A 56,498-nucleotide genomic window follows, 5' to 3' on the forward strand; every position below is an offset into this window, starting at 1 on the left:
CCGTGGGGACGCCAATCATCAGAAAGCCTCGGCATCGCCGGGGCTTTTTTTTGCATGCTTTTCGGCATCGCTCGTGTGTCGTGGATCTGCACGCGGCCCACCTGGTGCGGCATGTCGTCATGCGGATATCGAAGATGCAGCGGCAGCGTGTTGCCGCAGTGCAAGCGGCCCCTTTGCTGATCCGCCGTCGGCTGCAGCGCAACTACACGCATGCCGATGACCGCGAACGTGCACCCCTTGCAACGCGGGTCGATCACTTGCGCAAGAACTGTCGCACATGCCGAGCCTGCGGATAACCACGGCCACTGCATCGTTGTGCTCTGCCCGATCAGACAATCCCCGCACAGCGACATCCAGCTCGATCAATCGGCGATGCTGGAACGCATCGCATACTTGCGCCTGCACGCGCCGTGCTGACCCTGCCACCGGCAAATCGCTCAGCACATCTTTTTTTGCACGCACCACTTCCCAAGCGTCATCGATGTCGCTATGATTGCCGGCTCGCAGCATCGTGGGGCCATAGCTCAGCTGGGAGAGCGCCTGCATGGCATGCAGGAGGTCGGCGGTTCGATCCCGCCTGGCTCCACCAATATTCCCGACATAGGCCGTCTGGAATCTACAACCAGGTTTTGATACGCGTCCCCATCGTCTAGAGGCCTAGGACACCACCCTTTCACGGTGGACACCGGGGTTCGAATCCCCGTGGGGACGCCAATCATCAGAAAGCCTCGGCATTGCCGGGGCTTTTTTTTGCCTGATACTGCTCAGCAGCCCCCTGCTTCACCGCACGCGATCGGTAGCGACGCGACTACACATTGTTGAGCTGCCAGTTCAACGAGCCCATCGACTACGGGCGCGGGGCGGTGTCGCTGCATCCACACGCACGCACCGCCGATCGACTGTGGAACGTGTGCACTCGATGACGCACCAACCGGCCTGCGCATCGACCAACGTCCGCACAATGCCAGATCAGGTCTGGCCAACATCCAGCGCCTTGCGGCCTTCGTGGGTGAGATCGATATCGCCGTCTTCGGCCTGTGTCGCATAGCCGGCGCGCACCGCCCAGTTGGCCTCTTCGTCGGTCACCGGCTTGGTGTCGTGGATGTCGCGCAAAATGCGCAGCTGCTGCGAAGAATCAAAATCCATGGAAGCCACCTGCTTGAAAGAGCTATCCAAGGTACGCACCGCGCGTGATGGTTGCGTGCCTGCAGGCGCAAGGTGGCAGGGCTGTCTCATCTCGACTGCATTCTTCAGCAACTACGCGGCAGCGATGCGGGCCAGCAAACACGCTGCCATGCAAGCACGGCACGACGCTGCGCCGCCTGGCGCACACCATCGACACCCGCTCGCTCCACGCCTGACGGCACTGCGCAAGCGTGGCGATGCAATCACCAGCCTGCTCCGGCACGGCTGTCGAGCGCCAAAAAGAAAAGCCCCTCTGACTGTCGCCAGAAGGGCTCTGCTTGTACCGCTGCATCCTGGTGCCGAAGGTGGGACTCGAACCCACACGCTTTTAAGGGCGGCGGATTTTGAGTCCGACCCAAGAAGTAGACGCGACAAGCACTTTGGCCGATTTAGCGTTCCGCAATGACCAGCAATTCAATGCTCTGCATGCCTTACGCGACAAGGGGTGCGCCGTGGTTGCGGAATGATTTCTAGCCGATCGAGGGGATCATGGAGCGGCGCCCCGTCACCTGACTGAGGCGCGCACACGAGCGTCGGAGCTGTCGAAACGCTACCAGGTTGGTGATCGGGATCTTCGGGCGGTCCTGGACGCTGAACAACGCGAGACAGAGCGCCAGCGTGGGGCGGCAGCAGCAGCGCAGGCGGCCAAATCGGCAGCCACGCTGGGGGGGCTGCTGGATGCATACGTGTAGTCGTTGAAGGACACCGGCAAGATCAGCGCAAGGGAGGCCGAGAACTCGATCGCCTTGCACGTGAAAGGCCCATGGCCGCTGCTATGGGAAATGCCGGCCGGCGACGTGACGCGTGACGACCTGCTGCCCGTCCTGGCGCGTATTGCCGCGTCAGGAAAGCTGAGGGCGGCGGGCAAGATCCGGTCGCACCTGTGCGCTGCGTATGCTGCAGCGATTCGTGCTCGGCAGGGCGCGCGCGCGCCGGCCTCGATGCGCGCCCTGGCTGTGTCCGCGAACCCGGCCCGCGACCTGGCCACGATCGAGGGCAGCAGCGCTGCCAAAGACCGCGCCCCCTATCGGTGGCCGAGCTTCGCGCCTACTGGAAGCGTATCGCCCGACTCCCAGGCGCTGCCGGCGCACTGCTCCAGTTCCACCTGCTAACGGGAGGACAGCGCATCGCCCAGCTGTCGCGGATGGAGGTGGACGGCTCGGACCTGGACACGAGGACGGTGCGGATCCTCGACGGCAAAGGGCGACGAAACAAACCCCGAGCGCACTATGTCCCGCTTCTACCTGACGCGGAGAAAGCGCTGCAGGTGATGAGGGGGGAATGAACCGCTCGGGCCTTACCTGTTCACGCTCAGCGAGGGTACGCCGCCGAGCGTTGCAGCCATTGCAGCAGCTGGCCACGCATCCAGGTTGTACAAGCAGATCGACTTGAGCAGGCCTCGCTGCTGCAAGGCCTCATATAGCAAAGGGTTTCGCGCACTGCATAGAACTACTCAAACGGGGCGTAGTTGAAGTTGCTGCCTCCTTCCTCGTTCTTTGATGGTGCGGGCCCCTAAGCGTCTGTTAAGATTGCAAAGCGGCATTCAGCCGCTGGTTAACTTACATGGAGTTTCAAAGGATGAAGACGTTGGTTAAGATTGCATCTATCTTTCTTGGCATGTCGCTTTTGGCATCAGCCTACGGCCAGGAAGTTATTGCGATCGATCGAGTCCCTCAAAGCGCAATCGGAACGGATGCCGCCTCAATGGCGGTTCCAGTTGGCGTTCAATTAGCTGAAATCAAACGGCTATACAATAATTCAAATAAGGATCATTTTTCCTATTTTAACCTTCCAAAGGATTGGGGTAAAAAGGGATGGATGGTGGAAGGCTCGCTTGGTTTTGTATCAAGCACCTACTTTGAAAACTCCAAAGGACTCTTCCTTTGCTGGATGGCGAGCCGAGATACGAAGTGGGTCAATAAGGATTTCACCAGCACTGACGCTGGCTGCGAGGGTTATAGACAACGGACGGATGGCACTGGGAACCCCAATTCACTAGGCTCCTTCCTTGGGTATGTGAGTGCAATTCAATTGCCGGGAACTGTCCCGCTGTACCGCTGTTACGTCCAAGCGGAGTTCGACCACTTCGATACCCTCTCATCGAATTGTGAAGGCCGAGCTATGGCCGTGAACGACGGAATCTTGGGTTATATCTTCCTCTGAAAAATTGGTTCGCGATCACTACTCTGTTAGTACTGTAGAAAAAGAAGCCCCCTAGAGGTTCTGCGTCTAGGGGGCTTTCGTTTGAGCATCGCCGGGAGCAATGTCAGGCCGACATGAGCGGCATTGATTACTAGTCCCGAACATCGCTGATGTCAGATGGATCCCGGTGGCGGTATCAGCAAACGCCGCGCTGCGGCGTAAACATTTCCGAATTAACTACCACGATCGCATCTTCAGCTAGCCTGTCGGCACCCTGACGCTCTATGCTGGCGCCAACCTGCGCCAACCTGCGTCAACCTGCGTCAACCTGCGCGATCGCCGCATCGGTAGCAGCCTTGACCAACGCCATCAGCTGCCAGCCTGGCATATCTTGGCCAGCCTCGCCAGCAGGTGCCTGCAACGTGTAACTGCCGCTTACAAGTTGCGCGATGCTGGCCGACATCAAGCCCACATCCTTGCCGCGGTCGCTGACCGCAAAGTTCGCTTCGCCGCCGTCGCTGATCGGGTTCCAGGTTATGGCAATGCGCGTCGCCACTGGATCGGCACCCGTATCTGACGTAACCACGTTGGACAGATATGCAGCAAGCGTGGCCGCTTTGATGCCCAGCAGCAGGTGTACGCCAGGCTCGGAGACCGTTTCGCCTGGCACCTTGATGGCCTGCCCCCGTGGCTGGGTCGACTTCGGTCGTCGCCGGTGCGGTGATCTCGTAGCTGCGGCCGACCAAGTCGCTGATCTGCACCGTGAGCACGCGCAGGAAGAAGCGCTCCAGCGTCTGCGTCCAGCCATCGGGGTGCGGCTTGGTGGTCATTTGCTCGAGGTGAAATTCGACCGGACCATCGTTGGTGCCGGGTTCCATCGGATCTCGATGCGCGGCGACACGATCTTGGTCTGCGTGCCGAAGGTTGGATTTTCGCTGATGAGCATGTCAGTAGCCTGTAACGTCGAGGATGGGAGCGCGCACCCAGGCCTGGCCGTAATTGCCAGGGGGCGGTTGCGGATTTCGGTCGGTGCCGGTGCGCAGATCCTGTGCGGTATCGATGGCAGAGATGGATGCGACGTTGCCGTTGATGTTGACCACGCCCTTGCGCCAAAGGACCTGCACCTGCCACTGCGGACCGCCGCCGATCAGGCCACCGATGGCAAGCATGATGTTGCCGGTGGACCCAGCCAGCGCGGCATAGGTGCGACCTTCGGGCAGCGTGATCGATCCGCCTTGGTTGGCATTGCCCTGCAGCAACGCCCGCACCTTCATGTACTTCAACGTGGCGTCGAAGTGCACCTGATCCGTATCGGGATTGGTGATCACCAAGTAGTCCCGGCGTCCGAAGTTCGGCTCGTCGAAGACGTAAGCGGTAAAGCTGCCGCTGGTGGTGAAGCCGGTAAACGTGAAACTGCTTCCGCTCTGTGTGAGCGTGGCGAGCACGGCGTTGCTCTCCCCCAGAAACGCGAGGGCAGGATTGGTGCCGGCGACAGTCAAGCTCCAGGTTTTGAGCACGCCGCTGCCGGTGGGCGTGATCGTCTGCTTCGACGCCAGCGCCAAGTTCTTCCAGGTCTCAGATATGACAACGCGATTAGGGCCAGCCTCGAAGATTGCATAGGCCATCAGAACCTCCCATAGAACAGGGTGCCGCCGGCGCGTGCCGTCAACGTTGCAGGGACGGCGACCGATCAATCAGGGAGCCATCCCCAATTTCCGCCAGCGCAAGCGCGGCGCGAAGACATACTATTTTTACGACCACGGCACCCGTGGCGGCACGGGGCGGCGTGAGGAATTGCTCGGCAATGACTAGGGCCTCGCGATCCAGCGCTGGGCAGAGCTGCAGGGGCAGGCCCATGCAGCACCGGCCGCGCGCGTGATGTTCGGCTGGGTCTGCGACCAGTACATGGCACAGGTGGCCAGTCGCAAGGCGACGCGGACGTTGGCCGACAATCGCAAGGAGGTGATGAAGCTAAGGGAATTCTTCGACGACCCACCGGCAGCGATAGAGGCGATCAAGCCGGTGCATGTCCGCCAGTACCTGACCTGGCGCACCAAGGGCGGCACGGCACACGTGCGCGCGAGCCGCGAAAAGGCGCTGCTGTCCCACATCTGGAACTTCGCGCGAGATCGGGGCTACACCGCCCTGCCCAATCCGTGCGCCGGTATCAAGGGATTCCGAGAGACCAACCGCGACGTCTACATAGAAGATGAGCAGTACGCGGCGGTTTGGGAAGCGGCGGACCCTTGCCTACGTGCGCGGGGGCCAAAGTGACACCCACTCGCTGAGGATTGCGGAAATGCCCCCTCAGATTGCGGAAATGATTACGGCAGCCGAAGCTGCCGTAAGTCATTGGTGCCGAAGGTGGGACTCGAACCCACACGCTTTTAAGGGCGGCGGATTTTGAGTCCGCTGCGTCTACCGATTCCGCCACTTCGGCGTGGCCGCGCAGTATAGCGAGTTGTGCATGAAACGAACAGTGTCAGAACGCGCCTGACGAATTCAGGTGCAAGCGGAGTCATCAGCGCCGCGGCGAAGCAGTGTCGATATACTGGCCGACTTAGGTGAAGGAGTAAGCAATGTCGGTGTTGCGTGGAGTTCGGGTGCTGGTGGTCGAGAACGACCAGATGAATGCCATGCTGCTCGACCTGCAGCTCGTCCAGGCCGGTGCCGTCGTGCTGGGTCCGGTCGGAGAGGTTGCACAGGCGCTGACGCTGATCAAGGCCGATGCGCCGGAAATCGCGGTGCTCGATTACCGTCTTGGCAACGGCGAGACCAGCGAGCCGGTCGCCCGACTGTTGTCGGAACTGGGGATTCCGTTCGTGCTGGCCACCGGTGTTGCCAGTGGCACCATCCCCGGCGGCTTCGAACGCGGCGTGATCCTGACCAAGCCTTACTTGTCCGAAGAACTGATCAGCGCGCTGTCCAGGGCACGGCAGCTGAGCGGTGCCGCCAGCTGAGCGCAACCGCCTACCGGTGTGTCGCCAGCACGTGGCGCGGTCGATAGTTGGCACTCTTCGGTAACCAGTTGCGCCACTGCTGCGCTTAACGCAGGCCGTTCGCGCTGCCGTGCCGGTTGTCGCAAACCCCTCGCCTACAGCCCGCTTGCCACTAGAATCGTGCATCCAGGCATGATGGGCGGGTCACCCAATGGATAGCGTCGTGTCGCCGTTTGCCGGTCTGCTGCCGGAAACGTGCGAGATCGCCGGATTATTGTCGTCGTCCGCATGCGCTGCCGATCCGCTGCTGCGCGACAGCCAGGCGCTGCGGACGACCCTCTCGGTGTGCCTGCACGCGCAGGTTCCGATGCTGCTGGTCTGGGGCGACCAGGCGCGCTGCATCTACAACGATGCCTGCATCGCGCTGCTGGGCGCGCGCCACCCGGCAGCATTCGGCCAGCCATTGGCGGAACTTGCAGACACCGCTGAAGCCGACCACCACGGTGCGCATCCGCATCCGCATGCGGCATTGCCGCTGTCGGCGTGGTCGTGCAGCCCGATCCTGCAGGCCGGCGAACGTCTGGGCCTGTTGTATGTCGCCGGCACACTCGCCCCTGCTGCGACACAGACCCGTAGCGAGGCCGAGCCTGCAGCGGTGTCCACCGCGCTCGATCAGTCGCCGGCCTTCATGGCGGTGCTGCGTGGCCCCGGTTATATCGTCGAGAGCGCAAATCAACGCTTCCACGACCTGGTCGGCCACCGTCCGTTGCTTGGCCAACCATTGCTCGAGGCGATGCCGGAACTCGCCGACCAGGGCTATGTCGAGCTGCTCGATGAGGTGCGACGCAGCGGCCGTCCTTTCATCGGCGAATCGATGGCCGCCTATCTGCAGCGCAGGCCCGGCAGCGTGCTGGATCAGACCTTCGTGGATTTCCTGTATCAGCCCATGCGCGAGCGCGATGGCCGCATCGACGCGATCCTGGTGCACGGATTCGATGTCACCGAGCAACGCAACGTGGCCAGTCGCGACAGCTTCTTGCTGATGCTCGAAGACGCGCTGCAGAACGTCTCCGATCCGCGCCAGATCATCGATACCAGTGTGCGATTGCTGGGCGAACATCTGCAGGTCAATCGCTGCGCGTTTGGCCTGGCGGCGGCCGACGGCAGGACCATGCACGTGATCAGCGACCATGTGCAGGACATGCCGAGCCTGCAGGGCGATTTTCCGCTGGAAGTGGCACAGGGCTTGCGCGACGCCTTGCTGGAAAACCGCCCCTGGTTCACCACCGATGCGATGGCGCCCGGTGCACCGGACTATGTGTCCCAGCAGTACCGCCGCTCAGGCCTGCGCGCATCACTGGCGATTCCGCTGCACAAACACGGCCGCCTGGTCGCGGCCATCGGCGTGCATCAGCGCGCACCGCGGCGATGGTTGTCCACCGAGATCGAACTGGTCCGCCTGGTCGCTGCACGCTGCTGGGAGTCCATGCAACGCGCCAAGGCACAGCAGCAACTGGCCGCCAACGAAGCGCGGCTGCGCCGACTGGCCGACACGCTGCCGCAGATCATCTTCATCGCCGACCGGGAGGGTCAGCCGCATTACTTCAATCGGCGCTGGTACGAATACACCGGACTGGATCCTTCAGACAACCAGACCGCTGCATGGCATCGGGCGCATACCGCCGATGGCCTGCGGGTGTCTTCGCAGGCCTGGGCGCTGGCAGTCGATGGCGAGCGCGCCTATGAAATGGAGTGCGAACTGCAACGCCACGATGGCCAGAGGCGCTGGCACCTGGCGCGCGCCCTGCCCGTGCGCGGCGACGACGGCAGCATCGGCGAGTGGATCGGCACCTACACCGACATCCATGACCGTCGTGCGTTCGAGCAACAGCTGCGCGAAAGCGAAGTGCGCTTCCGCGCCTTGTGCGAGACGGTGCCGGCAATGATCTGGATGGCCGATGCGCAGGGCGACTGCGTGTACTGGAATCCGCGCTGGTACCACTTCACCGGGCAGGCCGAAGACCAGGCAATGAATCAGGGCTGGTGGGATGTGATGCATCCCGACGATGCCGAGCGCGTACGCCATGCGTTCGGGCAGGCATTAGCGCAACGTGGCGAGTTCCTGGCCGAGTACCGGGTGCGTCGTCACGACGGGCAGTATCGCTGGTGCATCGATACCGCATCGCCGCACTTCGCCAGCGATGGACGTTTTCTCGGCCACATCGGTTCGCTGACCGATATCTCCGAACGCAAGCACATCGAAGATGCCACCGCCTCCGACCGCGCCATCCTGAGCCTGATCACCACCGGCGCACCGCTGCCGGTGGTGCTGGATGCCATCGCATCGAGCGTGGAAGCGCGTGGCGAGACGACGTTGTATTGCGCGGTGATGGTGCTCGACGAGGTACGAAAAACGCTGAGCTTCGGCTCGGCGCCGCATTTTCCGATCGAGTACCGCGGGCATTTCGAAGCCTCGCCGATCGGGCTGAACGGGCCGCCCTGCGCGCGCTCTGCCTACCTCGGGCAGCAGGTGATCTGCGAGGACATCCAGGCCGACCCCAGCTTCAGCGACCACCATGCGGTGTCGTCGGCACTGGGCATCGTCGCCTGCTGCGTGACGCCCATCCTGGACAGCAACGGTCAGGTGCTGGGCACGCTCAACATCTACTACGATCGCGCCCACCTGCCCTCGCTGCGCGAACAGGCAATGGCGCGCTCTGCATCGCATCTGGCCGGCATCGTCATCGAGCGCACGCGCGTGGACGCCAAGCTCAAGCAATCGCTGCAAGCCGAGACCGCCGCACGCAGCCAGGCCGAGCATGCCAGCCGGGTCAAGGACGAGTTTCTGGCCACGCTCAGCCACGAATTGCGCACGCCGCTCAATGCCATCCTCGGCTGGTCGCGGTTGATGCAGTCGGAGGTGTTCGATCCGACCAATGTGGGCAAAGGCCTGATCATCATCGAGCGCAGTGCGCGTGCACAGACGCAGATCATCGACGACCTGCTCGACATGAGCGCGATCCTGTCCGGCAAGATCCGCCTGCAGGCAGAGCACTTCGATATCGCAGGACTGATGCGCAGCACGGTGGAACTGATGCAGCCGTCCGCACTGGCGCGCGACATCGCGTTGGAACTGGATGCGCCCGATGCAGGCGAACTGTGGTTCTTCGGCGATGCCGGGCGCCTGCAGCAGGTGCTGACAAATCTGCTCAGCAACGCACTCAAGTTCACCTCGCCCGGTGGCACGGTGCGGGTGGCGCTGGACATCGAGGACGAGCGGCTGCGGCTATGCGTGCAGGACACCGGCATCGGGATTGCAGCCGACTTCCTGCCGCACGTGTTCGACCGTTTTCGGCAGGCCGATGCCGGTACCACGCGCCGCGTCGGTGGGCTGGGGCTGGGCTTGTCGATCTCGCGTCAGTTGGTCGATCTGCACGGCGGCAGCCTGGGGGCATCCAGTGCGGGCGAAGGCAAGGGGGCGACCTTCACCATCGTGTTGCCGTTCCAGCACGGGGTCAGCGATCTGCGGCCGGCGGCGTCCGGGTCGCTGCAGGTCGGCCCGTTGCCGAGCGACTGCCTCGGGCGCCTGGATGGCGTGCGCCTGTTGCTGGTCGACGACGACCAGGATTCGCGCGAGGCGGTGGTGCAGTTCCTGATGCTGGCCGGCGCGCAGGTGCAGGCGGCCGGCTCGGTGGAGGCAGCCGAACAATGCCTGGCAGAGGCACCCTTCGACGTGCTGGTCAGCGATATCGCCATGCCGATGCGCGACGGCTACGACCTGATCCGCACGGTGCGCTCCGGTCGCACCGACCTGCCACGGCATATCCCCGCGATCGCCCTCACCGCCTATGTGCGCGAAGAAGACCGCGACCGTGCCGTAGTGGCCGGATTCGATGCGCATATGGGCAAGCCGGTGGAGCCGCCCGGACTGGTCGACCTGATCGAACGCCTGATCTTGCCGACGCGCGCGGTACGCAGCGAGGCGTGAGGTCGCCTGGAAACGGCTAATAAAACAGCGTGGTCAACCAGCGCTGTTTGCAACAAAACACACCGACCATCCCGACAGGTCCTTGCCCGCCCGCCGTCGCGGGACCTCACGCGGCATGGATGCCGCTACAAGGACGTAATTGCGGCGTGTCCTGCGAGGGTGGGCGGGCAAGGGCCCTGCAGCAAGGCCCCGGATCAGTCGCCTTACGACTGATCGTATCTGCATGGGCGCACCGCGGTGGTCGGAGGCCACGGACCCAGCAGCCAGTTGCAGATCAGCCTGCCCACGCACGCTCCAATCGCAGCAGCAGACCCACCGCCTTGCGAGCGGGTCTATCTACACTGCCCAGCCATGCCAGCACAGCCGCCGGGCACGCCGGGTCAGCTGCGCTTGGCGCGTGCGAATGCGGCGGCCAGCGCGTTGTCGGCCGGCGGTGCAGTGATGCGTGGCTTGTTGTTGCCCTGTGCCGGGCCACGTCCACCGCCACCGTCGCGCCTGCCCTGCCCCGGGCCGCCGCTGCCGCGCTGATCGCGCGATTGGGCTGCGCCATCGGCCGGTGGAGGCGTGTCGGACAGACGGCAGGTCAGTGCGATGCGTTTGCGCGCCACGTCCACTTCCAGCACCTTGACCTTGACGATGTCGCCGGCCTTGACCACATCGCGCGGATCCTTGACGAAGGTGTCCGACAACGCGGAGATGTGCACCAAGCCATCCTGGTGCACGCCGATATCGACGAACGCACCGAATGCGGCCACGTTGCTGACCACGCCTTCGAGCACCATGCCGGGCTTGAGGTGCTTGATGTCCTCGATGCCTTCGGCGAACTGCGCGGCCTTGAACTCGGGACGCGGATCACGGCCGGGTTTTTCCAGCTCCTTGAGGATGTCGCGCACGGTCGGTACACCGAACTGTTCGTCGGTGAACAGCTCCGGCTTGAGTCCGCGCAGAAAGCTGCCGTCGCCCAGCAGGGCCTTGATCGGCTTACCGGTGCTGCCGACGATGCGCTCGACCACCGGATAGGCTTCCGGGTGCACCGCCGAGACGTCCAGCGGCTCGTCGCCATCGGCGATGCGCAGGAAGCCGGCGCATTGTTCGAAGGTCTTCTCGCCCAGACGCGGCACCTTGAGCAGGTCCTTGCGGCGCTTGAACGGGCCGTTGTCGTCGCGATGGCGCACGATGTTTTCCGCCACCGTGCTCGACAGCCCGGACACCCGCGACAGCAACGCCGCCGAAGCGGTGTTGACGTACACGCCGACCGCGTTGACGCAGTCTTCCACGCGCGCTTCCAGCGCCTTGGCCAAGCGATACTGGTCCACGTCGTGCTGGTACTGGCCCACCCCGATCGCCTTGGGCTCGATCTTGACCAGCTCGGCCAGCGGGTCCTGCAGGCGGCGCGCGATCGACACCGCGCCGCGCAGCGACACGTCCAGGGTGGGGAACTCCTTGGCCGCGAATTCGGACGCCGAATACACCGACGCCCCCGCTTCGCTGACCACGATCTTCTGCAGCTCGCTCGCCCCGCACAGCGCGATCGCCTCACCGGCCAGCTTGTCGGTTTCGCGGCTGGCAGTGCCGTTGCCGATCGCGATCAGCTCCACGTTGTGCTGCAGGCACAGCTTCTTGATCGTCTGCAGCGACTGGTCCCATTGCCGCTTGGGCTCATGCGGATAGATCGTCTCGGTGGCCACCAGCTTGCCGGTGGCATCGACCACGGCGATCTTGCAGCCGGTGCGGATACCGGGGTCCAGCCCCAGCACCACGCGCGGGCCGGCCGGCGCGGCCAGCATCAGGTCCTTGAGATTGTCGCCGAACACGGCGATCGCCTCGGCCTCGGCCTTTTCGCGCGCCTGGTTGAACAGGTCCAGCAGCAGATGCATGTGCAGCTTGGCGCGCCAGGTCAGCCGGCAGGCATCCAGCAGCCAGCGGTCGGCCGGGCGGTTCTGGTTGGAGATGCCGGCGTTGCGCGCCACACGCCCTTCGGCGTACTGATGGCCGGCCTCGGCATCGTTGCCCGGCTCCAGGTCCAGGTACAGGAACTCCTCGCGGCGCGCGCGAAACAGCGCCAACAGGCGGTGCGAGGGAATCCTGGACAGCGCTTCGGCGTGATCGAAGTAATCGCGGTACTTGGCGCCGGCCTCTTCCTTGCCCTCGGCAACGCGCGCGCGGATCACGCCGTTGTCGTTCAACCAACTGCGCAGCTCGCCCACCAGGGCGGCGTCCTCGCCCCAGCGCTCCATCAGGATGGCGCGTGCGCCTTCCAGCGCCGCCTTGATATCGGCCACGCCCTTGTCTGCATCGATGAACGCAGCAGCAGCGACTTCCGGCGCCTGGTTCGGGTCGGCCAGCAGGCCATCGGCCAGCGGTTCCAGGCCAGCTTCGCGCGCGATCTGCGCGCGGGTGCGGCGCTTGGGCTTGTAAGGCAGGTACAGGTCTTCCAGCCGCGACTTGGTGTCGGCCGCCACGATCTCACCGCGCAATTCGTCGCTGAGCTTGCCCTGCTCGCCAATGCTGGCCAGGATCGCCGCGCGCCGTTCTTCCAGCTCGCGCAGATAGGTCAGGCGCGTTTCCAGATTGCGTAGTTGCGTATCGTCCAGCCCACCGGTGACTTCCTTGCGGTAGCGGGCAATGAACGGAACGCTGGCGCCTTCGTCGAGAAGGGCGATGGCGGCGCGCGCCTGGGCGGGTTGGGCACCGATCTCGTCGGCGATGGTGCGAGCGATCTGCTGGGCAAGCTGGCTATCGTGCATGGCGGCGCGGCCAAAGCCGCTTCACTGAAAAAAGCATTTTCGCAGTGCTGGCCCGCCGCGGGAACCCGTTGACAGGATCACCATAACCCTATGCCGACGCGTCTTTCGACGGCTGACAAGCTCTAGCGGGCGATCGTCAGGTGGTTACAGATGGTGCAGGAGAGCTGAAGTACCGGTGCGATACCTGCAGCAGTGGCACTTGGCGCCCACTGACAGTGAGCGCAGTCGTCCGGTCGGCTGGCCCTTAGCTGGCGCGACCTGCGTAGTGGGTGGCAGCGCGCTCGACCAGGATGCTCTCGTGCAGCGACTCCAGCGCCATCACGCGGATCTTGCCGACGTCCTTCAGCGGCACCATGCGCTCGACATAGATCTCCGGCCCGGCGTCGGTCATTGCACGCGACTTGCTGAACCCGTAAGGCACAACACCCTTGTCGCCATCTTTGCTGCCACCGACATACAGAACGATCGACATGCCCACACCCTCGTTAACAACTGTGACTACGTTAGTGGCGCGAGCATAACGACCGTGCCGTGAGGAGCTTTCCACGCAGGTTAACGCTGGCTGTTTGCCGTTTGGTGACCGCCGCACCCGGGTCTGCGCCTGCACGACCGCTTCACCCGGTCTGCCCGTCCAATTGCGCTCCGCCCGCACGTACGACACCGCATGGACCTCAAAAGTGGTTACCCGTTCTGGTCGATCCGCAACGGGCTGATGCGCGCCTACCCGCGTCTGGAACAGGACACCCAGTGCGAAGTCGCCATCGTCGGTGGCGGTGTCACCGCCGCCTTGATCGCACACGAACTGCTCAAGCACGGACACGAAGTGGTGGTGGTCGAGCAGCGCGAGATCGGCTGGGGCAGTACATCGACCAGCACTGCCTTGCTGCAGTACGAAATCGATACGCCGATGATCGCGCTGGCCAACCACTACGGCATGCCGGCCGCCGCGCTGGCATACGGGGCATGCGCGCAAGCCATCCTCGACCTGCAAGGCCTTTGCAATACGCTGGGCGGCTGCGACTTCAGCCGTCAGGACAGTCTCTACTATGCGAGCCGGTCACGGGATCTCAACGACCTGCGCAGCGAACTGGATACGCGAAGAACCCACAAGCTTCCGGTGGAATGGATCGAGCGCGCACCCTTGTGGCACAACTACGGCGTGCGCTCGGAGGGCGCCATCCTCAGCCGCCTGGCCGCCGGCGTCGACCCGTACCGGCTGTGCTACCGCCTGTTTGCAGAAGGCGAGCAATACGGCGCGCGCATCTACGACCGCACCACGATTGCCGCCATCACACCCTATGACCAGCATGTTCAATTGCGCACCCAGGAGGGGGTCACGCTGCGCGCCCGGCACGTCATCCTGGCCGCGGGTTATGGAAACCAGCAGTGGCTGTCGCAGCGGGTGGCACGCAACCGCAGCAGCTACGCATTCGTGACCGATCCCCTGCACGACAGCGACATGGGCGCGCTCAAGCACACCATGATGTGGGAAACCGCGCGTCCCTATCTCTACCTGCGCAGCACGCCGGATGGACGCGTGGTGGCCGGCGGCGAAGACGACAGCGTCGATCTTCCCGCGCGTCGCGATGCGCGTGTCATGAGCAAGCTGAAAACGCTGCTGAAGAAAATCCACCAGACGATGCCGGATATCACCTTGCGCCCGGTATTTGCCTGGGGCGGCACCTTTGCCGAAACCGCCGATGGATTGCCGTTCTTCGGCACGCATCCCGAACATGGGCCGCGGGTGTCGTTCGCCATGGCCTATGGCGGCAACGGCATCACCTATAGCGCCATCGGTGCGGGGTTACTGCGCGCACAATTGGAAGGCAGGCCTCACCCGTTGTCGGACCTGTTCGGTTTCTCGCGCTTGCGCTGAGCCGCCCATGGCCACCAGCCGTGGCCATGCAGCGCATATCCGTCGGCTGCCCGTTCCAGCGGATTGCGTACGTGGATGCCGCCGCACAGGAAATACACCGGCAGAAACAGCGGGCCGAGCAGCATGTACTGATAGACATGGGCCCGCTCATGATCGCCCAGGCGCACCGGCGGGTGCCGGCAATGCCCGGCGGCATGCGCATAGGTGCTGCATTGCAGGTCGAGCGAGGCGCCCTTGAGCAGGATCACATTGCCCAGCGTCATCGCCCCGCCCGGCCCCCATGGCCAGGCATGGAACACCACGGCCAGTTCCTGCCCGGACCAGCGCGGACGCGCGCCGAAACAGCTGCCGGCGGCACCGATGGCAAGGCCGAGCAAGGTATTGGGCAGCGTCCACAACGCGCCCAGCACCTGCACGGACGACCACCGGCGCCGGGCGGGCGTCAGTCGGCCTGGTTGGGGATCAGCAGCCACAGGATCAGATAGACCAAGATGCCGGGGAACGCCGCCGAGGCGATCGACACGATCACGAACAGCACCCGCAACAGCGTGGAGCTCCAGCCGAAGCGGCGGGCGATGCCGCCGACCACGCCGGCGATCATGCGGTCGTTGAGGGAACGGGACAATGTGGTGGTCGTGGCCATGGAAGGCTCCTTCGAACGTGTCGCACAGTCTAAAAAGCGCAGCGGCTGCGCCTTGTGACGGCTGCGGCTGCTCGCTGCAGGCACAGCGCAACCCGAAGCCGCATCACGCGTTGCCGCCACGCTCCTGCAACCAGCGGTGGATCGCCACCGGCACCTCGCGCTGCGCACGTCCGGAGACGTAGATGCCGATATGCCCGCCGCGGAAACTCAGCTCGGTGTAATCGTCGCTGCCGACCAGGCCGCGCAATGCACGCGAGGCGTCGGGCGGCACCAAATGATCGTGTTCGGCGTAGATGTTGAGCACCGGCATGTCCACCGCCTGCAGGTCGACCGCCTCCCCGCCGATGCGCACCTGCCCGGTCACCAGGCCATTGCGCTGATAGAACTGGGTGACGAACTCGCGGAACGCCTCGCCGGCCAGATCGGGCGAATCGAAGATCCACTTTTCCATGCGCAGGAAATCTTCCAGCGCCTGCTTGTCGTCGAGGATGTCGAGCAAGCCGACGTATTTCTGCAGGTTCAGCCGGAACGGCTTGAGCATCAGGTAACTGGCGTTCATCAGATCCGCCGGCACGTTGCCCATGGTGTCCACGAACAGATCCACATCGACCATGCGCGCCCAGTTGGAGAGCATGTTGTCGGGGGTGTGGAAATCCACCGGCGTGACCATGGTGATCAGGTTGCGCACCTTCGGCCGCTGCAGCGCCGCGTAGCACAGCGCAAACGTGCCGCCCTGGCAGATGCCGAGCACATCGACCGCCTCCAGCCCCGACTGCGCGCGCAGGTGGTCCACCGCGCCGTCGATAAAGCGCAGCAGATAGTCCTCCAGGGTGAGGTAACGCTCGGAGCGGTCCGGGTAGCCCCAGTCCAGCACGTAGACGTCCTGACCGTGGCCCAGCAGGCCCTTGACCAGCGAGCGGTCGGCCTGCAGATCGACCATGTAGGGGCGGTTGACCAGCGCGTAGACGATCAGCAGCGGCGTCCTGGCCACCGGCGCCTGCTCGCCGACAAAGCGGTACAGCACCACCTTGCCGTCGCGCCAGATTTCCTCGCGCTCGGTCACGCCGTAATCCACGTCTTCCACGCCGGGCAACAGCTTGAGCCCCTCGCGCAGCTTGCGCTGCATCGACAGGGTTTCCTGCATCAGGTCTTCGGCGCTGAATCCCAACGGGCCTTTCATGCCTGCGCTCCACGTGGCTTGCGTGCGGTCGACTTACCGGCAGCTGTGCCAGCCGATGGCCTGGCGGCGCTTTTGGCCGCCTTCGTGTTCTTGGCTGGGGCGGTTTTCGCTGGTGGTTTCTTGGCCGGGCTGGTCGCCGCTGCCGGCTTGGGCGCAGTGTCCGCCCTGGCTGCCCGCGTGCGCTTGGCCGTGGCCGGCGCAACCGGGTCAGCCGCCGCTGCAGCGGGCTTGCCGGCCGGGCTGGCCGCGGTGCGCAGCAGGCGTCGCACCGCACGTTCCAGCTCGGCGATGCGGCGGTGCGCGGCGTCCATCTCCGAACGCGTCGGCATCCCGAAACGTTCGCTCAGCTGCTCCACTTCTTCCTGCAGCGCGGCGCGCAAGCGCATATGCGCATTGGCAAAGCCGCCGTACACCTCGCGAAACTGGTCGGACAGCGCGACGTCGGCATACGACTCTTCGGCAGCCTCGATCCACAGGTCGAACAAGGCACGCGCGCTGGTCAGCTGACTGCCGCTGCTTTCGTGCTCGCCCAGCTTGGAGGCAAACCGCCCGAATGCCTGCTCGATGGCCGACTTGAGTTGTTCGCCATAGGCCTGCGATTGCGCCTGGTATTCCTGCTGCGCACGGGCCAGCGTCTGCAGGCGCGCCTGGTGATTGCGGTTCAGGCCGAACGCCGGCATGTCCAGCCACGGCGCGTTTTCCTCCCGCCACTTTGCCAGGGCCTGCGCGGCGTCCTGCAGCCACGGGTCGAAGCCGCCCGGGCTGCCGCCACGCAGCGAGCCCAGCGTCCATTGCATCAGCTGCTCGCCCTGCCCCTGCACGGCGCGCTGCCAGGCCTCGGAGACCTCGGTGGCCGAGGTGTCGCGCCCGGCAAACTGCGCGGCCACCTGCTGCATGGTGCCGAACCAGTCGCCGGCCTGATGACGAAAGCGGTCGATCGCCTCCTGCGCCTGCGGTGCGGCCTGGGTGGGCAGCAGCTGCGACCACCAGTCCATCGCCTTGCGCCAATCCTGCGGTGGCTCGGTGCCCGGCCCCATGCCGGGAACGGCGCCGGGCTGCGCAGCGGCGCCGGACTGGCCGTGGCGCATGGCATCTCCCCAGGCGCTCCAGTACTGGCGCGCCTTGTCTTCGAAGTTGCCGTTGTCCGAACCGCTGGTTGCCATGATCCCTTCCCGTGACTGTCCACCAGCCATCCTACCGCGTGCGCCCGGCTGTACCGGTCAGGGTTTGGGGATCCGCAACGTCTTGCTGATCATCAGCGAGCCGGACACCGCAAACAGCAGCACCAACGGGTGGAACTGCCACGGCCCGAGCTGCCACTGGCCCCACCACAAGGTCTGGCCGATATGGCCACTGCTGGCGGCCACCGCCAGCAGGATCACCAGCAGCAGGCTGGTGGGAATCGGGGTGCCTTCGAAGTACGGCACCTTGTCGGCCTCGCCGGCGATCTCTTCGGCGGTGACGTTGTAGCGCGCCAGCCGGCTCACGCCGCAGCAGACGAAATAGCTCAGCACCAGCCAATCCCAGCCGCCGCGCATGCCGCAGGCATAGCCCAGTGCCGCCGGCGCCACCCCGAACGAGATCACGTCGGCCAGTGAATCCAGCTCGCGGCCCAGGGTCGAGGACGCCTTGCGCCAGCGCGCCACGTGCCCGTCCAGCGCATCGAACACGAACGCCAGCGGGATCAGCGCCATGCCCAGCAGCAGGTCGCCGCGATGGCCTTCCTGCAGGAAGCGCATCGACGCAAACACCGCGCCGGTGCCGCAGAAGGCGTTGGCCAGGGTGAACCAGTCCGCCAGTTGGAAATCGCGCAGCATCGAGAAATGGCGTTTCATGCGGAACCTGAGAAGTGCAAGGCGCAAAGGGTAACGCGCGCACGCCATGCAGGCGACCGTTTCGCGCCATGGGCTAGTCTGGCGGTCGACGCGGCCGGTCCGGCCGGGCACGATCAACGACGAGGACAGCATGAAGCGCAGCATCCTGATCACCGGCGCAGGCAGCGGTATCGGCGCCGGTATCGCCACCGAGCTGGCTGCAGGCGGCCACCACCTGATCGTCAGCGACATGAACCTGGCGGCGGCCGAACACACGGTGCAGGGCCTGCGCGCGACCGGCGGTTCGGCCGAAGCGCTGGCGCTGGACGTCACCGATGAGCACAGCATCGCGCAGGCATTGGCAAGCGCGACGCGTGCGCCACAGGTATTGGTCAACAACGCCGGGCTGCAGCAGGTGTCGGCGCTGGAGGACTTCCCGATGCAGCGTTGGGCCTTGCTGGTGAATGTGATGCTGACCGGCGCCGCCCGGCTCGGCCGCGCGGTCCTGCCCGGCATGCGTGCGGCCGGCTACGGGCGCATCGTCAATATCGGCAGCATCCACTCGCTGGTCGCGAGTCCTTACAAGAGTGCGTATGTCGCCGCCAAGCACGGCCTGGTCGGCCTGGCCAAGGTCATCGCCCTGGAGACCGCCGACTGCGACATCACCGTCAACACGCTGTGCCCGAGCTACGTGCGCACCCCGCTGGTGGAGCGCCAGATCGCCGACCAGGCGCGCACGCGCGGCATCGCCGAAGAGGCGGTGATCCGCGATGTGATGCTCAAGCCGATGCCAAAGGGCGCCTTCATCGACTACGACGAACTCGCCGGCACGGTCGCGTTCCTGATGTCGCATGCCGCGCGCAACATCACCGGGCAGGCGATCGCCATCGACGGCGGCTGGACCGCGCAGTAAGCACGGCTGGCGAAATTTTCACCAGCCGACGTGGCGGCCTTGCGCCGCAAGGCGCGCGCGCAGTTGTCCACAGACTTGCGCAGGATCCATCCACAGCGGGTGTGGAGAAATGCGTGGAGACGAATGCGACCGGCATGTGGCCACAGCGTGCGACGCCCGCTTGCGCTTGCGCTCGCCAACCTTGTCCTGCGTGGATTGCCGTCACTGACCGAACTACACGGTCTAGGGAAGAAACAGTGCGCAGGTGCAGGAAGATACCGGCGGCCATCCGGCTGCGGCCGCGCTCGCCTTGACGACTGCACCTGACTGGATCGCCACTCAGACGCGCGAGTACGTCCACGACTGCATGCGTCCGTCGCGATACGGCATCACGCCATGAAACGGGCGCGGGTCGCCATCGAAGACCAGCGGCAGGAAATTGCGGTCGCCCTCCCACATCGGCACCTGGTCCATGCGGTCGATCGCCACCCACTCCAGCGTGCCTTCCGGGTTGGAGGCCTGAGGCTCGCCTTCGAAGCTGTGGATCAGGAACACGAAGCCCAGCCAGTCCTCGCCATGCTTGCCGAAGCCCGGCCAGCTGATGGTGCCGCGCAGTTGCATGTCGCCGCACTCCACACCGGCCTCTTCGCGAATTTCGCGGCGCATGCCGGCCAGCACGTCTTCATCCGGCTCCACCTTGCCGCCGAGCCCGTTGTACTTGCCCAGGTGCTGATCGCCGGGGCGGGCATTGCGATGGATCATCAGGACCTGGGTGCCGTCGGGCGACAACAGGTAACCGAGCGTGGCGACGATGGGCGTATAGGGCATGGCGGGCGATCTGACATCGAGCGCATCAGTATGACCGATGCCGCCCAAGCGGCGTGGCGCAGACTCAGCCGGCCGCGGCCTGCGCACCGGGGCGCGGTGGCGCCACGTACTCGGCATCCAGGCGCAAGGTGGCCACGCCATGGCCGCGCTCGGCCAGATAATCCAGCCACTTGCCCAGGAAGGTGTTCATGCGCATGCGGTGGCTGATCAGCTCGGCCGGCGGCGGGAACAGGCCCATCACGTCCTGCCAGCGACGGCCGACATAGCAATGGGTGGTCTCGGCCTGGCGGGCATCGCGGTACAGCCGCACATAGGCCGACGGGTCCGGCTCGCCGGTCACCGGGTCGCACAGGTCGTAGGTCAGCCGCAGCTCGACCGTGTAGCGGTGGCATTCGATCACGTCCAGACGCAGGTCCAGGCCATCGCCTATCGAGGACACGTAGGAGCCCGGAGCGAGGTCGGCCGGTGCGAACAACCGGGTCAGGTGCTGGAAGTTTTCTGCGTACAAGCCCATCAGCCAGCCGAACCGGCTCAACTTGGGGATGCGTTCGAGTTTACTCAGTGCTTGCGCCATGAACCGATCCTACACGCTGCGCTGCCGCACGGGCAGCATTGACGACCGGCCACCGGCAGGCCTACCTTGGCGGAGCACTGCCCCGCCCGCTGTGTTTCCTTGACGCTTGCCGACAAACCCTGATTACCCCACGGCAAACCGGGATCCTGAACGCGCCACGCAGCGCCCCAATCCCCAATCCCGCCACACCCATCCCCGCCTCAAAACATCTCGCGTTGCAGCCCCAGCGTGGACAACACCTTGCTGGAAATCTCCTCGATCGAGGTATTGGTGGTGCTCAAGGTCGGAATGCGCTCCATCTGGAACATGCGCTCGGCGGTGGCCACCTCGCGCCGGCAGGTCTCCGCCGCGCTGTAGCGTGAATTGGCACGCCGCTCCTGGCGGATCTGCTGCAACCGCTCCGGGTCGATGGTCAGGCCGAACAGCTTGCTGCGGTAGTTGCGCAGGCGCGGCGGCAGGCGCTCGTTTTCCAGGTCTTCCTCGGTCAACGGATAGTTGGCGGCGCGGATGCCGTAATGCAATGCCAGGTAGATGCAGGTCGGCGTCTTGCCGGCGCGCGACACCGCCACCAGGATCACGTCGGCCTCGTCGTAATTGAGTGCGATGCCGTCATCGTGGCTCAGCGCAAAGTTCATCGCGTTGATGCGGCGGTGATAGGTCTCAAAATCCACCATGCCGTGCGCACGCCCCACCCGCGAATGCCGCGGCGCATTGAGCTCGCGCTCCAGCGGTTCGATGAAGGGCGCGAACACGTCCAGCATCAGGGCGCCGCTTTCGGCCAGGATCATGCTCAGTTGGGGGTCGACGCAGGAGTTGACCACCACCGGGCGCACCTGGTACCGCTCGCCTGCCGCGCGCACGCGCAACGCCGCATCGCGCGCTTTTTCTGCATCATCAATGAACGACATGCGGTCGGTGACAAAGTTGAATCCGCTGAACTGCGTGAGCAGGCTATGCCCAATCGTTTCAGCGGTGATACCGGTTCCATCGGAGACGTAGAACACCGGCCGAATTGTTGACATCAAGACCACCTCTTTGAACTGGTGTCCAAAACTTACGGGTTCATGCTTGTGCAGATTCCGCTGTGCACTGCATCATAGCGGCTTCTTCCTACGGACGCGGCCATCCAGCCCGCTCGGGCGATGGCCATACGGAGCATCGCGCTTGAACGAGAATATCCTGTGGTTGCATGAGCTACGCCTGGCCGACCTGGCCCGCGTAGGCGGTAAGAATTCCTCGCTCGGCGAGATGATCGGCAACCTGGCCGGGCTTGGCGTTTCGGTTCCCGGTGGATATGCGACCACTGCCGAAGCTTTCAAGGACTTCATCGCGCATAACGATCTGTCCAAGCGCATCTTCGACAGGCTTGCAACGCTGGACGTCGAAGACGTTGGCGCCCTCACCATCGCCGGCAAGGAAATCCGCGGCTGGGTGATCGATGCGCCGCTGCAACCGGAACTGGACCGCGACATCCGCACCGCCTACGCACAGCTGTGCGCGGAAAACGGTGGCGGCGAGGTGGCCGTGGCGGTGCGTTCGTCGGCCACCGCCGAAGATCTGCCCGATGCCTCGTTCGCCGGTCAGCAGGAAACCTTCCTCAATGTCACCGGCGCCGACGATGTCGTGCACAAGGTCAAGGAAGTGTTCGCCAGCCTCTACAACGATCGCGCGATCGCCTATCGCGTGCATCATGGCTTCAAGCACGAAGACGTGTTCCTGTCGGCCGGCGTGCAGTTGATGGTGCGCTCGGGCGTGGGTGCGGCCGGCGTGTTGTTCACCCTGGACACCGAATCGGGCTTCCGCGATGTGGTGTTCGTCACCTCCAGCTTCGGCCTGGGCGAGATGGTCGTGCAGGGCGCGGTCAACCCGGACGAGTTCTATGTCTACAAGCCCACGCTGACCGCGGGCAAGCCGGCAATCCTGCGCCGCTCGCTCGGCAGCAAGGCGATCCGCATGGTCTATTCGGACGTGCCCGGCGAGCGCGTGCGTACCGAAGACACGCCGGTGGAATTGCGCAGCACCTTCTCGATCAGCGACGAAGACGTGCAGGAGCTCTCCAAGCAGGCGCTGGTGATCGAAAAGCATTACGGCCGCCCGATGGATATCGAGTGGGCCAAGGACGGTGTCAGCGGCAAGCTGTTCATCGTGCAGGCACGCCCGGAGACCGTGAAGTCGCGCAGCCATGCCACCCAGATCGAGCGTTTCTCGCTGGAAGCCAAGGACGCCAAGGTCCTGGTCGAGGGCCGTGCGGTGGGCGCCAAGATCGGCAGCGGCGTGGCCCGCGTGGTGCGTTCGCTGGACGACATGAATCGCGTGCAGGCCGGCGACGTGTTGATCGCCGACATGACCGATCCGGATTGGGAGCCGGTGATGAAGCGGGCCTCGGCCATCGTCACCAATCGCGGCGGCCGCACCTGCCATGCAGCGATCATCGCGCGCGAACTCGGCGTGCCGGCCGTGGTCGGTTCGGGCAACGCCACCGACGTGATCAGCGACGGCCAGGAAGTGACGGTCAGCTGCGCCGAAGGCGATACCGGCTTCATCTACGACGGCCTGCTGCCGTTCGAGCGCACCACCACCGACCTGGGCAACATGCCGCCTGCCCCGCTCAAGATCATGATGAACGTGGCCAACCCCGAGCGCGCGTTCGACTTCGGCCAGCTGCCCAACGCCGGCATCGGCCTGGCACGCCTGGAAATGATCATTGCCGCGCATATCGGCATCCATCCCAACGCGCTGCTGGAGTACGACAAGCAGGACGCCGACGTCCGCAAGAAGATCGACGCCAAGACCGCCGGCTACGGCGACCCGGTGAGCTTCTACGTCAACCGCCTGGCCGAGGGCATCGCGACGCTGACCGCCTCGGTGGCGCCGAACACGGTGATCGTGCGCCTGTCGGACTTCAAGTCCAACGAGTACGCCAACCTGATCGGCGGCACGCGCTACGAGCCGCATGAAGAGAACCCGATGATCGGCTTCCGTGGCGCCAGCCGCTACGTCGACCCGTCCTTCACCAAGGCCTTCTCGCTGGAGTGCAAGGCGGTGCTGAAGGTGCGCAACGAGATGGGCCTGGACAACCTCTGGGTGATGATCCCGTTCGTGCGTACGCTGGAAGAAGGCCGCAAGGTGATCGAGGTGCTGGAGCAGAACGGGCTCAAGCAGGGCGAGAACGGCCTGAAGATCATCATGATGTGCGAGCTGCCGTCCAACGCGTTGCTGGCCGATGAATTCCTGGAGATCTTCGACGGTTTCTCGATCGGCTCCAACGACCTGACCCAGCTGACCCTGGGCCTGGACCGCGATTCGTCGATCGTGGCGCATCTGTTCGACGAGCGCAATCCGGCGGTCAAGAAGCTGCTGTCGATGGCGATCAAGTCGGCGCGTGCCAAGGGCAAGTACGTGGGCATCTGCGGCCAGGGGCCGTCGGATCACCCGGAGCTGGCCGAGTGGCTGATGCAGGAAGGCATCGAGTCGGTGTCGCTGAATCCTGACACCGTGGTCGATACCTGGCTGCGTCTGGCCAAGCTGAAGAGCGAGAGCTGATGGGTATGCTGGGTGCAGTGGCGGCGGCGGCTGGAGCCGTCGCCGCAAGGCCGGTGGCGGCCAAGGCGGCGGAGCCGGCGTTCAACTGGGCAAACATCCCGTGGGCGCAGTACGTGCTCAACTGGGGACTGGCCCTGCTGATCGTGGTGGTCGGCATGTGGCTGGCCAAGCAACTCAGCCAGTGGCTGCACCGTGCGCTGACCCGCGCGCGCGTGGAGATCACGCTGACCAACTTCCTGCGCAATGTGCTGTATGCGTTGTTGCTGGTGCTGGTCTTCGTCACTGCGTTGAGCAAGATCGGTGTGCCGCCGACCTCGCTGATCGCAGTGCTGGGTGCAGCCGGCCTGGCGGTTGGTCTGGCGTTGAAGGATTCGCTGTCCAATATCGCTGCAGGCGTGATGCTGATCGTGCTGCGGCCGATGCGGGATGGCGACCACGTGGTGATTGCCGGCCAGGAGGGCATCGTCGACGAGATCCGGATCTTCCAGACGCGGATCCGTTCGTTCGACGAGCGCATGATTACCCTGCCCAACAGCACGATCACCACCTCGCCGATCGTCAACTACAGCACCCTGCCCAACCGGCGCCTGGAAGTGACGGTGGGCGTGGGCTACGGCGACGATCTGAAAAAAGCCCAGCAGCTGTTGCTGCAGATTGCCAAGGACAATCCGAACCTGCTGGAGTCGCCGGCACCGTTCGTGCAGGTCACCAATCTGGGCGAAAGCACGGTGGACCTGATGTTGTTCGCCTATGCGACCAACGGCAATTTCGGCGCAGCCAAGAGCACCACGCTGGAACAGATCCGCAACCAGCTGCTGGAGAACGGGCTCAATATCCCGTATCCGCAGCGCGACCTGCACGTGTACCACCACGATGCCGACGGCAAGCCCATCTCCGACCTGTTGCTGAAGGGCATCGCCGACGATGGCGACCTGAGCAAGGGACCGTCGCTGGCACGTTGACGCGCTGGATGGCGTGATGGAAAAGCAAAAGGCCGCATCGAAGGATGCGGCCTTTTTGCTGGATGCGCTGGCACCGTGTGCGTCTGGCTACGCAGTCAGCGGCGAACCGCGCGCGCTGCTCGGCGCACGCAGGTCGCAACTGGACACCGTCAACACGCCACGCCCACCGCGTGCAACACCGCAGCCAGCACTCAGCCCTGCGCCTTTGCCTGGGAATCGCCACCCAACGCGCCCATGAACTGGCGGTAGTGACGCAGCTCGTCGATCGAATCGCGCACATCGCTCAGGGCGGTGTGGGCCGAGCTCTTGGCAACCCCATTGGCCACCGTCGGTGCCCACCGCCGTGCCAGCTCCTTGATGGTGGACACGTCCAGGTTGCGGTAATGGAAGTAGCGCTCCAGGCGCGACATCTGGCGGTGCAGGAAGCGGCGATCCTGGCAGATCGAGTTGCCGCACATCGGCGAGGCGCCGGCGCGGATCCACTCGCTCAGGAAGGCCACCGTCTGCGCTTCGGCCTGGGCATGGGTGACCTGGCTGTCGAGCACACGCTGCCACAGGCCCGAACGGCGGTGCTGGTTGCGGTTCCATTCGTCCATGGCTTCCAGCGTTGCCAGCGGATGGGCGATGGCCAGTTCCGGCCCTTCGGCAAGCACGTTCAACTGCGCATCGGTCACGATGGTGGCGATCTCGATGATGGAATCGCGATCGGTATCCAGGCCGGTCATTTCCAGATCGATCCAGATCAGTCGGTCGTTGCCTGCAAGGGTGTCTGCCATGTCGCCGTCCTGTGGAGGGCCGTCGCCGGCCAGATGCTGAAGGGCGCGCATCATACCGCGGCCGCGCCGCTCAGGGCGCGAGGGGCGGCTTGCCACGCTTGGCCCTGAAGTAATTGGTCAGCCGCAGCCCCGCCTCGGCGGCCAGGACGCCACCACTGACCTGCACGCGGTGGTTGTGGCGCGGGTCGGCGGGCAGGTCGAACACGCTGCCGCAGGCGCCGGTCTTGGGGTCGCTGGCAGCGAATACCACCCGGGCGATACGCGCATGGATCATCGCCATTGCGCACATCGCGCACGGCTCCAGCGTGACGTACAGCGTGCAACCGATCAGCCGATGGTTGGCCAGGCGGCGGCCGCCTTCGCGCATGGCCATGATCTCGGCATGCGCGCTGGGATCGTGGCTGGCGATATTGAAGTTCCAGCCTTCGCCCAGCACGTTGCCCTGCGCATCGACCAGCAGCGCGCCGACCGGGATCTCGTCAAAGTCGCGTTCGGCACGCTCGGCCAGCTGCAGGGCGCGTTGCATCCACTGTCGGTCGATAAGCGCCTGCGCCGCGTCGACCGACGTCTCCACCGGCATGCTCACGCGGCGCTGCCGCCCTGGCGATCCAGGAAGGCGGCGAACGCGGCCACGGTGGCTTCGCTGACATGGTGCTCGATGCCTTCGGCATCGCGCCGCGCGGTGGCCTCGTCGATGCCCAGCGCAAGCAGGAAGCGTTCGACGATCTGATGGCGCTGCCGGCTGGACGCGGCCAGCGCCTCGCCGGCCGGGGTCAGGAACACACCACGATACGGGCGCTGCACCACCCAGCCGTCGCGCACCAGCCGCTTGAGCATCTTGGCCACGGTCGGCTGGGCCACGCCCAGGCGCGCGGCGATATCGACCTGGCGCGCCTCACCGCCGTCGACCAGCAGATCGGAGATCAGCTCCACGTAGTCCTCGACCAGCTCGGCGCGACGCGCCTCGCGCACCTGACGGAAGCTCTCCATGTGCACCTGCGCGTCGATCAGCGCCGGCGCGGCTGCTTCCAGCTTTTCGCTCTTGCCCACCCTCATCCCCGTCATCACGTCCGGCGCCAGTGCCGGGATGCGTAGTTTGAAGCACGCAGCCGATCATTACGATTTAAATTGCCAATGCTCAACAGCATAGCAGTTGCTATATCATCCGTATGACCCTAGCCAGCCTGCCCCGCATGTCCGCCGATCTCCGTCCCAACGCAGCCCTGCCACTCCCCTCGCCGGCAGCGGCCCATGGCGGGCTGGGCGACCACCACGCCAGCGTCGCCGTGCCCAAAGGAGGCCATTGGTGGTTCCGGCTGCTGGCATTTCTGGGCCCGGGCTACATGGTGTCGGTCGGGTACATGGACCCGGGCAACTGGGCCACCGACCTGGCCGGTGGCTCGCAGTTCGGCTATCTGCTGCTGTCGGTGATCCTGTTGTCCAACCTGATGGCGATCGTGCTGCAGAGCCTGTCGGCACGGCTGGGCATCGCCACCGGGCTGGATCTGGCGCAGGCCTGCCGGGCGCGTTATCCGCGCGGGGTGAACCTGGCACTGTGGGGCATCTGCGAACTGGCGATCATCGCCTGCGACCTGGCCGAGGTGATCGGCACCGCCATCGCGTTGAAGCTGTTGTTCGGCATTCCGCTGACCGTGGGCGCCATCATCACCGCGGTGGACGTGGTGCTGGTGCTGCTGCTGATGAATCGCGGTTTCCGCGCGCTGGAAGCGTTCGTGATCGCGCTGCTGTTGATCATCTTCGTGTGCTTCGGCATCCAGATCGCGCTGGCGGCACCACCGATCGCAGCCGTGCTGGGCGGCTTCATTCCGCGTGCGCGAGTGGTCACCGACCCGCATGCGCTGTATCTGGCGATCGGCATCATCGGTGCGACGGTGATGCCGCATAACCTGTACCTGCATTCGTCGATCGTGCAGACGCGTGCGTACCCGCGTACCGATGTGGGCCGCAAGTCGGCGCTGCGCTGGGCGGTGACCGACAGCACCGTGGCGTTGATGTTCGCGCTGTTCATCAATGCCTCGATCCTGATCCTGGCGGCGGCGGTGTTTCATGCGCAGGGCCGTACCGATGTGCAGGAGATCGAACAGGCCCATGCCCTGCTCGCACCGATGCTCGGCGTGGGCCTGGCCTCGACGCTGTTTGCCGTCGCGCTGCTGGCTTCCGGCGTCAATTCCACCGTCACTGCCACGCTGGCCGGGCAGATCGTGATGGAAGGCTTCCTGCAATTGCGCTTGCCGCCGTGGCTGCGCCGTCTGCTGACGCGTGGCATCGCCATCGTGCCGGTGGTGATCGTGACCTGGCTGTATGGCGAGGCCGGCACCGCGCGGCTATTGGTGCTGAGCCAGGTGGTGTTGTCGATGCAGCTGCCGTTTGCGGTGATCCCGCTGGTGCGCTTCGTGTCCGACCGTGCGTTGATGGGCGCGCTGGTGGCACCGCCCTGGCTGGTGCGCATCGCCTGGGTCATTGCGACGGTGATCGTCGGCCTGAACCTGAAACTGCTCTGGGATACCGCGCTGCAGTGATCCATCCTAGCGACCCGCCGCGGTGATCCGCCCGTGCGGTCGAGGCTGATGCGCTGGCGGCGCCTCGCAGATACCGAATGCACAACAGCCGACGCCGGACGCCGCAGCTTTCTCATCTCCGGCACGGCCACCGTGGCAGCGTTGCCGCTGCCGGGCTTGGCCAGTGCTGCCCCGGCGTGACGCACTCACCCCACCGCCCCAACCGACCAACAACGGAGTCAAGCCGATGTCCAATTTCGTCACCCGCCCCGACGGCGCCACCATTTTTTACAAGGACTGGGGCAAGGGCCAGCCGGTCGTGTTCTCGCACGGCTGGCCGCTCAGCGCCGATGCCTGGGATGCGCAGATGCTGTTCATGGGCCAACAGGGCTTCCGCGTGATCGCGCATGACCGCCGCAGTCATGGCCGCTCGTCGCAGACCTGGGACGGCAACGACATGGACACCTACGCCGACGACCTGGCGGCGGTGATCGAAACGCTGGACCTGCAGGACGCGATCCTGGTCGGCCATTCCACCGGCGGCGGCGAAGTGGCGCATTACGTCGGCCGCCATGGCAGCAAGCGCGTGGCCAAGGTGGTGCTGGTCGGCGCGGTGCCACCGCAAATGGTCAAGAGCCCGACCAATCCCGGCGGCCTGCCGATGAGCGTGTTCGACGGCATCCGCGACGGTGTGGCCAAGGACCGCTCGCAGTTCTATCAGGACCTGACCACGCCGTTCTTCGGCGCCAACCGCGATGGCCACAAGGTCACCCAGGGCATGCGCGACGCGTTCTGGATGCAGGGCATGCTGGGCGGCCACAAGGGCCAGTACGACTGCATCCAGCAGTTCTCCGAAGTGGACTACACCCCGGACCTGGAGAAGATCGACGTGCCCGCACTGGTGGTGCATGGCGACGACGACCAGATAGTGCCGATCGACGCATCCGGCAAGCTGTCGGCCAAGATCATCAAGAACGCCGAACTGAAGATCTACGCCGGCGCTCCGCATGGCCTCACCGTGACCCACGCCGATCAGTTCAACCAGGATCTGCTGGCGTTTGCAAACGCCTGACCTGGTTCGATTCGGGTTACTGAGCCGACTCGCGAGAGTCGGCTTTTTCGTGCGCTCCTGCTTCGCATCGCCCGTTCGAAGTGCACAAGATCCACTGCGCCGTTTTTTCCTGCTCACGCCCATTCCGCCGCGACCTGCAACAAGGTCGAGCCTGCTTGAACGCCCGGCCACATGGCACACCTGCCGCGCTGCCAAATCGATCGCCTTGAGCTATCGTATGCACCGCCAGCGGCGTGGGGGCCGCTTCAGCATCGTGTACAACCGCCGATAACGGCTAGGTCCGACCGCTGCCGGGGGGCTGCGGCGCACTCGATCCAATCACTAAACGCGTCCAGGGGAATTGCGATGCTTCGTCACTCTTTGCGGGTGCGCCTGCTGTTGCCGGTGCTGGCCTTGGTGCTGGTCGTGGTGGCGGCACTGACGGTCATTCTGGCCATTACCGAAGCGAACCGGGTCAGGTTCGAGGCCGGCGACGCGATCGAGCGCCAGTCGGTGTCCCTGCAGACCTTGTTCTCGGTCACCCGCGCGATGATGCTGGACCGCGTCAATTCCTCTATGCGCCAGCTGCGCAAGGAAGCCAACGCACACGGCGCTGCAAGCATCGGCAACGAAGTGCGCGTAGGCGAGCGCAATGCCAACGACCTGCTGCTGGGCCAGAAGGCGCAGGCCAACGACTTCGACATGCTCGACGATGTCACCGCCATCCACGAAGGCACCGCCACGCTGTTCTCGCGTACCGGCGATGACTTCGTGCGCATCTCCACCAACGTCAAGAAGGACGACGGCAGCCGCGCCATCGGCACCGTGCTCGATCCCAACGGCCAGGCCGCCGCCAAGCTGCGCAACGGCGAAAGCTTCTACGGCGTGGTCGACATCCTCGGCAACCCGTACGTCACCGGCTACGAGCCGATCTTTGCCGGCAACGACAAGCGCGTGATCGGTGCCTGGTACGTCGGCTACAAGGCCGACACGCAGGCGCTGGAAAACGTGGTCAGCAGCCGTCGCGTGCTCGACTCCGGCTTCATCGCCGTGTTCGACAGCAAGAACACGCTGCGCTTCCAGTCCACCACCGGTGCCACCACCGACACCGCCACCATCGAGCGGATCGTCAAGGACACGCCGGACGACTGGGTCGTGACCAAGCAGGAAGTGCCGGACTGGGGCTTCACCCTGGTCTCGGCCTATCCCAAGAGCGACGTCAATGACGTGATCGTGCGCCAGTCGCTGTGGATCGCCGGCATCGGCCTGCTGGTCTGCGCCTTGCTGCTCGGCCTGCAATGGGCGTTGATCTGGAGCCGCGTGCTGCGCCCGATCCAGCACCTGACCACCGTGGCCGAAGAGCTGAGCCTGGGCAAGTGGAACCACACCATCGACGAGGTCAACCTCAAGGATGAAATTGGTACCCTGGCGCGCGCCATCTCCCGCCTGTCCAACAGCGTGCGGCTGGCGATGGAACGGCTCAGCAAACGCTGAGCCCCGCGCACCCACTTCGTACCAGATGATGCAAGGAAGACGCCATGTCCACTGAATTCCGTCCGCTGATCGACGTGCTGCGCGAGCTCAAGGCGCTGGCACTGAAGAAGGCGTCCGGCTTTCTGTTCGTCGTCACCGAGGAGAACCACTCCTGCATCGTCCGCCTCAACGCCGGGCAGATCGAAGAAGTGGTGTTCCGCATGTTGCGCAATGACGAGGCGGTACAACGCCTCACCATGGTCAACGCGGCCAAGGCCCGCTTCCAGGCCGACCCCGGTGCCGGCATGGGCAAGCCGTCCCTGCTGAGCGACGACGCGCGGCAGTGGTTGATGGGCGGTTTCGAACAGGATCTGGGTGGTGCGCCGGCTGGGCCGCGTGCGCCAATTGCACCGGCACGCGTGACGGCTGCAGCAACGCCTGTCGCGGCACCGGTCGCGTCACCTGCATCCGTCGGCGGCGGATCTGCACCCGACGAGCGCGTCCGCGATGCACTGGAGAAGGTCGCGTTGAACTACCTAGGCCCGATCGCCGGCATGCTCTGCGACGAAGCCTGGGACGCATCGAGCGACATCGAACAGGTGCTCAACCAGCTGGGCGCCAACCTCTCCACGCCGCAGGAAACGCAGAAGTTCATGGCCGATGCGCGCGTGGCGCTGGCCAAGGTGCGCTGAAGAAGATCGGCGGCGGCGCGGCACAGTACAATCGACGTCGACATCTGCAAGCGCTACGCACTGCTTTCCAGCACGGCGCGCAACTGGCGATGCACCACTGAACGCAAACCTGTCGGCTAACTACACGCCCTGACGAAAAGGCGCCTCGCGGCGCCTTTGTCGTTCAACTCACTCCCACTCGATCGTCGCAGGCGGCTTGCCGGAGATGTCGTAGACCACGCGCGAGACGCCGCGCAGTTCGTTGATGATGCGGTTGCTGACCGTGCCGAGGAAGTCGTACGGCAAGTGTGCCCAGTGTGCGGTCATGAAGTCGATGGTCTCCACCGCGCGCAACGCGATCACCCATTCGTAGGCGCGTGCGTCGCCGACCACGCCCACCGATTTCACCGGCAGGAACACCGCGAACGCCTGGCTGGTCTTGTCGTACAGATCGGCCTTGCGCAGCTCTTCGATGAAGATCGCATCGGCCTTGGCCAGCAGTTCGGCGTATTCGCGCTTCACTTCGCCCAGGATGCGCACGCCCAGGCCCGGGCCTGGGAACGGATGGCGATACACCATCGTACGCGGCAGGCCGAGTTCGACACCGAGGCGGCGTACTTCGTCCTTGAACAGCTCGCGCAGCGGTTCGACCAGGCCCAGCTTCATGTGCTCGGGCAGGCCGCCGACGTTGTGGTGGCTCTTGATCACGTGCGCCTTGCCGGTCTTGCTGCCGGCCGACTCGATCACGTCCGGATAGATCGTGCCCTGCGCCAGCCACTTGGCGTTGGCCAGCTTGTTGGACTCTTCGTCGAAGATCTCCACGAACAGGTTGCCGATGATCTTGCGTTTGGCTTCCGGGTCGCTGACGCCTTCGAGCTTGGCGAAATAGCGGTCGGCCGCGTTGACGCGGATCACCTTCACGCCCATGTGCTCGGCGAACATCGCCATCACCTGGTCGCCTTCCTGCCAGCGCAGCAGGCCGGTGTCGACGAACACGCAGGTCAGCTTGTCGCCGATCGCCTTGTGCAACAGCGCGGCCACCACCGACGAATCCACGCCTCCGGACAGGCCAAGGATCACTTCGTCATCGCCCACCTGCTCGCGCACGCGCGCGATCTGGTCGTCGATGATGTTGGCCGCCGTCCACAGCGTCTGGCAGCCGCAGACATCGACCACGAAGCGGCGCAGCAAGGTCTGGCCCTGCAGCGTGTGCGTCACTTCCGGGTGGAACTGCACGCCGTACCAGCGCTTGTCCTCGTTGGACATCGCCGCCACCGGAATGCGGTCGGTCACTGCAGTGACGGTGAAACCCGGCGGCACCTGCGACACATGGTCGCCGTGGCTCATCCATACGTTCAAACGCGACGAACCTGCATGGTCGGTCAAGCCTGCGAACAAGGCATCGCCTGCCACCACATCGACTTCGGCATGGCCGAATTCGCGCTGGTCGGCGGCCTCAGTGGCACCGCCCAGCTGCGCCGCCAGCGTCTGCATGCCGTAGCAGATGCCGAACACCGGCAGGCCGCTGTCAAACACTTCCTGCGGCGCGACCGGCGCACCCGGCAAGGTGGTCGACTCGGGACCACCGGACAGGATGATGCCCTTGGCACCGAAACCGGCAATCTCCGACGGGTTGTGATCCCAGGCCCAGATCTCGCAATACACCCCGATCTCGCGGATGCGCCGCGCAATCAGCTGGGTGTACTGCGCGCCGAAATCGAGGATGAGGATCTTGTCGCTATGGATGTTGGTCATTGAGAGCCGGATTGGGAATTCGGGATTGGGGATTTGCAACAGCGGAATGGCAGCGATGCACCCTGCCGAAGGAGATGCGGCGGGCTGTTACGAATCCCCAATCCCGAATCTCCAATCCCGCGGATGGGCATCAGCCCATCCGGTAATTCGGCGGTTCCTTGGTGATCTGCACGTCGTGGACATGGCTCTCGCGCTGGCCGGCACCGGTGATGGTGACGAACTTCGGCTTGGTGCGCATTTCCTCGATGGTCGCGCAACCCACGTAGCCCATCGTCGCGCGCAGGCCGCCGATCAGCTGATGGACGATGCCGCCGACCGGGCCGCGATACGGCACGCGCCCTTCGATGCCTTCCGGCACCAGCTTGTCGGCATCGCTGGAATCCTGGAAATAGCGGTCCTTGGACCCCTTCTCCATCGCGCCCAGGCTGCCCATGCCGCGGTAGCTCTTGTAGCTGCGGCCCTGGAACAGTTCGACCTCGCCCGGGGCCTCCTCGGTGCCGGCGAACAGGCCGCCGACCATCACCGTGGAGGCGCCGGCAACCAGTGCCTTGCCGATGTCGCCGGAATAGCGGATGCCGCCATCGGCGATCAACGGAATGCGGTCCTGCAGCGCCTCGGCAACCATGTCCACCGCGGTGATCTGCGGCACGCCGACACCGGCGACCACGCGCGTGGTGCAGATCGAGCCCGGACCCACGCCGACCTTGACCGCGTCGGCACCGGCGTCCATCAGCGCCAGCGCGGCATCGCCGGTGACGATGTTGCCGCCGATCACCTGCAGCTGCGGATACGCCTTCTTGACCCAGGCCACGCGATCAATGACGCCCTGCGAATGGCCGTGCGCGGTATCGACGATGACCACGTCCACGCCCGCCGCAGCCAGCAGTTCGATGCGCTGCTCGGTATCGCCGCCCACACCGACCGCCGCGCCGACCAGCAGGCGCGTGGACCCGTCCTTGGCGGCGTTGGGGTTGTCGGTCTTCTTCTGGATGTCCTTGACCGTGATCAGGCCGCGCAGCTCGAAGCTGTCGTTGACCACCAGGATCTTTTCGATGCGGTTGCGGTGCAGCAGCTCCAGCACTTCTTCGTCACTGGCGCCTTCGCGCACGGTGATCAGGCGATCCTTCTTGGTCATGATGTGGCGGACCGGATCGTCGAGCTTCTTCTCGAAGCGCATGTCGCGGCTGGTGACGATGCCGACCAGTTCGCTGCCATCCACCACCGGCACGCCGGAGATGTTGCGCGCGCGGGTCAGCTTGAGCACCTCGCCGATGGTCGTGTCCGGGCTCACCGTGAACGGCTCGGTGATCACGCCGGATTCGAACTTCTTGACCCGGGCGACTTCGCCGGCCTGCTGCGCAGGAGTCAGGTTCTTGTGGATGATGCCGATGCCGCCCAGCTGGGCCATGGCCACCGCCAGGCGGTGTTCGGTCACTGTGTCCATCGCGGCCGAGAGAATCGGCAGTTTCAGGCGCAGATCGCGCGTCAGCCGGGTTTCCAGGCTGACGTCCTTGGGCAGGACGATCGAATGGGCGGGGACGAGGGAAACGTCGTCGTAGGTGAGAGCTTCAGCCTGGATGCGGAGCATCGGCGGACCCGAGTTTGGGGAAGCGCGGCATTTTACCCTGAAAGCCTTCACGAAGACACAACGCGACTGCAATGCAGCGTTACGCGCGCGCCTCAGCCAGCCGCGTCGGCCGCTTCCAGCGTGTTCTGCATCAAGGTGGCAACCGTCATCGGCCCTACCCCGCCCGGCACCGGCGTGATCCAGGCCGCTCGTTGCACGGCCGCCTCGAACCCCACATCGCCGACCAGGCGGCCATCATCCAATCGATTGATGCCGACATCGATCACCACCGCGCCCGGCTTGACCCATTCGCCGGGAATCAGGCCCGGTCGCCCCACCGCCACCACCAGGATATCGGCATTGCGCACGCTGGCTTCCAGCACTGCGGGCGGGGTGAACTTGTGGCAGCTGGTGACCGTGCAACCGGCGATCAGCAATTCCAGCCCCATCGGCCGGCCCACGTGATTGCTCACGCCCACGATGGTCGCATTGCGGCCGCGCACCGGCTGGTCGGTGTGGGCCAGCAAGGTCACGATACCGCGCGGCGTGCACGGACGCAGGCCGAATTCGCGTAGCGCCAGATGCCCGACATTCTGCGGATGGAATCCATCGACGTCCTTGCGCGGATCGATACGCTGGATCAGTCGGTTGGCATCGGGGATGCCCGGCAATGGCAGCTGGATCAGGATGCCGTGGATCTTGGGATCGGCATTGAGCTGGTCGATCAGCCGCGCCAGCTCGGCCTCGCTGGTGCCTTGCGGCAAGTCGTAGTCGAAGGCCTCGATACCGACCTTTTCCGCCGCACGCCGCTTGTTGCGCACATATACCGACGAGGCCGGATCGCCACCGACCAGTACCACCGCCAGCCCGGGGCACGTCCTGCCGGCGGCCAGGCGCGCATCCACGCGCAGCTTCAACCCGTCGAGCAGTTCCTCGGCGATGCGGCGACCATCGAGAAGGCGGGCCGGAGCAGAGGCAGCTGGCGCGGAAACGGTCATGGGGCGTCAGGTGTAGAGTCGAAGGCCGTCTATTGTCCCCGATTCCGCCATGACCGACACCACCTCGACACCCGATTCCACCACCACGTCCATCGAAGCGGCCGCATTTCGCCGTCTGTTGCAGCATCTCAACCAGCAGCGCCCGGATGTGCAGAACATCGACCTGATGATCCTGGCCGGCTTCTGCCGCAACTGCCTGGGTGACTGGTACCGCGAAGCCGCCGAAGCGCAGGGCCAGCCAATGAGCAAGGAGCAGGCGCGCGAAGCGGTGTACGGCATGCCGTTTGCCGACTGGAAGCAGCGGCATCAGAAAGACGCCACGCCCGAACAGCTGGACGCCTTCGCGGCCGCTCAACGCCGGCACGGCTGAGTCAATCGGTCTGTCCCCCAGGCCGGCACCTCGGCGCCGGTCGCTCAATTCCCCGAGGCGTTCTCGACCGGCTACGACAACTGCATCGCGACGCCGGATCTCGCGGGCAATGGCGGCGACCTCGTCCACGCCCAGCTCGACCAGCGCCACCTGCCGGGACGCCAGCGCCGACGCGAAGGTTCGCGACCCTGGCACTCCACTCCGGCGGCGACCAACTGCACTGCGTGCTCACGGCCGCAGGCGCGCACCAGCACGTTGGCCCGCCGTGTCGATCACCAACGGCACGGCGTTCTGGCCAGCAAGGGCCCAAACGACGAACGACGCCAGATGGCGTCGTTCGTGGATGCAGGCGATGGCCAGGCAATCAGCCGCGCGCGTCGGCCTCGGCCAATGCGGTGCGCAGGATTTCCTTGGCCGGCCCGCCATGCTTCTCGTGCTCGAGCGCGAAATGCACGGTGGCTTCGATCAGGCCGATATGCGCGCCGCAATCGAAACGGCGGCCTTCGAAGCGGTAGGCATCAACGGTTTCCTGTTGCAGCAGCCCGGCAATCGCATCGGTCAACTGGATTTCGCCGCCGGCGCCGGCGCCGGTCTCTTCGAGCAGCTCGAAGATCTTCGGGTTGAGCACATAGCGGCCGACCACGGCCAGATTGCTCGGTGCCACTTCCGGCTTGGGCTTTTCGACGATGGCGTTGATGCGGCCCTTGCGGCCATCGAACGCATCGGTGGCCACGATGCCGTAGCTGGCGGTCTTGTCGTGCGGCACATCCTCGACGGCAATGACGCTGCCACCGGAGGCCTCGGCCACATCGGCCATCTGGGTCAGTGCACCGGCGCCGCGGTTCCAGATCAGGTCATCCGGCAGCAACACCGCGAACGGCTCGTCGCCGACGACGGCCTTGGCACACAGCACGGCATGGCCCAGGCCAAGCGCTTCGGCCTGCGTCACGAAAATGGCGCGCACGCCTTCCGGCAAGGCATGCCGCACCAGCTCCAGCTGCTCGAGCTTGCCGGCGCGCTCGAGCTTCTGCTCCAGCTCGTAGGCCTTGTCGAAGTAGTCGGCGATGGAGTGCTTGTAGCGATTGGTCACGAAGATCAGCGTGTCGCAACCAGCCTGGATGGCTTCGTCGACGGCGTACTGGATCAGCGGTTTGTCGATGATTGGCAGCATTTCCTTCGGAACCGTTTTGGTTGCCGGAAGAAAGCGGGTCCCAAGACCTGCGACGGGGAATACGGCCTTGCGAATACGCTTGCTCATTAAAGTCTTCTGACCTCACGTGCGGGGAATGGAACGACCGTATCAGATCGCGCGTCGACTTTCCGTCGAGCCGCCGCAAAATCCGGCATCAGGCTGCCCAGCACAGTCTCCATCGCCTTGATGTCATAGCGGTTAACCGCCTCACGCAGGCGCGTCACCAGCTGCAACACCTGCTCGTGCGAGAACTCGCGCACGCCGGCCTCCAGAATCTTGGGATGCGCGGTGGGGCGATAGTCTTCGTCGGAATAGAACAGGGTTTCATGCAGCTTCTCGCCTGGACGCAAGCCGGTATAGAGGATCGCCACGTCCTTGCCGGGCTGCTTGCCGGCGAGACGGATCATCTGCTCGGCGAGCAGGCGAATCGGCACCGGCTCGCCCATGTCCAATGTATAGATCGCCCCATGCGAGGCGGAGGCGGCGGCCTGCACCACGAGCTGGCAGGCTTCCGGAATGGTCATGAAGTAACGTGTCACATCCGGGTGCGTCACCGTGACCGGGCCGCCCTGGCGGATCTGCTCGCGGAACAACGGCACCACGCTACCGGCCGAATCCAGCACGTTGCCGAAGCGCACGGTGATGAAGCGCGTCGGCGCATCGCGCGCGTCGAGACTCTGGCAGATCATCTCGGCGTAGCGCTTGCTCGCGCCCAGCACGTTGACCGGCTCGACCGCCTTGTCGGTGGAGATGAAAACGAAGGTCTCGATGCGTGCACGCTGGCAGGCGCGCGCCACGTTTTCGGTGGCCAGCACGTTGTTGCGTACCGCCTCGCGCAGTTGCTCTTCCAGCAACGGCACCTGCTTGTAGGCGGCGGCATGGAACACCGCATCCGGCGGTGCGGTGTTCAAGGCATGCGCGACCACAGCCGGGTCGCCGCAGTCGCCCAGCACGCGCACCACTTCGATATCGGGGAACAAGCGGCGCAGGTCCGAATCGACGGTCAGCAATGCCAGCTCGTCGATCTCCAGCAGCACGATGCGGCGTGCGCCATGACGGGCGCACTGGCGGCAGACTTCCGAACCGATCGAGCCACCCGCGCCGGTCACCATCACCGTCTTGTTGGTCAACCAGTCGCGTATCAGGCGCCAGTCCGGGGTGACCGGCTTGCGATTGAGCAGGTCCTCGATGGCGACCTCCTTCAACTCGCCAGGCAACGAGCGCCCTTCCAGCACGTTGATCAACTTGGGCACCATGCGGAACGGCAGCCCGGTGCTTTCGCAGATGGCCACCACGCGCTGCATGCCGGAGGCATCCAGCGACGGAATCGCAATGACCAGCAGCTTGGCAGCCGTCTCCTTGGCGATGGCTGCCGCCTGATCCAGGCTGCCCAGCACGTTGAGACCCTGGATCTTGGCGCCATGCAGGTTGTTGGCATCGTCCAGATACCCGACCGGCACAAATGCACCGGTGCGGCGCAGGTCGCGGACAAGACCCTCGGCAGCGCGACCTGCGCCCAGGATCAATACGCGCTGCGCGGCGTCGCCGGAGTGTGCAATCTGGTAATCCTTCCAGGCGCGATACAACAACCGTGGCGTGCCCAGCAGTGCCGACAGGGCGAACGGGTAGACGACCAGCACCGACAGCGGCACCCCGTCCAGGCGGTCATAGGACAGCGCCAGCACGATCGCGACCAGGCCGAGGAAACTCGACTTGAAGATGTTCCACAGGTCCGGCACCGACGCGAACCGCCACAGCCCGCGATACAGGCCCATCTTCCAGAACACCAGGCCTTGCGCGACCAGGACGACGCCGGTGCGCCAATCCCATAACGGCAGATCGGGGGCGTCGCGCAGCATCGAGTAGCGGCCGGCGTGCAGCAGCTGCCAGCACACCCACACCATCAACAGGTCGTGCAGCACCACCGCTGCTTGCGGCAGGGCCTTGGTCAAACGATCACGCCAGGAAATCATAAGAGTCCATTACTCACGAATTGCGCACTCCATCGCGCAGAAAAAACCAGATTGCGGTGGCACCCAGGCCCCATGCCAGGGCTCCGGACACTTGCAGCCAATTTGCGTCATGACGAAGTAACACATACAAGCAGACGGCAGCGACGCTGAAAGCGAAATAAATCCCGGTTACCGGAACGTGTGTCTCAAGCCTGCGCGCCAGCCGCTGATAGAGATGTTGGGCGTGCGGCTCCCACCAGCGTTGTCCGTCGAGCATGCGAGACAGCAGCGTGAAGCCGGCGTCTACAAGAAATGCGGTCAGCGGCAGCCAGCTGATCCACCAGCTCACCTGCCCGCTCGCCACTGCCAGCGCAAGCAACGCCGCCAGCACATAGCCCAAGGCACCACTGCCGCCGTCGCCCAGAAAGATGCGCGCTCGTGGAAAATTGAACGGCAAGAATCCCAGGCAGGATGCGGCGACGGCAAGACCGGCCCACGCCCAGGCGCCCGGCACGACCGCGGCAAACGCCAGGGCAGCCAGCGACGCCTGGCTGCTGGCCAGGCCGTTGATGCCGTCCATGAAATTCCAGACGTTGATCAACATCACCGACGCCATCGCGGTGAGCACGCCATCCCAGAGCTTGCCGGTGTGATGGCTGACCAGCCAGCCCAGCAGGACCGACGCCAGCAGATGGATCGCAAAACGCAACCTGGCCGAGAGCGGACGATGGTCGTCCCACCAACCGACCCCGGCCACCAGCACCAGACCTGCGGCGAACCAGCTGATGACCAGGCCTGCCGCCGGCCAGAACACGCCTGCCGCCACGCACCCCACCAGCATCGCCGCCACGATTGCCATGCCACCGCCCCGTGGCGTGGCGACCGCATGGCTGCGGCGTTCGCCCGGATGATCGAGCAGGCGCCGATGCAACGCATAGCGCCGCAACACCCAGGTCCCCAGTGCCGCGACCGTCAGGTGCAACAGACACCACCACAGCCAGGCCTGCGGCATCAGACCACCGCGTAGTTCAACAGCGGCTTGACCGTGCCCCATTCCTTGCAACTCGGGCATTGCCAGTGGTGCGTCTTGGCACCGAAACCGCAGCGGGTACAGCGGTAGCTCGGGTTGCGCACCAGCAACTGGTCGGTGATGTGCTTGAGATCCTGCAAGGTGCCGACCGGGTCGCTGCCTTCGGCCAGGGTCAGGTCGATCAATGCCGATTCGCCGCGGACCGATGGCCGATCCTTGAGCTGACGCCCCAGGTAGGCCAGCGCTGGCGCCACGCCATCCTGCGCTTCCATCAGCTGCGTCAACGCCAGCACCGGCGCGATGCCGCGATAGTGCTCGGTCATCTCCGACAGGAAATTACGCGCACCTGCAATATCACCCACCCGGCGATAGGCCGCCATCAACGCAGGGATGATTTCAGGCAGGTATTCCGGATCGTGCCGCGCCGCACGTTCGAACGCGCGGACGGCCGCTTCGTCGTGTCCGCGCTCGGCTTCGATGCGTCCTTCCAGAATGCCCGCACGCACTGAGGTGCCATCGGCCTGGTAGGCGCGCGCGACCGCCTGCAGCGCTTCGTCGGGCTTGCTCAAGCCGCGGTAGCGATCGGCAAGCTCGCACTCGAATTGCGAAATCAGCTTGCCCATCGGCTCGCCGGTGACTTCTTCGTAACGGGTGGCGTTGTCGATCGCCTTTTCCCAATCACGCTCGGCCTGATAGATGCCGATCAGATGACGCAACGCCTGCGGCGCACGCTGATCCAGTTGCGCCAGCTCGGTGAATACGGTCTCGGCACGATCCAGCAGGCCGGACTTCATGTAGTCCTCGCCCAGCGCCAGCAAGGCCTGCACGCGCTGTTGGTCGGTCAGGTCGGCGCGTTGCACCAGGCCCTGGTGCAGCCGGATCGCGCGATCGACCTCGCCGCGACGGCGGAACAGGTGTCCCAACGCGACCTGGGTCTCGAAGGTTTCCTTGTCCAGTTCGGCGATGTGCAGAAACAGCTCGATCGCCTTGTCCGGCTGCTCGTTGAGCAGATAGTTCAGCCCGCGAAAATAGGTGCTGGACAAGCGACTGACCTGGGTATCGCCATGGCGCTGGCCACCGCGGCGGCCAACGACCCAGCCCCCCAACGCTGCCAAGGGCACGAACAGGAAGAACCAGATCCACTCGGTCAGAAAGTCCATACGCGCTTACAGTCCATCAAAGGGGCGCGGCTCGACTGCGGCAGGCGCAATCGGCCTGGCATCGGTGCGACTGACTGCAACGGCCTTGTTGGCCTGGCGCAGTTTGGAATAGAGGGGAATCACCACACTGACCAGCACCATGCCGGCACCGATCAACACACCGACCAGCAGCGCGACGATGATCGCGATCCCGGAGGTCGTATGCACACTGGAGAAAAGGAAGTCGAGAGTGACGTCCTGGGAATTGACCGCGCCGATGATCAGACCGACCAGCAGGAAGGCCAACATCACCAGCAAACGAAACACCTTCATGGCCGGACTCCGTCGAAAGAGGCTTAGCTTAACCGAGCCGACATAAACGCAGCGGCAGAACGAGCGTCAGTCGGCCGCATCAAGCAGATCGACCGGGACCACGGAGCTGACACGCTCACGCAATTCCTTGCCAGGCTTGAAGTGCGGAACATGCTTGCCCGGCAACGCGACCGATTCACCGGTCTTCGGATTACGGCCCAGACGTGGCGGGCGGTAGTGCAACGAGAAGCTGCCGAACCCGCGGATTTCGATCCGATCACCATCGGAGAGCGCCTGCCCCATCATTTCCAGCAGCGATTTGACTGCCAGATCCACGTCGTCCGCCTTCAGATGCGCTTGACGTCGCGCCAGGATTTCAATCAATTCGGACTTGGTCATGGGAAGACTTGCTTTTTCGACTGACACATCGGAATCGGCCCGGGCAAGCCCGGGCCGATCCATCACGCTCTTGCGAGCGCTACGCGCTTACTCGGACTTGTTGCTGTTCAACTGTGCACGCAGCAGCGCGCCCAGCTGAGTCATGCCGCCCGACGCAGCGGAGGACTGGTATTCCTCCAGCGTTTCGCGCATTTCGGCATCGTCCTTGGCCTTGATCGACAGCTGCAGGGTGCGGCCCTTGCGGTCCATGCCCACGAACTTGGCTTCGATCTTGTCGCCGACCTTCAGGTGCTGGGTCGCATCGTCCACGCGCTCGTTGGCGATGTCGCGTGCAGCGACGTAGCCTTCGATGCCATCGGCCAGGTCGATCGTGGCGCCCTTGGCATCCACTTCACGCACCACGCCTTCGACCTTCGAACCCTTCGGGTTGGACGCCATGTACTGGCCGAACGGATCCTGCTCCAGCTGCTTGACGCCCAGGCTGATGCGCTCACGTTCCGGATCGACTGCCAGCACGACGGCTTCCAGCGTGTCGCCCTTCTTGTAGTTGCGCACGACGTCTTCGCCGGTGGTGTTCCAGCTGATGTCGGACAGGTGGACCAGGCCGTCGATGCCGCCGTCCAGACCGATGAAGATGCCGAAGTCGGTGATCGACTTGATCTGGCCGGACACCTTGTCGTTCTTCTTGTGGGTGGCAGCGAAGGTTTCCCACGGATTGGCGGCAACCTGCTTCATGCCCAGCGAGATGCGACGACGCTCCTCGTCGACATCCAGCACCATCACTTCGACTTCGTCACCAACCTGCACAACCTTGGACGGGTTGACGTTCTTGTTGGTCCAATCCATCTCGGAGACGTGCACCAAGCCTTCGACGCCCGGCTCGATCTCGACGAATGCGCCGTAATCGGTGACGTTGGAGACCTTGCCGAACACGCGGCTGTTGGCCGGGTAACGACGTGCGATGTTGTCCCACGGATCTTCGCCCAGCTGCTTCAGGCCGAGGCTGACACGGTTACGCTCGCGATCGAACTTCAGCACGCGCACGTCCAGCTCGTCGCCGACGTTGACGACTTCGGACGGATGGCGCACGCGCTTCCAGGCCATGTCGGTGATGTGCAGCAGGCCGTCGATACCGCCCAGGTCCACGAACGCGCCGTAATCGGTCAGGTTCTTGACGACACCCTTCAGGATCGCGCCTTCCTGCAGCTTGTCCATCAGCTGCTCGCGCTCTTCCGAGTGCTCGCTCTCGACCACGGCACGACGCGAGACCACGACGTTGTTGCGCTTGCGGTCCAGCTTGATCAGCTTGAACTCGAGTTCCTTGCCTTCCAGGTAGGCCGGGTCGCGCACCGGGCGCACATCCACCAGCGAACCAGGCAGGAACGCGCGGACATCCTTGATGTCCACGGTGAAACCACCCTTGACCTTGCCGCTGATGCGGCCGGTGATGGTTTCGTTCTTTTCCAACGCCTCTTCCAGCTCGTCCCACACCATTGCGCGCTTGGCCTTCTCGCGCGACAGCACGGTCTCACCGAAGCCGTTCTCGATGGAATCGAGGGCAACCTTGACCTGGTCGCCTACGCCGACATCGATCTCGCCAGCGTCATTACGGAACTGCTCGATCGGCACGATGCCTTCGGACTTCAGGCCAGCGTTGATCACCACCACGTCGCCGCGCACTTCCACGACGGTACCGGTGACGATCGAGCCCGGCTTCAGCTTCGCCAGATTGGCTTGACTGGCTTCGAACAGTTCAGCAAAAGATTCTGTCATTTGAATTTTACTCAGTTGAACACACGGGCGTTGATCGTCGAATGCGACAGATGCCAAGCGCCCAGCCTGTTGGTCGACTCCGGACAGCGAGTCGGTTAAGTAGTCATAGAACCGCCACACGGGATGTGCGACGGAGCCTTGGAACGCCTTACGGTCGGCGGGACATGCCCGCTTGCGGAACGCTTACGACGACGTGCGGGCGGCTAACACCCCGACCACACGCTGGACGACATCCTCGATCCCTATTCCGCTGGTATCGATCAGCACGGCGTCTTCGGCCGGCCGCAATGGCGCCACCACCCGCTGCGCATCACGGGCATCTCGAGCCATGATCTCGCGCAGCAGGTCGTCAAAGATAACCGAAACACCCTTTTCCATCAACTGTTTATGGCGACGGCCCGCACGTTCTTCGGCACTGGCGGTCAGAAACACCTTGAAGGCGGCATCGGGGAAGATCACCGTGCCCATGTCGCGCCCGTCTGCGACCAGGCCGGGCGCGCGCCTGAATGCGCGTTGGCGCTCTTTCAGCGCGCTGCGCACCTCGGGAATGGCGGCAATTGCCGAAGCCAGCGCCCCGGTGGTTTCCAGGCGCAGCTCGCCGGTGGCATCGGCGCCGTTGACCAGTACCCGCAGCCCCGCCTCGCCCGCGTCGTCGAACTCCACCTTGGTATCGAACGTGCAGCGCACCAGCGCTGCCGGGTCGGAGACGTCCAGATCGGCCCAGCTCGCCGCCACGCCCACGGCGCGATACAGTGCGCCCGAATCGAGGTAATGCCAGCCCAGCCGGGCGGCCACGATCCGGCTCACGGTGCCCTTGCCGGCGCCGGAGGGACCATCGATGGTAAGGACGGGCGAAAGGTCGGTCATTCAGGTTTCCGGAAGGTCATCAGCCGGTAGTGTAGCGCCGCTCGCAGCGATTGCGATGCAACCACTTGAAAGCACGACGAAAAGCCGGTTAGAATTGCCGGCTTAATTCCGGGTGCACCCTCGATTGCGGGCACTCTTCCATCGAATCCAACCGTTTACGCCGAGGTGTGCCATGAAAGTCCTGTCCTCCCTGAAGTCTGCGAAGACCCGTCACCGCGACTGCAAGGTGGTCCGCCGCCGCGGCAAGGTCTTCGTGATCTGCAAGTCGAACCCGCGTTTCAAGGCGCGTCAGCGCTAAGCTTTCGCCGCGCGTGCAAGACCCGAGAAAGCCGCCTCCGGGCGGTTTTTTCTTGGCCGATGCTTCACGCCGGCGATGGCTACATGCAGGCTGGAGTGTGTCGGGGGCATGGCGGGCTTGGCGCGGCATTCAAACTGACCGACATCCGGCGCGGCGTTGGGTAACACCGCCCTGCAGGCACGCCCGTCCTGGTTTTTGCTGTAATCACCATCCGAATCTTGTCCACTGGGGAGTAGATGACATGCGCAACCGTTTGTTTGTCCTGCCGCTGATCGCACTGATCGGGATCAGCGCCGTCGCGTCGGCCGATACGCTGCTGGTGGACCGGGTACAGCAAAAGCCTGCCGCTGCCCTGCCCCTGAGTGGCGACAGCATGAGCCAGGTCGAAGGCCGTTACGGTGCGCCGCAGGAAAAGCTGGAACCGCGCGGCGGCCAGAAGCGCCAGTGGCCGACGATCCACCGCTGGGTATATCCGGCCTTCACCGTGTACTTCGAAAAGAGCCGGGTGATCGACGTGGTGGCCAATCAGGCCGATGCCAACGAGATCGGTCCCAAGCCACCGATCAGGTGATCGGGTGGCGTTCGAGCGCCATCGGATGGTGGCTGCAACGCTGGTCTGATCCAATGATGCGCGGGATACGATCACTGCGCGCTTCATGCAACGGCGATGTCGTGCAGCACACCCCGGATGCAGGCAGATCGCGAGCGTCGATGCTGTGCGAGTCCTCGATGCGAGTTACTCGCACGCGCCGATTTGAGGCGAGTCCCTCGCAAGCGCCCGCACATCCATGTGCGGGGATTTTGAATTAACAGCCTAGGCTTGCCTGGGCATTGATGGGTAATTTTCAGGTATGACCGATAGCGTCCGCTTTCCCGCCGAGTGGGAACCTCAATCCGCCGTGTTGATTGCCTGGCCGCATGCGGGCACCGATTGGGCCGAGCGCCTTGCCGAGGTGGAAGAGACCTATATCGCGCTGGTCACGGCGATTTCCCGCTTCGAGCCGGTGATCGTGTGCGTGGCCGATGACGATCTGCAGATCTACGCGGAAGCGCGGCTGCGCTCGGCGCGGGTGGACATGGCGCGGGTGCGTTTCGTGATTGCGGCCTACAACGACACCTGGCTGCGCGATTCCGGCCCGATCACGCTGCGCCAGGATGGCGGCTTCCGCCTGATGGATTTCCGTTTCACCGGCTGGGGCGGCAAGTTCGAGGCCAGCCTGGACGATCAGCTGGTCACTTCGCTGGATGCGGCGCAGGTGTTCGTGCCCTCGCAGGTGCAGACGGTCGACTTTGCGCTGGAAGGCGGCGCGATCGAGACCGATGGTGCCGGCACACTGCTGACCACCTGGACGTGCCTGCACGAGCGGCATCCGCAGCGCACGCGCGATTCGCTGAGTACCGACCTTGCCGCGTGGCTGGCGCAGGACCGCGTGCTGTGGCTGGATCATGGCTACCTGGAAGGCGACGACACCGACGCGCATATCGACACGCTGGCGCGCTTTGCCGGCCCGGATGCGATCGTCTACCAGGGCTGCGATGTGCCTACCGATTCGCACTACACCGAACTGCAGGCGATGGGCGCCGAACTGGCGGCGTTGCGCACCGCCGACGGGCAGCCGTATCGCCTGTTCGTGTTGCCATGGGCCGAGCCGATCCTGGATCAGGGCCGGCGCCTGGCCGCCTCGTACGCCAATTTCCTGATCGTCAACGGGGCGGTGCTGATGCCGGCCTACGGCGACAAGGCCGATGCGAGCGCGCAGGCGGTGCTGGCCGAAGCGTTTCCGCAGCACACCATCGTGCCGGTGCCGTGCCGCCCGTTGATCTGGCAGAACGGCAGCCTGCACTGCCTGACCATGCAGCTGCCCGCCGGTTTGCTGGCGGGCTGATCCATTCCTGTTCCGGCCGGCAGGCCGGTGTTACGCCATCGCGCGCTACCTTAGTGCGCCACTTCGCTGGACCAATCGCCATGACCCGTCATCTCCTTCCCGTCGCGCTGATCCAGGAGCGCAACCACGGCGACGCCGAGGCCAATCTGGCCATCATCGAATCGCGCGTGGCCGAAGCCGCCGCGCAGGGCGCCAAGCTGGTGCTGCTGCAGGAACTGCACAACGGTGCGTATTTCTGCCAGCACGAGTCGGTGGACGAATTCGACCTGGCCGAGCCGATCCCCGGTCCCAGCACCGAGCGTCTGGGCGCGCTGGCCAGGCAGCATGGCGTGGTGCTGGTGGCTTCGTTGTTCGAGCGCCGCGCGGCCGGGCTGTATCACAACACCGCGGTGGTGTTCGAAAAGGACGGCCGCCTGCTCGGCAAGTACCGCAAGATGCATATCCCGGACGATCCGGGCTTCTATGAGAAGTTCTACTTCACCCCGGGCGATCTGGGCTTTGCGCCGATCGATACCTCGGTCGGCCGGCTGGGCGTGCTGGTGTGCTGGGACCAGTGGTACCCCGAGGCCGCGCGCCTGATGGCGCTGGCCGGTGCGGAACTGCTGCTCTACCCCACCGCGATCGGCTGGGATCCGGACGACCAGCAACCCGAGCAGGAGCGCCAGCGCGATGCCTGGGTGCTCAGCCATCGCGGCCATGCGGTCGCCAACGGGGTGCCGGTGCTGTCGTGCAACCGCGTCGGCCACGAGCCCTCGCCGCTGGGTGCGTCGGGCATCCAGTTCTGGGGCAACAGCCATGTGCTGGGGCCGCAGGGCGAATTCATCGCCGAAGCGGGACAGGACCCGACCGTGCTGGTGTGCGACGTCGATCTGCAGCGCAGCGAACACGTGCGCCGCATCTGGCCGTTCCTGCGCGATCGCCGCATCGATGCGTATGGCGATCTGCTCAAGCGCTACATCGACTGACCGCATGCCAGTCGAGTTGCGCGAGGCTGGCGCTGTCCGCGGCAAAGCCGTGCTCGGCGAGCCGATCGCACGCGGCAAACAACGCAGCAGTCGACCGATGATTGCGGTGATCGGCGATGCCGACACCCTGGCATCGCGACGGCTGCATGAACGTTTTGGTTTTCGCACGGTCGGAATGTTCACCGGTAACGGCCGCATGCATGGTCGCCGGCTGGACGGCGTGCAGTTGCAAGGCACGCCCGGCTCCGGCGACACCGCCCCTCCTTCTGATGAATGACCCCATGACTGAGCAGACCACCCACGTTCTGGACGATGCGCTGTCCGGCCAGCCGCATCGCATCGTCGAACGCGATGGCGTGCGCTATACCTTGCTCGGCACCGCGCACGTGTCACTCGCCAGCGTGGCTGCGGTGCAGCGGGCGATCGGCAGCGGCCGCTATGACGCGGTGGCAGTGGAACTGGACGCACAGCGTCTGCAGGCGCTCAGCGACCCGGATGCCCTCGCCCGGCTGGACCTGGTGCAGGTGATTCGCAAGGGCCGGGTGGCGCTGTTTGCGGCCAACCTTGCCCTGGCCGCCTACCAGCGCCGTCTGGCCAAGCAGCTTGGCATCGAGCCGGGCGCGGAGTTGAAGGAAGCGGTGAACCTGGCACGCGCGCAGGGCCTGCCGGTGCACCTGATCGATCGCGAAGTCGGCCTGACCTTCAAGCGCGCCTCCGGGCGGCTGGGATTCTTCGGCAAGATGAAACTGGCCGGTGGCCTGCTCGGCGGGCTGTTCGCGGCCGACGAGGTGGGCGAAGAGGAAATCGAGAAGCTCAAGCAAGGCGACATGCTGGAGGCGAGCTTCGGCGATTTCGCCAGCGAAAGCCCGGAGCTGTACGAAACCGTGATTGCCGAGCGCGACCAGTACATGGCCACGCGCCTGCGCGAGGAAGCCAGGACGGACCAGCGCGAGATACTGGCGGTGGTCGGCGCAGGACACCTGGCCGGTCTTGCGCGCCACCTGGAACAGGACACCGCCGCGCCCGGCCCATTGCGCGAGTCGCTGGAGTACGTGCAGCAGCGCAAGCGCATTCCGTGGATCACGCTGGGCATTCTGGCGGTCATCATCACCGGCATCGGCATCGGGTTCTGGCGCGGCGGCCTGAGCATGGGCGCGGACCTGTTGTTGCAATGGGCGATGTATACCGGCGGCCTGGCCGCGCTGGGCTGCCTGCTGGCCGGCAGCCACCCGCTGAGCATCCTCACCGCGGCGGTCGTGGCGCCGTTCAAGCCGTTCCGCCTGAGCGTGCCGACCGGCGCGTTTGCCGCGCTTGTCGAGGTGCACATGCGTAAACCGGCCTATGGCGATTTCCTGTCGCTACGCGACGATGCGCAGACCTTGCGTGGCTGGTACCGCAACCGCGTCTCGCGCGTGGTGCTGACGTTCCTGCTGACCAACGTCGGCAGCATGGCCGGCGTATGGCTGGCGGGCGTGCAGATCTTCAATCGCCTGCACGGGTGATTAAGAAAGCCGTCACGACGTGTGGTCTATCGACGCCTTGTAGGAGCGCACCTGGGCGCGACGGGCGTTATCGGTAAAGCCGTCGCGCCCAGGTGCGCTCCTACGTGTGGTCGAGTTACGGAGTAGCTGGCTGATCGGGTGCGAGCTGCAGGCGTACCCAGACGCCGTAGTGGTCCGAGGCCCAGCGTCCCTCGGCATACGGCGTGTCGAACAGGATGCGTGCTTCGCGGGCGAGCAGGCGCTTCTGCTGGAAGAACACGTGGTCGATACGCGCCGGCTTGTCGAAGACATGCAGGTTCAAGGTGCTCACGGTGGCGTCGCTGTTGCGATGCACGCTGCCGTAGCTGTCGCCATAGCCCTTGCGTAGCGCCTCCAGATCCAAGGCATCGGCGGCGGTGTTGAAGTCGCCGGCAATCACGACCGGTGCCTGATCGCTGGTGGAGGAAATGAAATCCAGCAGGTCCGCGACCTGGCGCGTGCGCGTGGCCGTGCCGCGTGCATCGGCACGCTCGTTGAGATGGGTGACATAGACGTTGATCGGCTGGCCGTCGATGTCGACCTGCAGATGCGCGGCAACGCGGTAATCGTCCAGCGGCTGCAGCAGGCGCTGATGCCGGGCCAGCACCTTGCGCCGGCTCAGCAATGCGTTGCCGTAGCGCTTGGGCGCATCGACCGGGTCGACAGAGACAAAGCTGTAGTCGTACCCCAGCTTGCGCGCCAGCCAGGCGGCCTGGTTCTCCACGCTGCCGCGGCGTTCGATCACTTCCTGCAGCGCGATCACGTCTGGCGCCAGTTGCCTGAGTTCCTTGGCGATATGGGCACGACGCGCCGGCCAGTCTTCGCGGTCGTGATGCAGATTGAGCGTGACCAGGGTCGTCTCGCGCTGCACTGCGCTGGTCGATGGCACTGCCCGGGATGCAGGTTCTGCGCGATCGGGCCTGTCGACCTGCACAGGTTGCGCGGCCTGCACGGCCTGGGTCGCCTGCGTGGCTTGTACGGCAACAGAGCACGGCAGCAGCGCCGCCAACACGACCGGCCATCCGGCACGTCGCCGCGCCGGCGCTGCCCAGGCCGGTCGGGGTGCGTCAGTCATTGCGTGGCGCGCTCGGCCCGCCGCACCGCGCTGGGCACATCGATCTGCACATTGGCCGGCAGCTGTTGAATCCGCAATTCGCCGTTCTGCCACTCGGCCGATTCGCCATTGATGCTGGCCTTGCCCGGCGTGCCCTGGTACGGCCATGGCAACACCACCCCGCCCGGCGGCAGGATCAGCCCCGGCTGCAGTTGCAGCACCAGCTGTTTGTCGGTGCGCTGCAAGGTGTAATTGAGGCGCCCATACGGGGTGCGCAATTCGGCGATGCCGATGCCCTTGCCCTCGAACCAGCGCGTCGGCGTGCCGGCAGCGATGACCAGGCTGGCGTCGGATTCGCGCCCGTAGGCGAACATGTCCAGCACCGAGCGCACGAAATCCGAGGCGACCCAGGCATGCGGCAGGTCGCCGACGAAGAACGGCGTACGCGGCGTACGCGAGACCACCTCGGCCCACTGGTTCCATGGTTGCGGCGCGCGGTCCTTGAAGAAGAACGCGGTGGCATCCCAGGCGCGTTCGCGCCAGCCCAGGCGCACGAATGCGGCCACGTTGCGCCATTCGTAGGGTGTGTAGTCCTTCCATTCGCGCTTGCCGTCGCGGCGGTCGGAAAACTCCTTCCAGTAGCGCTCGAAGGTATTGCTCAACAGGTCCTGCGGCAGGCGTTGCTGCTCGCCCCCCGGTGCCAGTGCGATGGTGGTCGAGGTCGCATCGAAGTCGCCCAGCTCGGCCGAGCCGGGCAGGAAATCCAGGGAGTGCTGGCGCACCGTCGCACCCAGCGAGGCGATCAGGTCGCCACTGAATTCGTCGCGTGCAGTGCTGAAGCGGGCGACCTCGTCGGGCTTGTCGAGCGCGCCGGCCAGCATCACCGCATCCTTGTAGCCGCGCAGCGCCCAGAAGTTGTCCCAGTACGAATGCACCGGCTTGGCCGAATAGCCTTCGTGGCTGATCGACACCGGCATCATTCCGTAGAAGGCCGGGTTGCGCATGAAGTTGTCTTCGGTGCGCTCGCTGGCACGCAGCGTTTCCATGTAGTCGTACGCACCGGTCACGTGCGGCCACATCCTTTCCAGGAATGCCTTGTCGCCGGTGTAGCGGTAATACTCGGCGATGTTGAAGATCAGCTCGCCGTGGCTGTCGTTCTCCGGCACCGGGTCGCTGCCGCGCTCGTCCACGCAGCACGGCACCATGCCGTCGGCGAACTGGTATGGCGCGAACCAGTCGACGTATTCGCGCACCACGTCCTCGCGACCGAGTCGCAGCAGGCCTTCGGAAATCATTGCGCCGTCGCGGATCCAGCTGCGCGAGTAGGAACGCGTCCCCGGCTGCAGACGCGGGCCGATGCGCGAGATCAGCATATGCGCCAGCGCGGTGCGCAAGGTGTCGATCACCGGCTTGCCTTCGGCCGGCACGCTGATGCGCACGCGATCGAGCTTGCTGCGCCACTGCTGCGCCACCTGCTGTTGTGCCTTGTCGGCATCGAAGCCGGCCGGCAGCTGCGCGGTGCCGGTCTGCGGAATCACCAGCGCCACCTCGCGCCGTTGACCAGGCTCCAGCTTCCAGCGATACAGCAGCACGCCCGAGGCCAGGCCGGTCTCGTCCTTGACCTGGGTGATCGCCGGCGGCGTGGCGGCGGTGAGATGGCTGACGTCCATGCCACTGTCGAAGGCACTGGCAAAGCCGGCATCCGGAGGTTGCGCAGCGAATACGCGCGGCTTGCCGTTGACGCTGACCTGTGCGCCCTGCACCGCCAGCTGGTCGATCCGGCTGACACCGCCCAGGGTGTTGAGGAACTGGGTCGGCGGATTGACCTGGAACGGACGCACCGCCAAGGCCAGGGTGAACTCACGCGCGTCCTTGCCGGTGTTGTGCAGCTGATAGCGCGCGACCAGTTGCGCCTGATCGGGCGTGCCCTGCACGAACGCGGTGACGCGCAGGTTCATCAGGTCGTGATGCCAGTCGACGCTGGGAATCGGCAGGTAGTCGTCCTGCAGGCTCTGCTCGCTGCTGACGTCGGACCAATGCAGCAGCTTGCCGCCGGTGACCACGAACGGCTCGATACTGAAGCCGCCCTTGCCCACTTCCACCGCGCCGTCCTCGCCGATCAGGCCCTGCTCGGTACCACCATCCAGGCCCAGGATGGTCCAGTACGGCTGCTCGCCGGAGAAACCGCGTGGATAGCTGCCGCGCGGCGCCTGCGCGGCCAGCGATTTGATGAAATCGTTCGGTGTGGCGGCGAAGGCCAGCGGCTGCAGCTGGACTTCCTTGATGCCGTAGCGCCAGTTGGGGCCGTCCTTGAGATCGAAGCGCAGGTAACGTGCCTCGGTATCGGGCAAGGCCAGCCAGTCGGTGCCGCCGGCACCGGCGGTGACGGTGCGCAGATCACGCCAGCCGCGCCCATCGCTGGACGCGCGCACCACGTATTGCGAGGCCTGCAAACCAGGAACCCACTGCACCACCGCGCCGCCGAATTCGCGCACCTTGCCCAGATCCAGCGTGACGGTCTGCTGCTTGACCGCGCCACTGAGCCAGAAGGTGTCCGGCTTGCCGTCGGCCAGGCGTTGTTCCAGCGCGGGCGCGGTGTCGGTGATGGCCTCGGCCTTCAACGGCGAGGTGTCTTCCGGCGGCAGCGGCGTGAGCGTCAGACGGTCGAAGCACACCGTGCCCTTGCCGCCGACCTTGTTGTAGATGGTGAACTCGACATCTGCGCTGCTGCGCAGTTGCTTGTCCTGGCCCGGGCCCCAGGCCTTTTCGATGTTGCGCTTGCGATAGCCGACGGTGGTCCAGTTCTTCGGGAAGTTGAAGCCGGGCCGGTTGACCCACCACACGTTGTCGCCGCTGGCATCGATCAGCTTGACCTGCAGGTCGTTGGACGGCGAATCGCCGCGCAGCGAAAAGCCGATGCGGTAATTGTCCGGGTAGGTGATCGGCAGGTTGCGGCGGATGCCGACATAGCCGGACACGCCATTGAAGTTGTAGTCCAGGCACAGGGCGTGGCCGCCGGAACTGGTGGCTACCGGCCGCAGCGAACCACTGACCTGGTTGGACACCACCAGGCGCCAGGCGCCGATGTCGTTGAAGCCGTCGAGCACGCGCTCCTGCGCCTGCGCCGTGCCCGCAAACGTCGCAACAGCGGTCATGGCAAACAGTCGCAGGAACACTGGTTTCACCCCTTCACACTCCCCAGCAGAAGACCTTGGATGTAGTAACGCTGCAGCGCCACGAACAATAGCAGCACCGGAATCACCGTCACCACCGCGCCGGCCATCATCAGCTCCACGTCCATGATGTGCTCGCGCGACAGCGCCGCCAATGCCACCGGCAAGGTGTACTGCTCCTGGTCGGTCAGCACGATCAGCGGCCACATGAAGTCGTTCCACGAGCCCATGAAGGTGAAGATGGTCAAGGTGACCAGCACCGGCTTGAGCATCGGCAGCACGATCTGGAAGAAGATCCGCATCTCGCTGGCGCCATCGATGCGGGCGGCTTCAATCAGCTCGTCGGGAATGCTGCGCGCGTACTGGCGCACCAGGAAGATGCCGAACACCGTCGCCAATGCCGGCACCACCACCCCGCCGATGTTGTTGACCAGATGCAGCTGCTTCATCAACAGGAACAACGGCAGCATTGCCACCTGCGCGGGGATCACCAGCGCGGCCATCAGGATCTTGAAGATGCGCTCGCGGCCGACGAATTGCAGCTTGGCGAACGCATAGCCGGCCATGGTGTTGATCAGCAGCGAGCCGAGCGTGATCAGCCCGGACACCATCAGGCTGTTGGCGAAGTTGCGCGCCATGCCGGTGCGCGCGAACAGCTCGTGGTAGTTGGCAGTGGTGAACGCCGAGGGCAGCATCGGCGGCGGGAAGCGGCTGGCCTCGCCGGTGGGCATGAACGACACCGACAGCATCCACAGCAGCGGCGCCAGGCTGACCAGCGCCAGCACCAGCAGGCCGCCGTTGATCAGCACGCCATTCCAGCGCGATTGGCCGACATCACGACTCATATCAAATCCCTCTTGCGGCCGAAGCGCAGCATTACGGTGGTCACCGCCAGAATGATCAGGAACAGCAGGAACGCCACCGCCGACGCGCGGCCGAGGTTCCACCACTTGAAGCCTTCCTCGAACATGAAGTACAGCACGCTCACGGTGCTCTGCAGCGGGTCGCCGCGGGTCATTACATAGGGCTCGGCGAACAGCTGGAAATAGCCGGAGATGGTGATCACCCCGACCACCATCAGCACCGGGCCGAGCATCGGCAGGGTGATATGCAGGAACTGCTTCCAGCGCGAGGCGCCATCGATGCGCGCGGCCTCGTACAGGTCCTGCGGGATCGCCTGCAGGCCGGCCAGGAAGATCACCATGTTGTAGCCGAAGTTCTTCCACACCGCGAACAGCATGATGGTCGGCATCGCCCAGCGCGGATCGCCCAGCCAGTCGATCGGGGCGATGCCCAGATGGCTCAGGCCGAAGTTCACCAGGCCGTACTTGATGTGGAACAGATAGCGCCAGATCACCGCCACCGCCACCAGCGTGGTCACCACCGGAGCGAACAAGGCGGTGCGGAACAGTGCCTTGAAGCGCGAGGCCTTGGCGTTGAGCAGCAACGCGGCGCCCAGCGACACGCCGATCGACATCGGCACGCCGAGCAGCACGAAGTACGTGGTGTTCCACAACGACTTCCAGAACAGCGGCGTCTGCAGCAGGTCGATGTAGTTGCCCAGGCCGACGAAGCGCAGGTGGCTGCTGTCGGCCAATGCATACAGGTCGAAGTCGGTGACGCTGAGCACCAGCGCGGCGAACACCGGCACGCCGAAGAACATGCCCAGCACCAGGATCGACGGGGCGGCGAACACCCAGCCGGCGACGGAATTACGCTTCATCATCGTGCCGCTCCCTTGCCCGCTGCCGGCGCTGGCGCTGCGGCGGGTGTCGCCGCAGGCATTGCTGATTCACCGGCCGGACCGACATGCCCGCCCTCCTGTTCGAAGATCCAGCGGCGCTTGGCCAGGATCTCGTCCACGCGTTTATCCAGCTCCTGCACGGCGGCCTCGTGTGACTGACCGCCACGCACCACGCGCTCGGTCACCAGGCGCATTTCCTGCACGATGCGCTCCCACTCCAGCACCTTGGGCGTGGCCTTGACCCGCTCCAGCTGGTCGCCGAAAGCATGCGCCAGTTCATCGTTGGCCAGCGAGGGCAACTTCCAGGTGCTGCGACGTGGCGGCAGGTCGCCGATGATGGCGTGGAAGCGCGCCTGCACCTGCGGCTGCGACAGGTATTCGATCAGCTTCCAGCTGGCGTCCTTGTGCTGCGACGATTTGAAGATCACCAGGCTGGAACCGCCGGCGATGCCCGCGCCCAGGCCGTTGGGGCCCGGCAGCGGCGCGGTGCCCCACTTGCCTTCCATGCCCGGCGGCTGGCGCAGCTTGAACTCGCGCACGTTCCACGGGCCGGACAGGTAGAACGCGTAATAGCCGTTGAAGAACTCGTACCAGACATTGGAGACCTGGGTCTCGGAGACCTTCGGCGCCCAGCCCTTCTGGTACATGGTGTCGTAGAAGCCCAGCGCCTTGCGGAAGCCTTCGCCGCGGAAGTTGCCGTA

Annotated in this window: 52 protein-coding genes, 5 tRNA genes and 1 pseudogene (2 of these 58 only partly in view); 23 read left to right on the plus strand and 35 right to left on the minus strand. The window is 64.8% G+C overall.

Annotated elements, in window-relative coordinates; genetic code table 11:
• Nucleotides 1-14 (plus strand) — tRNA-Glu (locus H7A86_RS11250); it begins 62 nt to the left of the window's first position.
• A 103-nt stretch (nt 15-117) separates the two neighbouring features.
• On the opposite strand, the gene H7A86_RS21040 is transcribed toward H7A86_RS11250, so the two are convergent.
• Entirely contained in the window at nt 118-546 is a 429-nt protein-coding gene (locus H7A86_RS21040; protein ID WP_119131904.1) for a hypothetical protein, read from the minus strand.
• Here H7A86_RS21040 and H7A86_RS11255 point away from each other — a divergent pair.
• Nucleotides 514-589: transfer RNA gene (locus H7A86_RS11255), tRNA-Ala, on the plus strand. The two genes, H7A86_RS21040 and H7A86_RS11255, sit on opposite strands and share 33 nt — an antisense overlap.
• 49 nt (nt 590-638) lie before the next feature.
• Nucleotides 639-714 (plus strand) — tRNA-Glu (locus H7A86_RS11260).
• 255 nt (nt 715-969) lie between these two features.
• Here the strand turns inward: H7A86_RS11260 and H7A86_RS11265 are convergent.
• Together H7A86_RS11265 and H7A86_RS11270 are read right to left on the minus strand one after the other, a co-directional pair.
• Nucleotides 970-1,146, minus strand: coding sequence for a hypothetical protein (locus tag H7A86_RS11265; protein ID WP_104582549.1), 177 nt, complete (start codon nt 1,144-1,146; stop codon nt 970-972).
• A gap of 333 nt (nt 1,147-1,479) precedes the next feature.
• Nucleotides 1,480-1,570 (minus strand) — tRNA-Leu (locus H7A86_RS11270).
• Nucleotides 1,571-1,880: 310 nt separating this feature from the next.
• Between H7A86_RS11270 and H7A86_RS11275 the strand changes: the two genes are divergently transcribed.
• Nucleotides 1,881-2,297 carry a hypothetical protein gene (locus H7A86_RS11275; RefSeq protein WP_119131903.1) on the plus strand — a complete coding sequence of 139 codons (417 nt, stop codon included), beginning with the start codon at nt 1,881-1,883 and terminating at the stop codon, nt 2,295-2,297.
• A 466-nt stretch (nt 2,298-2,763) separates the two neighbouring features.
• The gene (locus tag H7A86_RS11280; protein ID WP_147421331.1) at nt 2,764-3,348 is read left to right on the plus strand and encodes a hypothetical protein; all 585 of its coding nucleotides are present in this window, start codon (nt 2,764-2,766) and stop codon (nt 3,346-3,348) included.
• 292 nt (nt 3,349-3,640) lie between these two features.
• Here H7A86_RS11280 and H7A86_RS21045 read toward each other — a convergent pair whose 3' ends face one another.
• A complete protein-coding gene (locus H7A86_RS21045; protein ID WP_232099072.1) occupies nt 3,641-3,997 on the minus strand; it encodes a DUF4998 domain-containing protein in 357 nt (118 codons plus the stop codon).
• 277 nt (nt 3,998-4,274) lie between these two features.
• On the minus strand, nt 4,275-4,952 hold the full coding sequence (locus H7A86_RS11290) for a hypothetical protein (RefSeq protein ID WP_119131902.1): 678 nt from the start codon (nt 4,950-4,952) through the stop codon (nt 4,275-4,277).
• A 253-nt stretch (nt 4,953-5,205) separates the two neighbouring features.
• Between H7A86_RS11290 and H7A86_RS11295 the strand changes: the two genes are divergently transcribed.
• The gene (locus H7A86_RS11295; RefSeq protein ID WP_232099074.1) at nt 5,206-5,601 is read left to right on the plus strand and encodes a hypothetical protein; all 396 of its coding nucleotides are present in this window, start codon (nt 5,206-5,208) and stop codon (nt 5,599-5,601) included.
• 79 nt (nt 5,602-5,680) lie between these two features.
• Here H7A86_RS11295 and H7A86_RS11300 read toward each other — a convergent pair.
• Nucleotides 5,681-5,767: transfer RNA gene (locus H7A86_RS11300), tRNA-Leu, on the minus strand.
• Between the two features lie 139 nt (nt 5,768-5,906).
• Between H7A86_RS11300 and H7A86_RS11305 the strand changes: the two genes are divergently transcribed.
• Nucleotides 5,907-6,287, plus strand: a complete 381-nt coding sequence (locus H7A86_RS11305; protein WP_104582548.1) for a response regulator — start codon at nt 5,907-5,909, stop codon at nt 6,285-6,287.
• 253 nt (nt 6,288-6,540) lie between these two features.
• Complete coding sequence (locus H7A86_RS11310) at nt 6,541-10,254, plus strand: PAS domain S-box protein (protein WP_425509754.1); 3,714 nt, start codon at nt 6,541-6,543, stop codon at nt 10,252-10,254.
• Between the two features lie 380 nt (nt 10,255-10,634).
• On the opposite strand, the gene H7A86_RS11315 is transcribed toward H7A86_RS11310, so the two are convergent.
• Both H7A86_RS11315 and H7A86_RS11320 read right to left on the minus strand, forming a co-directional pair.
• Nucleotides 10,635-13,001 carry a Tex family protein gene (locus tag H7A86_RS11315; protein ID WP_119131900.1) on the minus strand — a complete coding sequence of 789 codons (2,367 nt, stop codon included), beginning with the start codon at nt 12,999-13,001 and terminating at the stop codon, nt 10,635-10,637.
• 244 nt (nt 13,002-13,245) lie between these two features.
• Nucleotides 13,246-13,473 carry a hypothetical protein gene (locus H7A86_RS11320; RefSeq protein WP_016904406.1) on the minus strand — a complete coding sequence of 76 codons (228 nt, stop codon included), beginning with the start codon at nt 13,471-13,473 and terminating at the stop codon, nt 13,246-13,248.
• A gap of 192 nt (nt 13,474-13,665) precedes the next feature.
• Here H7A86_RS11320 and H7A86_RS11325 point away from each other — a divergent pair, with 192 nt between their 5' ends.
• On the plus strand, nt 13,666-14,877 hold the full coding sequence (locus tag H7A86_RS11325) for an NAD(P)/FAD-dependent oxidoreductase (protein WP_119131899.1): 1,212 nt from the start codon (nt 13,666-13,668) through the stop codon (nt 14,875-14,877).
• On the opposite strand, the gene H7A86_RS11330 is transcribed toward H7A86_RS11325, so the two are convergent.
• The 5 genes from H7A86_RS11330 to H7A86_RS11350 form a co-directional block, all read right to left on the minus strand.
• A complete protein-coding gene (locus H7A86_RS11330; RefSeq protein WP_119131898.1) occupies nt 14,835-15,350 on the minus strand; it encodes a hypothetical protein in 516 nt (171 codons plus the stop codon). The two genes, H7A86_RS11325 and H7A86_RS11330, sit on opposite strands and share 43 nt — an antisense overlap.
• Entirely contained in the window at nt 15,320-15,520 is a 201-nt protein-coding gene (locus tag H7A86_RS11335) for a PspC domain-containing protein (RefSeq protein WP_024938703.1), read from the minus strand. The genes H7A86_RS11330 and H7A86_RS11335 overlap by 31 nt, the downstream gene beginning before the upstream one ends.
• Before the next feature lie 103 nt (nt 15,521-15,623).
• Nucleotides 15,624-16,700 (minus strand): class III poly(R)-hydroxyalkanoic acid synthase subunit PhaC, encoded by a 1,077-nt coding sequence (locus tag H7A86_RS11340; protein ID WP_104552637.1) that lies wholly within the window; start codon nt 16,698-16,700, stop codon nt 15,624-15,626.
• Nucleotides 16,697-17,866, minus strand: a complete 1,170-nt coding sequence (gene phaE / locus H7A86_RS11345; RefSeq protein WP_180708147.1) for a class III poly(R)-hydroxyalkanoic acid synthase subunit PhaE — start codon at nt 17,864-17,866, stop codon at nt 16,697-16,699. The genes H7A86_RS11340 and phaE overlap by 4 nt, the downstream gene beginning before the upstream one ends.
• 54 nt (nt 17,867-17,920) lie before the next feature.
• Nucleotides 17,921-18,583, minus strand: a complete 663-nt coding sequence (locus H7A86_RS11350) for a CDP-alcohol phosphatidyltransferase family protein (protein ID WP_180497015.1) — start codon at nt 18,581-18,583, stop codon at nt 17,921-17,923.
• A gap of 82 nt (nt 18,584-18,665) precedes the next feature.
• Here H7A86_RS11350 and H7A86_RS11355 point away from each other — a divergent pair, with 82 nt between their 5' ends.
• Nucleotides 18,666-19,427: a 3-hydroxybutyrate dehydrogenase gene (locus H7A86_RS11355; RefSeq protein WP_119131896.1), complete on the plus strand. Its 762-nt coding sequence runs from the start codon at nt 18,666-18,668 to the stop codon at nt 19,425-19,427.
• Nucleotides 19,428-19,745: 318 nt separating this feature from the next.
• Here the strand turns inward: H7A86_RS11355 and H7A86_RS11360 are convergent, their stop codons facing one another.
• The 3 genes from H7A86_RS11360 to ppsR all read right to left on the minus strand — a co-directional run bounded on the left by H7A86_RS11360 (nt 19,746) and on the right by ppsR (nt 21,830).
• On the minus strand, nt 19,746-20,234 hold the full coding sequence (locus tag H7A86_RS11360; RefSeq protein WP_104582543.1) for an NUDIX hydrolase: 489 nt from the start codon (nt 20,232-20,234) through the stop codon (nt 19,746-19,748).
• 64 nt (nt 20,235-20,298) lie between these two features.
• Nucleotides 20,299-20,808: a DUF1249 domain-containing protein gene (locus H7A86_RS11365; protein ID WP_104582542.1), complete on the minus strand. Its 510-nt coding sequence runs from the start codon at nt 20,806-20,808 to the stop codon at nt 20,299-20,301.
• 200 nt (nt 20,809-21,008) lie between these two features.
• On the minus strand, nt 21,009-21,830 hold the full coding sequence (gene ppsR, locus H7A86_RS11370) for a posphoenolpyruvate synthetase regulatory kinase/phosphorylase PpsR (protein WP_024939184.1): 822 nt from the start codon (nt 21,828-21,830) through the stop codon (nt 21,009-21,011).
• 142 nt (nt 21,831-21,972) lie between these two features.
• Between ppsR and ppsA the strand changes: the two genes are divergently transcribed.
• Both ppsA and H7A86_RS11380 read left to right on the plus strand, forming a co-directional pair.
• Complete coding sequence (gene ppsA, locus H7A86_RS11375) at nt 21,973-24,351, plus strand: phosphoenolpyruvate synthase (RefSeq protein WP_119131895.1); 2,379 nt, start codon at nt 21,973-21,975, stop codon at nt 24,349-24,351.
• Complete coding sequence (locus H7A86_RS11380) at nt 24,351-25,313, plus strand: mechanosensitive ion channel family protein (protein ID WP_119128714.1); 963 nt, start codon at nt 24,351-24,353, stop codon at nt 25,311-25,313. The genes ppsA and H7A86_RS11380 overlap by 1 nt, the downstream gene beginning before the upstream one ends.
• A 191-nt stretch (nt 25,314-25,504) precedes the next feature.
• Here H7A86_RS11380 and orn read toward each other — a convergent pair whose 3' ends face one another.
• The 3 genes from orn to mntR form a co-directional block, all read right to left on the minus strand.
• The gene (orn, locus tag H7A86_RS11385) at nt 25,505-26,089 is read right to left on the minus strand and encodes an oligoribonuclease (RefSeq protein ID WP_104582713.1); all 585 of its coding nucleotides are present in this window, start codon (nt 26,087-26,089) and stop codon (nt 25,505-25,507) included.
• 70 nt (nt 26,090-26,159) lie between these two features.
• On the minus strand, nt 26,160-26,669 hold the full coding sequence (gene tadA / locus H7A86_RS11390; RefSeq protein ID WP_119131894.1) for a tRNA adenosine(34) deaminase TadA: 510 nt from the start codon (nt 26,667-26,669) through the stop codon (nt 26,160-26,162).
• Nucleotides 26,670-26,671: 2 nt separating this feature from the next.
• Entirely contained in the window at nt 26,672-27,139 is a 468-nt protein-coding gene (mntR, locus tag H7A86_RS11395) for a manganese-binding transcriptional regulator MntR (RefSeq protein ID WP_024939187.1), read from the minus strand.
• 143 nt (nt 27,140-27,282) lie between these two features.
• On the opposite strand from mntR, the gene H7A86_RS11400 reads away from it, so the two are divergent.
• The 4 genes from H7A86_RS11400 (at nt 27,283) to H7A86_RS11415 (ending at nt 31,824) form a co-directional block, all read left to right on the plus strand.
• On the plus strand, nt 27,283-28,629 hold the full coding sequence (locus tag H7A86_RS11400; protein ID WP_119131893.1) for an Nramp family divalent metal transporter: 1,347 nt from the start codon (nt 27,283-27,285) through the stop codon (nt 28,627-28,629).
• Nucleotides 28,630-28,855: 226 nt separating this feature from the next.
• The gene (locus H7A86_RS11405) at nt 28,856-29,680 is read left to right on the plus strand and encodes an alpha/beta fold hydrolase (protein WP_119131892.1); all 825 of its coding nucleotides are present in this window, start codon (nt 28,856-28,858) and stop codon (nt 29,678-29,680) included.
• Between the two features lie 345 nt (nt 29,681-30,025).
• On the plus strand, nt 30,026-31,153 hold the full coding sequence (locus H7A86_RS11410) for a Cache 3/Cache 2 fusion domain-containing protein (protein ID WP_104582536.1): 1,128 nt from the start codon (nt 30,026-30,028) through the stop codon (nt 31,151-31,153).
• A gap of 44 nt (nt 31,154-31,197) precedes the next feature.
• Nucleotides 31,198-31,824, plus strand: coding sequence for a DUF8082 domain-containing protein (locus H7A86_RS11415; RefSeq protein WP_119131891.1), 627 nt, complete (start codon nt 31,198-31,200; stop codon nt 31,822-31,824).
• A 168-nt stretch (nt 31,825-31,992) separates the two neighbouring features.
• Here H7A86_RS11415 and guaA read toward each other — a convergent pair whose 3' ends face one another.
• From guaA to folD, 3 genes are all read right to left on the minus strand, one after another.
• A complete protein-coding gene (gene guaA / locus H7A86_RS11420; protein ID WP_119131890.1) occupies nt 31,993-33,558 on the minus strand; it encodes a glutamine-hydrolyzing GMP synthase in 1,566 nt (521 codons plus the stop codon).
• Between the two features lie 130 nt (nt 33,559-33,688).
• Nucleotides 33,689-35,146, minus strand: a complete 1,458-nt coding sequence (guaB, locus tag H7A86_RS11425; RefSeq protein WP_016903541.1) for an IMP dehydrogenase — start codon at nt 35,144-35,146, stop codon at nt 33,689-33,691.
• A gap of 92 nt (nt 35,147-35,238) precedes the next feature.
• On the minus strand, nt 35,239-36,123 hold the full coding sequence (gene folD, locus H7A86_RS11430) for a bifunctional methylenetetrahydrofolate dehydrogenase/methenyltetrahydrofolate cyclohydrolase FolD (RefSeq protein WP_119131889.1): 885 nt from the start codon (nt 36,121-36,123) through the stop codon (nt 35,239-35,241).
• Between the two features lie 49 nt (nt 36,124-36,172).
• On the opposite strand from folD, the gene H7A86_RS11435 reads away from it, so the two are divergent.
• Nucleotides 36,173-36,493, plus strand: coding sequence for a DUF1244 domain-containing protein (locus H7A86_RS11435; protein WP_104582532.1), 321 nt, complete (start codon nt 36,173-36,175; stop codon nt 36,491-36,493).
• A 364-nt stretch (nt 36,494-36,857) separates the two neighbouring features.
• On the opposite strand, the gene galU is transcribed toward H7A86_RS11435, so the two are convergent.
• From galU to cmk, 8 genes are all read right to left on the minus strand, one after another.
• Complete coding sequence (gene galU / locus H7A86_RS11440) at nt 36,858-37,751, minus strand: UTP--glucose-1-phosphate uridylyltransferase GalU (RefSeq protein WP_016903544.1); 894 nt, start codon at nt 37,749-37,751, stop codon at nt 36,858-36,860.
• Nucleotides 37,751-39,658: a polysaccharide biosynthesis protein gene (locus tag H7A86_RS11445; RefSeq protein WP_164739802.1), complete on the minus strand. Its 1,908-nt coding sequence runs from the start codon at nt 39,656-39,658 to the stop codon at nt 37,751-37,753. Before H7A86_RS11445 ends, galU begins: the two co-directional genes overlap by 1 nt.
• A 13-nt stretch (nt 39,659-39,671) precedes the next feature.
• Nucleotides 39,672-40,649, minus strand: a complete 978-nt coding sequence (locus tag H7A86_RS11450; protein ID WP_119131888.1) for an MraY family glycosyltransferase — start codon at nt 40,647-40,649, stop codon at nt 39,672-39,674.
• Complete coding sequence (gene lapB, locus H7A86_RS11455) at nt 40,649-41,827, minus strand: lipopolysaccharide assembly protein LapB (RefSeq protein ID WP_104582530.1); 1,179 nt, start codon at nt 41,825-41,827, stop codon at nt 40,649-40,651. Before lapB ends, H7A86_RS11450 begins: the two co-directional genes overlap by 1 nt.
• Nucleotides 41,828-41,833: 6 nt before the next feature.
• Nucleotides 41,834-42,139 carry a lipopolysaccharide assembly protein LapA domain-containing protein gene (locus H7A86_RS11460; protein ID WP_104533506.1) on the minus strand — a complete coding sequence of 102 codons (306 nt, stop codon included), beginning with the start codon at nt 42,137-42,139 and terminating at the stop codon, nt 41,834-41,836.
• Nucleotides 42,140-42,205: 66 nt separating this feature from the next.
• Nucleotides 42,206-42,517, minus strand: a complete 312-nt coding sequence (locus tag H7A86_RS11465; protein WP_016903549.1) for an integration host factor subunit beta — start codon at nt 42,515-42,517, stop codon at nt 42,206-42,208.
• Between the two features lie 87 nt (nt 42,518-42,604).
• Entirely contained in the window at nt 42,605-44,290 is a 1,686-nt protein-coding gene (rpsA, locus tag H7A86_RS11470) for a 30S ribosomal protein S1 (RefSeq protein ID WP_016903550.1), read from the minus strand.
• 183 nt (nt 44,291-44,473) lie between these two features.
• Entirely contained in the window at nt 44,474-45,157 is a 684-nt protein-coding gene (cmk, locus tag H7A86_RS11475) for a (d)CMP kinase (protein ID WP_104582528.1), read from the minus strand.
• A 172-nt stretch (nt 45,158-45,329) separates the two neighbouring features.
• Between cmk and ykgO the strand changes: the two genes are divergently transcribed.
• From ykgO to H7A86_RS11505, 6 genes and pseudogenes are all read left to right on the plus strand, one after another.
• Nucleotides 45,330-45,455, plus strand: a complete 126-nt coding sequence (gene ykgO / locus H7A86_RS11480; protein WP_005913193.1) for a type B 50S ribosomal protein L36 — start codon at nt 45,330-45,332, stop codon at nt 45,453-45,455.
• Nucleotides 45,456-45,696: 241 nt separating this feature from the next.
• Nucleotides 45,697-46,026, plus strand: a complete 330-nt coding sequence (locus H7A86_RS11485; protein WP_119131887.1) for a hypothetical protein — start codon at nt 45,697-45,699, stop codon at nt 46,024-46,026.
• Between the two features lie 280 nt (nt 46,027-46,306).
• Nucleotides 46,307-47,341: an agmatine deiminase family protein gene (locus H7A86_RS11490; RefSeq protein ID WP_119131886.1), complete on the plus strand. Its 1,035-nt coding sequence runs from the start codon at nt 46,307-46,309 to the stop codon at nt 47,339-47,341.
• An 80-nt stretch (nt 47,342-47,421) separates the two neighbouring features.
• Entirely contained in the window at nt 47,422-48,306 is an 885-nt protein-coding gene (locus H7A86_RS11495) for a carbon-nitrogen hydrolase (RefSeq protein ID WP_104582525.1), read from the plus strand.
• Nucleotides 48,307-48,346: 40 nt separating this feature from the next.
• Nucleotides 48,347-48,583, plus strand: a pseudogene (locus tag H7A86_RS11500) (GNAT family N-acetyltransferase); the annotation flags it as partial.
• Nucleotides 48,576-49,808 carry a TraB/GumN family protein gene (locus H7A86_RS11505; protein WP_104648985.1) on the plus strand — a complete coding sequence of 411 codons (1,233 nt, stop codon included), beginning with the start codon at nt 48,576-48,578 and terminating at the stop codon, nt 49,806-49,808. The pseudogene H7A86_RS11500 and the gene H7A86_RS11505, both read left to right, overlap by 8 nt.
• Nucleotides 49,809-49,923: 115 nt before the next feature.
• Here H7A86_RS11505 and H7A86_RS11510 read toward each other — a convergent pair whose 3' ends face one another.
• The 5 genes from H7A86_RS11510 to H7A86_RS11530 all read right to left on the minus strand — a co-directional run.
• Entirely contained in the window at nt 49,924-50,835 is a 912-nt protein-coding gene (locus H7A86_RS11510) for an endonuclease/exonuclease/phosphatase family protein (RefSeq protein ID WP_180708148.1), read from the minus strand.
• A 62-nt stretch (nt 50,836-50,897) separates the two neighbouring features.
• Nucleotides 50,898-54,035 carry a discoidin domain-containing protein gene (locus tag H7A86_RS11515; RefSeq protein WP_180707862.1) on the minus strand — a complete coding sequence of 1,046 codons (3,138 nt, stop codon included), beginning with the start codon at nt 54,033-54,035 and terminating at the stop codon, nt 50,898-50,900.
• Nucleotides 54,036-54,061: 26 nt separating this feature from the next.
• Nucleotides 54,062-54,898, minus strand: a complete 837-nt coding sequence (locus tag H7A86_RS11520; protein ID WP_046342961.1) for a carbohydrate ABC transporter permease — start codon at nt 54,896-54,898, stop codon at nt 54,062-54,064.
• Nucleotides 54,895-55,779, minus strand: a complete 885-nt coding sequence (locus tag H7A86_RS11525) for a carbohydrate ABC transporter permease (protein WP_104567381.1) — start codon at nt 55,777-55,779, stop codon at nt 54,895-54,897. The genes H7A86_RS11520 and H7A86_RS11525 overlap by 4 nt, the downstream gene beginning before the upstream one ends.
• On the minus strand, nt 55,776-56,498 hold the 3' portion of the coding sequence (locus H7A86_RS11530; protein WP_104582521.1) for a sugar ABC transporter substrate-binding protein. The gene runs 636 nt beyond the window's last position; only the last 723 of its 1,359 coding nucleotides appear in the window; its start codon lies beyond the right edge, outside the window; its stop codon occupies nt 55,776-55,778. The genes H7A86_RS11525 and H7A86_RS11530 overlap by 4 nt, the downstream gene beginning before the upstream one ends.

The sequence above is a fragment of the Xanthomonas euroxanthea genome, from assembly GCF_903989455.1.
Taxonomy (GTDB): domain Bacteria; phylum Pseudomonadota; class Gammaproteobacteria; order Xanthomonadales; family Xanthomonadaceae; genus Xanthomonas; species Xanthomonas euroxanthea.

Bases quoted from the DNA above. Each gene is read 5' to 3' on its own strand.
- H7A86_RS11290 (WP_119131902.1), bottom strand. From the start codon at position 4,952: ATGGCCTATGCAATCTTCGAGGCTGGCCCTAATCGCGTTGTCATATCT.
- H7A86_RS11305 (WP_104582548.1), top strand. From the start codon at position 5,907: ATGTCGGTGTTGCGTGGAGTTCGGGTGCTGGTGGTCGAGAACGACCAG.
- H7A86_RS11450 (WP_119131888.1), bottom strand. From the start codon at position 40,649: ATGCCGCAGGCCTGGCTGTGGTGGTGTCTGTTGCACCTGACGGTCGCG.
- ykgO (WP_005913193.1), top strand. From the start codon at position 45,330: ATGAAAGTCCTGTCCTCCCTGAAGTCTGCGAAGACCCGTCACCGCGAC.
- H7A86_RS11280 (WP_147421331.1), top strand. From the start codon at position 2,764: ATGAAGACGTTGGTTAAGATTGCATCTATCTTTCTTGGCATGTCGCTT.
- guaA (WP_119131890.1), bottom strand. From the start codon at position 33,558: ATGACCAACATCCATAGCGACAAGATCCTCATCCTCGATTTCGGCGCG.
- lapB (WP_104582530.1), bottom strand. From the start codon at position 41,827: ATGGACTTTCTGACCGAGTGGATCTGGTTCTTCCTGTTCGTGCCCTTG.
- H7A86_RS11515 (WP_180707862.1), bottom strand. From the start codon at position 54,035: ATGACCGCTGTTGCGACGTTTGCGGGCACGGCGCAGGCGCAGGAGCGC.
- H7A86_RS11415 (WP_119131891.1), top strand. From the start codon at position 31,198: ATGTCCACTGAATTCCGTCCGCTGATCGACGTGCTGCGCGAGCTCAAG.
- H7A86_RS11445 (WP_164739802.1), bottom strand. From the start codon at position 39,658: ATGATTTCCTGGCGTGATCGTTTGACCAAGGCCCTGCCGCAAGCAGCG.
- tadA (WP_119131894.1), bottom strand. From the start codon at position 26,669: ATGCCGGTGGAGACGTCGGTCGACGCGGCGCAGGCGCTTATCGACCGA.
- H7A86_RS11435 (WP_104582532.1), top strand. From the start codon at position 36,173: ATGACCGACACCACCTCGACACCCGATTCCACCACCACGTCCATCGAA.
- H7A86_RS11265 (WP_104582549.1), bottom strand. From the start codon at position 1,146: ATGGATTTTGATTCTTCGCAGCAGCTGCGCATTTTGCGCGACATCCAC.
- H7A86_RS21040 (WP_119131904.1), bottom strand. From the start codon at position 546: ATGCAGGCGCTCTCCCAGCTGAGCTATGGCCCCACGATGCTGCGAGCC.
- H7A86_RS11295 (WP_232099074.1), top strand. From the start codon at position 5,206: ATGTTCGGCTGGGTCTGCGACCAGTACATGGCACAGGTGGCCAGTCGC.
- H7A86_RS11320 (WP_016904406.1), bottom strand. From the start codon at position 13,473: ATGTCGATCGTTCTGTATGTCGGTGGCAGCAAAGATGGCGACAAGGGT.
- rpsA (WP_016903550.1), bottom strand. From the start codon at position 44,290: ATGACAGAATCTTTTGCTGAACTGTTCGAAGCCAGTCAAGCCAATCTG.
- H7A86_RS11350 (WP_180497015.1), bottom strand. From the start codon at position 18,583: ATGGCGTGCGCGCGTTACCCTTTGCGCCTTGCACTTCTCAGGTTCCGC.
- orn (WP_104582713.1), bottom strand. From the start codon at position 26,089: ATGGCAGACACCCTTGCAGGCAACGACCGACTGATCTGGATCGATCTG.
- H7A86_RS11465 (WP_016903549.1), bottom strand. From the start codon at position 42,517: ATGACCAAGTCCGAATTGATTGAAATCCTGGCGCGACGTCAAGCGCAT.
- H7A86_RS11355 (WP_119131896.1), top strand. From the start codon at position 18,666: ATGAAGCGCAGCATCCTGATCACCGGCGCAGGCAGCGGTATCGGCGCC.
- H7A86_RS11410 (WP_104582536.1), top strand. From the start codon at position 30,026: ATGCTTCGTCACTCTTTGCGGGTGCGCCTGCTGTTGCCGGTGCTGGCC.
- guaB (WP_016903541.1), bottom strand. From the start codon at position 35,146: ATGCTCCGCATCCAGGCTGAAGCTCTCACCTACGACGACGTTTCCCTC.
- H7A86_RS11495 (WP_104582525.1), top strand. From the start codon at position 47,422: ATGACCCGTCATCTCCTTCCCGTCGCGCTGATCCAGGAGCGCAACCAC.
- H7A86_RS11490 (WP_119131886.1), top strand. From the start codon at position 46,307: ATGACCGATAGCGTCCGCTTTCCCGCCGAGTGGGAACCTCAATCCGCC.
- H7A86_RS11525 (WP_104567381.1), bottom strand. From the start codon at position 55,779: ATGATGAAGCGTAATTCCGTCGCCGGCTGGGTGTTCGCCGCCCCGTCG.
- H7A86_RS11380 (WP_119128714.1), top strand. From the start codon at position 24,351: ATGGGTATGCTGGGTGCAGTGGCGGCGGCGGCTGGAGCCGTCGCCGCA.
- H7A86_RS11340 (WP_104552637.1), bottom strand. From the start codon at position 16,700: ATGAAAGGCCCGTTGGGATTCAGCGCCGAAGACCTGATGCAGGAAACC.
- H7A86_RS11325 (WP_119131899.1), top strand. From the start codon at position 13,666: ATGGACCTCAAAAGTGGTTACCCGTTCTGGTCGATCCGCAACGGGCTG.
- galU (WP_016903544.1), bottom strand. From the start codon at position 37,751: ATGAGCAAGCGTATTCGCAAGGCCGTATTCCCCGTCGCAGGTCTTGGG.
- H7A86_RS11360 (WP_104582543.1), bottom strand. From the start codon at position 20,234: ATGCCCTATACGCCCATCGTCGCCACGCTCGGTTACCTGTTGTCGCCC.
- H7A86_RS11335 (WP_024938703.1), bottom strand. From the start codon at position 15,520: ATGGCCACGACCACCACATTGTCCCGTTCCCTCAACGACCGCATGATC.
- ppsR (WP_024939184.1), bottom strand. From the start codon at position 21,830: ATGTCAACAATTCGGCCGGTGTTCTACGTCTCCGATGGAACCGGTATC.
- H7A86_RS11315 (WP_119131900.1), bottom strand. From the start codon at position 13,001: ATGCACGATAGCCAGCTTGCCCAGCAGATCGCTCGCACCATCGCCGAC.
- H7A86_RS11400 (WP_119131893.1), top strand. From the start codon at position 27,283: ATGTCCGCCGATCTCCGTCCCAACGCAGCCCTGCCACTCCCCTCGCCG.
- cmk (WP_104582528.1), bottom strand. From the start codon at position 45,157: ATGACCGACCTTTCGCCCGTCCTTACCATCGATGGTCCCTCCGGCGCC.
- H7A86_RS11365 (WP_104582542.1), bottom strand. From the start codon at position 20,808: ATGGCGCAAGCACTGAGTAAACTCGAACGCATCCCCAAGTTGAGCCGG.
- H7A86_RS11505 (WP_104648985.1), top strand. From the start codon at position 48,576: ATGAATGACCCCATGACTGAGCAGACCACCCACGTTCTGGACGATGCG.
- H7A86_RS11485 (WP_119131887.1), top strand. From the start codon at position 45,697: ATGCGCAACCGTTTGTTTGTCCTGCCGCTGATCGCACTGATCGGGATC.
- H7A86_RS11460 (WP_104533506.1), bottom strand. From the start codon at position 42,139: ATGAAGGTGTTTCGTTTGCTGGTGATGTTGGCCTTCCTGCTGGTCGGT.
- H7A86_RS11520 (WP_046342961.1), bottom strand. From the start codon at position 54,898: ATGAGTCGTGATGTCGGCCAATCGCGCTGGAATGGCGTGCTGATCAAC.
- folD (WP_119131889.1), bottom strand. From the start codon at position 36,123: ATGACCGTTTCCGCGCCAGCTGCCTCTGCTCCGGCCCGCCTTCTCGAT.
- H7A86_RS11405 (WP_119131892.1), top strand. From the start codon at position 28,856: ATGTCCAATTTCGTCACCCGCCCCGACGGCGCCACCATTTTTTACAAG.